The sequence below is a fragment of the Xanthomonas sp. NCPPB 2922 genome, assembly GCF_041520885.1.
Classification (GTDB): domain Bacteria; phylum Pseudomonadota; class Gammaproteobacteria; order Xanthomonadales; family Xanthomonadaceae; genus Xanthomonas; species Xanthomonas campestris.
The window spans coordinates 519,044-574,226 of sequence record NZ_JBGOFY010000001.1 but is presented as its reverse complement, the minus strand read 5'-3'; the positions used below and the strand labels follow the sequence as shown (position 1 = coordinate 574,226).

Annotated in this window: 48 protein-coding genes, 1 tRNA gene, 2 other RNA genes and 2 pseudogenes; 24 read left to right on the top strand and 29 right to left on the bottom strand. The window is 66.3% G+C overall.

Annotation, left to right across the window (positions count from 1 at the left end):
- The first annotated feature begins 573 nt into the window (after window positions 1-573).
- Window positions 574-1,062 carry a DUF2946 family protein gene (locus ACD584_RS02485; protein WP_139328401.1) on the top strand — a complete coding sequence of 163 codons (489 nt, stop codon included), beginning with the start codon at window positions 574-576 and terminating at the stop codon, window positions 1,060-1,062.
- A 226-nt stretch (window positions 1,063-1,288) separates the two neighbouring features.
- Here ACD584_RS02485 and ACD584_RS02480 read toward each other — a convergent pair.
- Window positions 1,289-1,364, bottom strand: a non-coding RNA gene (locus ACD584_RS02480) — sX9 sRNA.
- 182 nt (window positions 1,365-1,546) lie between these two features.
- On the opposite strand from ACD584_RS02480, the gene ACD584_RS02475 reads away from it, so the two are divergent.
- Both ACD584_RS02475 and ACD584_RS02470 read left to right on the top strand, forming a co-directional pair.
- The gene (locus ACD584_RS02475) at window positions 1,547-2,251 is read left to right on the top strand and encodes a superoxide dismutase (RefSeq protein WP_076037937.1); all 705 of its coding nucleotides are present in this window, start codon (window positions 1,547-1,549) and stop codon (window positions 2,249-2,251) included.
- A gap of 484 nt (window positions 2,252-2,735) precedes the next feature.
- The gene (locus ACD584_RS02470) at window positions 2,736-4,871 is read left to right on the top strand and encodes a TonB-dependent siderophore receptor (RefSeq protein WP_070689479.1); all 2,136 of its coding nucleotides are present in this window, start codon (window positions 2,736-2,738) and stop codon (window positions 4,869-4,871) included.
- 344 nt (window positions 4,872-5,215) lie between these two features.
- Here the strand turns inward: ACD584_RS02470 and ACD584_RS02465 are convergent.
- The 3 genes and pseudogenes from ACD584_RS02465 to ACD584_RS02455 all read right to left on the bottom strand — a co-directional run bounded on the left by ACD584_RS02465 (window position 5,216) and on the right by ACD584_RS02455 (window position 7,183).
- Window positions 5,216-6,429 (bottom strand): annotated as a pseudogene (locus tag ACD584_RS02465) (IS4 family transposase).
- 67 nt (window positions 6,430-6,496) lie between these two features.
- On the bottom strand, window positions 6,497-6,943 hold the full coding sequence (locus tag ACD584_RS02460) for an Arm DNA-binding domain-containing protein (RefSeq protein ID WP_076037380.1): 447 nt from the start codon (window positions 6,941-6,943) through the stop codon (window positions 6,497-6,499).
- Window positions 6,944-7,106: 163 nt separating this feature from the next.
- Window positions 7,107-7,183, bottom strand: a tRNA-Arg gene (locus ACD584_RS02455).
- 265 nt (window positions 7,184-7,448) lie between these two features.
- Between ACD584_RS02455 and ubiA the strand changes: the two genes are divergently transcribed.
- The gene (gene ubiA / locus ACD584_RS02450) at window positions 7,449-8,354 is read left to right on the top strand and encodes a 4-hydroxybenzoate octaprenyltransferase (RefSeq protein WP_070689477.1); all 906 of its coding nucleotides are present in this window, start codon (window positions 7,449-7,451) and stop codon (window positions 8,352-8,354) included.
- 399 nt (window positions 8,355-8,753) lie between these two features.
- Here the strand turns inward: ubiA and ACD584_RS02445 are convergent, their stop codons facing one another.
- Window positions 8,754-9,479 carry a ComF family protein gene (locus ACD584_RS02445; protein ID WP_175611719.1) on the bottom strand — a complete coding sequence of 242 codons (726 nt, stop codon included), beginning with the start codon at window positions 9,477-9,479 and terminating at the stop codon, window positions 8,754-8,756.
- 49 nt (window positions 9,480-9,528) lie between these two features.
- Between ACD584_RS02445 and bioB the strand changes: the two genes are divergently transcribed.
- The 7 genes from bioB to lpxO all read left to right on the top strand — a co-directional run bounded on the left by bioB (window position 9,529) and on the right by lpxO (window position 16,770).
- Window positions 9,529-10,563 (top strand): biotin synthase BioB, encoded by a 1,035-nt coding sequence (gene bioB, locus ACD584_RS02440; RefSeq protein WP_076037382.1) that lies wholly within the window; start codon window positions 9,529-9,531, stop codon window positions 10,561-10,563.
- Between the two features lie 99 nt (window positions 10,564-10,662).
- On the top strand, window positions 10,663-11,868 hold the full coding sequence (gene bioF / locus ACD584_RS02435; protein WP_070689475.1) for an 8-amino-7-oxononanoate synthase: 1,206 nt from the start codon (window positions 10,663-10,665) through the stop codon (window positions 11,866-11,868).
- 2 nt (window positions 11,869-11,870) lie between these two features.
- Entirely contained in the window at window positions 11,871-12,236 is a 366-nt protein-coding gene (locus tag ACD584_RS02430; RefSeq protein WP_040940448.1) for a hypothetical protein, read from the top strand.
- Between the two features lie 31 nt (window positions 12,237-12,267).
- Window positions 12,268-13,029, top strand: coding sequence for a pimeloyl-ACP methyl ester esterase BioH (bioH, locus tag ACD584_RS02425; protein WP_070694215.1), 762 nt, complete (start codon window positions 12,268-12,270; stop codon window positions 13,027-13,029).
- 794 nt (window positions 13,030-13,823) lie between these two features.
- The gene (locus ACD584_RS02420; RefSeq protein WP_076037383.1) at window positions 13,824-14,606 is read left to right on the top strand and encodes an SDR family oxidoreductase; all 783 of its coding nucleotides are present in this window, start codon (window positions 13,824-13,826) and stop codon (window positions 14,604-14,606) included.
- Window positions 14,607-14,702: 96 nt separating this feature from the next.
- Window positions 14,703-15,587: a malonyl-ACP O-methyltransferase BioC gene (gene bioC / locus ACD584_RS02415; protein ID WP_076037384.1), complete on the top strand. Its 885-nt coding sequence runs from the start codon at window positions 14,703-14,705 to the stop codon at window positions 15,585-15,587.
- 277 nt (window positions 15,588-15,864) lie between these two features.
- Window positions 15,865-16,770 carry a lipid A hydroxylase LpxO gene (gene lpxO, locus ACD584_RS02410; RefSeq protein WP_011035636.1) on the top strand — a complete coding sequence of 302 codons (906 nt, stop codon included), beginning with the start codon at window positions 15,865-15,867 and terminating at the stop codon, window positions 16,768-16,770.
- 162 nt (window positions 16,771-16,932) lie between these two features.
- Here the strand turns inward: lpxO and ACD584_RS02405 are convergent, their stop codons facing one another.
- From ACD584_RS02405 to ACD584_RS02395, 3 genes are read right to left on the bottom strand one after another with little or no spacing between them, the layout of a single operon-like run.
- Window positions 16,933-17,352 carry a nuclear transport factor 2 family protein gene (locus ACD584_RS02405; protein ID WP_076037385.1) on the bottom strand — a complete coding sequence of 140 codons (420 nt, stop codon included), beginning with the start codon at window positions 17,350-17,352 and terminating at the stop codon, window positions 16,933-16,935.
- A 43-nt stretch (window positions 17,353-17,395) separates the two neighbouring features.
- Window positions 17,396-18,013, bottom strand: coding sequence for a YdcF family protein (locus tag ACD584_RS02400; protein WP_011035634.1), 618 nt, complete (start codon window positions 18,011-18,013; stop codon window positions 17,396-17,398).
- Window positions 17,998-18,957 (bottom strand): pyridoxal-phosphate dependent enzyme, encoded by a 960-nt coding sequence (locus tag ACD584_RS02395; protein ID WP_076037386.1) that lies wholly within the window; start codon window positions 18,955-18,957, stop codon window positions 17,998-18,000. The genes ACD584_RS02400 and ACD584_RS02395 overlap by 16 nt, the downstream gene beginning before the upstream one ends.
- Window positions 18,958-19,114: 157 nt before the next feature.
- Between ACD584_RS02395 and ACD584_RS02390 the strand changes: the two genes are divergently transcribed.
- From ACD584_RS02390 to ACD584_RS02380, 3 genes are all read left to right on the top strand, one after another.
- Complete coding sequence (locus tag ACD584_RS02390) at window positions 19,115-19,585, top strand: hypothetical protein (RefSeq protein ID WP_076037387.1); 471 nt, start codon at window positions 19,115-19,117, stop codon at window positions 19,583-19,585.
- 552 nt (window positions 19,586-20,137) lie between these two features.
- A complete protein-coding gene (gene mnmG, locus ACD584_RS02385; RefSeq protein WP_076037389.1) occupies window positions 20,138-22,042 on the top strand; it encodes a tRNA uridine-5-carboxymethylaminomethyl(34) synthesis enzyme MnmG in 1,905 nt (634 codons plus the stop codon).
- Window positions 22,043-22,368: 326 nt separating this feature from the next.
- Window positions 22,369-23,079 (top strand): DUF2490 domain-containing protein, encoded by a 711-nt coding sequence (locus tag ACD584_RS02380; protein ID WP_076037939.1) that lies wholly within the window; start codon window positions 22,369-22,371, stop codon window positions 23,077-23,079.
- Window positions 23,080-23,163: 84 nt separating this feature from the next.
- Here the strand turns inward: ACD584_RS02380 and ACD584_RS02375 are convergent, their stop codons facing one another.
- On the bottom strand, window positions 23,164-24,132 hold the full coding sequence (locus tag ACD584_RS02375) for an alpha/beta hydrolase (RefSeq protein ID WP_076037390.1): 969 nt from the start codon (window positions 24,130-24,132) through the stop codon (window positions 23,164-23,166).
- A gap of 288 nt (window positions 24,133-24,420) precedes the next feature.
- Window positions 24,421-25,278, bottom strand: a complete 858-nt coding sequence (locus tag ACD584_RS02370) for a PA4780 family RIO1-like protein kinase (protein WP_011035628.1) — start codon at window positions 25,276-25,278, stop codon at window positions 24,421-24,423.
- 151 nt (window positions 25,279-25,429) lie between these two features.
- On the opposite strand from ACD584_RS02370, the gene ACD584_RS02365 reads away from it, so the two are divergent.
- The gene (locus tag ACD584_RS02365; RefSeq protein ID WP_076037391.1) at window positions 25,430-26,290 is read left to right on the top strand and encodes an IclR family transcriptional regulator C-terminal domain-containing protein; all 861 of its coding nucleotides are present in this window, start codon (window positions 25,430-25,432) and stop codon (window positions 26,288-26,290) included.
- Between the two features lie 15 nt (window positions 26,291-26,305).
- On the opposite strand, the gene ACD584_RS02360 is transcribed toward ACD584_RS02365, so the two are convergent.
- The 9 genes from ACD584_RS02360 to ACD584_RS02320 form a co-directional block, all read right to left on the bottom strand.
- The gene (locus ACD584_RS02360) at window positions 26,306-27,232 is read right to left on the bottom strand and encodes an alpha/beta hydrolase (protein ID WP_175611720.1); all 927 of its coding nucleotides are present in this window, start codon (window positions 27,230-27,232) and stop codon (window positions 26,306-26,308) included.
- Window positions 27,233-27,719: 487 nt separating this feature from the next.
- Window positions 27,720-28,124: a 4-carboxymuconolactone decarboxylase gene (pcaC, locus tag ACD584_RS02355; protein ID WP_076037392.1), complete on the bottom strand. Its 405-nt coding sequence runs from the start codon at window positions 28,122-28,124 to the stop codon at window positions 27,720-27,722.
- Window positions 28,125-28,151: 27 nt separating this feature from the next.
- Window positions 28,152-28,934, bottom strand: coding sequence for a 3-oxoadipate enol-lactonase (gene pcaD, locus ACD584_RS02350; RefSeq protein ID WP_070689465.1), 783 nt, complete (start codon window positions 28,932-28,934; stop codon window positions 28,152-28,154).
- 9 nt (window positions 28,935-28,943) lie between these two features.
- Window positions 28,944-30,326 carry a 3-carboxy-cis,cis-muconate cycloisomerase gene (locus tag ACD584_RS02345; RefSeq protein WP_175611721.1) on the bottom strand — a complete coding sequence of 461 codons (1,383 nt, stop codon included), beginning with the start codon at window positions 30,324-30,326 and terminating at the stop codon, window positions 28,944-28,946.
- Between the two features lie 203 nt (window positions 30,327-30,529).
- Window positions 30,530-31,093 carry a protocatechuate 3,4-dioxygenase subunit alpha gene (pcaG, locus tag ACD584_RS02340; protein ID WP_076037394.1) on the bottom strand — a complete coding sequence of 188 codons (564 nt, stop codon included), beginning with the start codon at window positions 31,091-31,093 and terminating at the stop codon, window positions 30,530-30,532.
- A gap of 4 nt (window positions 31,094-31,097) precedes the next feature.
- Window positions 31,098-31,835, bottom strand: a complete 738-nt coding sequence (gene pcaH, locus ACD584_RS02335) for a protocatechuate 3,4-dioxygenase subunit beta (protein ID WP_076037395.1) — start codon at window positions 31,833-31,835, stop codon at window positions 31,098-31,100.
- 72 nt (window positions 31,836-31,907) lie between these two features.
- The gene (gene pcaF, locus ACD584_RS02330) at window positions 31,908-33,116 is read right to left on the bottom strand and encodes a 3-oxoadipyl-CoA thiolase (RefSeq protein ID WP_011035620.1); all 1,209 of its coding nucleotides are present in this window, start codon (window positions 33,114-33,116) and stop codon (window positions 31,908-31,910) included.
- Window positions 33,113-33,901, bottom strand: a complete 789-nt coding sequence (locus tag ACD584_RS02325; protein WP_076037396.1) for a CoA-transferase subunit beta — start codon at window positions 33,899-33,901, stop codon at window positions 33,113-33,115. The genes pcaF and ACD584_RS02325 overlap by 4 nt, the downstream gene beginning before the upstream one ends.
- On the bottom strand, window positions 33,898-34,761 hold the full coding sequence (locus ACD584_RS02320; protein WP_076037397.1) for a CoA transferase subunit A: 864 nt from the start codon (window positions 34,759-34,761) through the stop codon (window positions 33,898-33,900). Before ACD584_RS02320 ends, ACD584_RS02325 begins: the two co-directional genes overlap by 4 nt.
- A gap of 253 nt (window positions 34,762-35,014) precedes the next feature.
- Here ACD584_RS02320 and ACD584_RS02315 point away from each other — a divergent pair, with 253 nt between their 5' ends.
- The 6 genes from ACD584_RS02315 (at window position 35,015) to glpK (ending at window position 42,728) form a co-directional block, all read left to right on the top strand.
- A complete protein-coding gene (locus tag ACD584_RS02315; RefSeq protein ID WP_014509300.1) occupies window positions 35,015-36,091 on the top strand; it encodes an aromatic ring-hydroxylating dioxygenase subunit alpha in 1,077 nt (358 codons plus the stop codon).
- Window positions 36,092-36,238: 147 nt separating this feature from the next.
- A complete protein-coding gene (locus ACD584_RS02310) occupies window positions 36,239-37,222 on the top strand; it encodes a PDR/VanB family oxidoreductase (protein ID WP_050912557.1) in 984 nt (327 codons plus the stop codon).
- A gap of 233 nt (window positions 37,223-37,455) precedes the next feature.
- Complete coding sequence (locus ACD584_RS02305; RefSeq protein ID WP_012437127.1) at window positions 37,456-38,277, top strand: DeoR/GlpR family DNA-binding transcription regulator; 822 nt, start codon at window positions 37,456-37,458, stop codon at window positions 38,275-38,277.
- Window positions 38,278-38,625: 348 nt separating this feature from the next.
- Complete coding sequence (glpD, locus tag ACD584_RS02300; protein ID WP_040940440.1) at window positions 38,626-40,152, top strand: glycerol-3-phosphate dehydrogenase; 1,527 nt, start codon at window positions 38,626-38,628, stop codon at window positions 40,150-40,152.
- Between the two features lie 184 nt (window positions 40,153-40,336).
- Window positions 40,337-41,161, top strand: a complete 825-nt coding sequence (locus tag ACD584_RS02295) for an MIP/aquaporin family protein (protein WP_011035613.1) — start codon at window positions 40,337-40,339, stop codon at window positions 41,159-41,161.
- A gap of 67 nt (window positions 41,162-41,228) precedes the next feature.
- Entirely contained in the window at window positions 41,229-42,728 is a 1,500-nt protein-coding gene (gene glpK / locus ACD584_RS02290) for a glycerol kinase GlpK (protein WP_014509304.1), read from the top strand.
- A 115-nt stretch (window positions 42,729-42,843) separates the two neighbouring features.
- Here glpK and ACD584_RS02285 read toward each other — a convergent pair whose 3' ends face one another.
- Window positions 42,844-43,356, bottom strand: coding sequence for a nuclear transport factor 2 family protein (locus tag ACD584_RS02285; protein ID WP_070689459.1), 513 nt, complete (start codon window positions 43,354-43,356; stop codon window positions 42,844-42,846).
- A 216-nt stretch (window positions 43,357-43,572) separates the two neighbouring features.
- A complete protein-coding gene (gene pobA, locus ACD584_RS02280) occupies window positions 43,573-44,757 on the bottom strand; it encodes a 4-hydroxybenzoate 3-monooxygenase (RefSeq protein WP_076037399.1) in 1,185 nt (394 codons plus the stop codon).
- 93 nt (window positions 44,758-44,850) lie between these two features.
- Between pobA and ACD584_RS02275 the strand changes: the two genes are divergently transcribed.
- Window positions 44,851-45,747, top strand: coding sequence for a helix-turn-helix domain-containing protein (locus ACD584_RS02275; protein ID WP_076037400.1), 897 nt, complete (start codon window positions 44,851-44,853; stop codon window positions 45,745-45,747).
- 27 nt (window positions 45,748-45,774) lie between these two features.
- Here ACD584_RS02275 and ACD584_RS02270 read toward each other — a convergent pair whose 3' ends face one another.
- From ACD584_RS02270 to ACD584_RS02235, 8 genes and pseudogenes are all read right to left on the bottom strand, one after another.
- Window positions 45,775-47,256 (bottom strand): benzaldehyde dehydrogenase, encoded by a 1,482-nt coding sequence (locus ACD584_RS02270; RefSeq protein ID WP_175611723.1) that lies wholly within the window; start codon window positions 47,254-47,256, stop codon window positions 45,775-45,777.
- 36 nt (window positions 47,257-47,292) lie between these two features.
- Window positions 47,293-48,060: a coniferyl-alcohol dehydrogenase gene (locus ACD584_RS02265; protein WP_011035607.1), complete on the bottom strand. Its 768-nt coding sequence runs from the start codon at window positions 48,058-48,060 to the stop codon at window positions 47,293-47,295.
- 32 nt (window positions 48,061-48,092) lie between these two features.
- A pseudogene (locus ACD584_RS02260) lies at window positions 48,093-48,551 on the bottom strand (transporter); the annotation flags it as partial.
- A gap of 74 nt (window positions 48,552-48,625) precedes the next feature.
- Entirely contained in the window at window positions 48,626-49,102 is a 477-nt protein-coding gene (locus tag ACD584_RS02255) for a MarR family winged helix-turn-helix transcriptional regulator (RefSeq protein WP_011035605.1), read from the bottom strand.
- A gap of 750 nt (window positions 49,103-49,852) precedes the next feature.
- Entirely contained in the window at window positions 49,853-51,094 is a 1,242-nt protein-coding gene (locus tag ACD584_RS02250) for an HD-GYP domain-containing protein (protein WP_040942204.1), read from the bottom strand.
- 155 nt (window positions 51,095-51,249) lie between these two features.
- Window positions 51,250-52,560 (bottom strand): MFS transporter, encoded by a 1,311-nt coding sequence (locus ACD584_RS02245; protein WP_076037402.1) that lies wholly within the window; start codon window positions 52,558-52,560, stop codon window positions 51,250-51,252.
- 461 nt (window positions 52,561-53,021) lie between these two features.
- Window positions 53,022-53,098, bottom strand: a non-coding RNA gene (locus ACD584_RS02240) — sX9 sRNA.
- A 107-nt stretch (window positions 53,099-53,205) separates the two neighbouring features.
- Window positions 53,206-53,460: a hypothetical protein gene (locus tag ACD584_RS02235; RefSeq protein WP_175611725.1), complete on the bottom strand. Its 255-nt coding sequence runs from the start codon at window positions 53,458-53,460 to the stop codon at window positions 53,206-53,208.
- On the opposite strand from ACD584_RS02235, the gene ACD584_RS02230 reads away from it, so the two are divergent.
- A complete protein-coding gene (locus tag ACD584_RS02230) occupies window positions 53,450-53,995 on the top strand; it encodes a gamma carbonic anhydrase family protein (RefSeq protein WP_019237180.1) in 546 nt (181 codons plus the stop codon). The genes ACD584_RS02235 and ACD584_RS02230 overlap by 11 nt on opposite strands.
- 81 nt (window positions 53,996-54,076) lie before the next feature.
- Complete coding sequence (locus tag ACD584_RS02225) at window positions 54,077-54,973, top strand: DUF2167 domain-containing protein (RefSeq protein ID WP_070694203.1); 897 nt, start codon at window positions 54,077-54,079, stop codon at window positions 54,971-54,973.
- The last annotated feature ends 210 nt before the right edge of the window (window positions 54,974-55,183 follow it).

Below are 55,183 nucleotides of genomic sequence, written 5' to 3'. Positions count from 1 at the left end.
AACACCGACTGCCTGTTGGACTCTTGTCGTCCATGATCATCCGCCACCAAGCAGCGCCTGGCTGCGGCTTTTTTTTTGATGTTTCGAACAACCAACGGTGCTGGGCACCATCAAGGAAAAATGCTCTTGGGCGTTACCGCAACTCGTCACGTGGGCGACTATCTGCTAACGGCGCACTTCTCACCGGCTGACGGTAAATTCCTACCCGAACTCCTTATTTCCAAGCCCGGTGGCATCACACTTCATCGTCAATCCATATCCGGTGTTGCCTTCACTGACCGAAAACGCCGCGTACGACTACGCCAAACACTGGTTGGCTACATGCTACGTGTCGAGCAGAGGCTCGGTGAGCGAAGCCTAGCAACACACGCGCTCACCATCGCGCCCTCGTCCGTGGGTTACTCAGCGCATGGAGCATGTGGCATTGGCGTATTCGCTACCTGAAACCTTTGCGAAAGGCAGACAGACCTTGCGGCAGGCGTTGCTCCAACACACATTGCGACACTTTGTCGCAGCCCTTCGACAATCTTGGCCCACAGACCATTCGTCGGCCGCTTCCATTAGAATCGGAATGTGCACCGTTCACGACGCCACCACTGGTTGCTTGCCTGCGCATGGCTCGCCATTCTCTTGATGCTCATTGCGCCGTTGGTAAGTCGCGCCCTGAAGCAGTCCGAAGCATCGGCCTCCTCAGCGCTCAACGTAGTGCATCAGCATGGCTCGCATTTTAAGCAGACGCCTCGCCACCAGCATCACCACGATGCTGTAGACGTGCTGGAGACGGCTTCAATTTCATCCCACGTCTATCCCCATCACGACGCAGACGATGAGACGGCAAATGCACGCCCAATGCCCGGCCCACATGCCGAGCATGACATGGGCGTCGACTGCGATTACTGCGTGATTGCTGCCCGTTTGATCAGTCTGTTGATTGCAGTGCTACTGCTCCTCACTGGCTGCCCTGGCAGCTTCGGGCGATTAGCAAGGCTCGCTAATACGCGCCTATCGCTGCTCTCAAGCACCTTGGGTGCCCGCGGCCCCCCTTCCGTCGTTCTCGCCTGACACAACGTTCCGGTGCGGCATCTTTTCCGTCTTTGCTTTGGGCTGGCGGCTATTGGCTTGTATGGCTGCCAAGTTGAGGTGTAGCGGATCTGCTAGGACGAGACTGAGCCGTCGAGTGCCCGGTTTGAACGATTTGCTCCTGCGCGAGCAAGGGCGGAGCGTCGTCGCACGTTGTGAGGTTGACGCGTACAAGTGCCTGTGCACTGCAGTCCTTACGATTTAGAGCGGCTGACAAAACATAGCGAACAGCCGTCAGGTGGGCGCGGAAGGCGCGTAGGAACCGCAGTGTACGAGTGGTACATGAGGATTCCGAGCACCGGCCGCGCTCGCCTGGCGGCTGCGCAGGAGTTTTGTTAGATGCTCTTAATTGAGGACCAGAGTTCCTGACTCCAACGGACCGACACAGTCCGCCGTGCGCTTGTGCTTTCATGCCAAACGCCTGCTAGCACCCTGTTCGTCCTTCTTGAAATCGGAGCAAAACACCATGAATTGCCAATCCATTAAAGCGTTAGGCCTCAGCGCCCTGCTGGCACTTTCAAATATTGCAGTCGCAGCCGACGCACCTAAAGTCGCCTTCTCGCTACCGGCGCTTCCCTACGCGACCAATGCATTGGAACCGGCCATCGACACGCAAACGATGGAGGTCCATCACGCACGCCATCACAAGGCCTACGTCGATAACCTCAACAACAAGGTCGAAGACTACCCAGCGTTGTCGACCACGTCTGTCGAAGACATCCAGGCCCATATCTCTCTGTACGACGCGGCGGTCCGCAACAATGTCGGCGGCCATTACAACCACAGCCTGTTCTGGACGCTGATGGCACCCGCAGGCCAGGGAGGAACGATATCGCCGGCCCTCAAGGCAAAACTGGCACAGTCGTTCGGCTCCGAAGAGGCCTTCAGAACCAAGTTCTCCGAGGCGGCCACAAAAATTTTCGGCTCGGGATGGGCCTGGTTGATCGTCAAACCAGACGGCTCACTGGCGATCACCACCACGTCCAATCAGGACAACCCATTGATGGATGTCGTGTCCGACCGCGGCACGCCACTGCTGGCCCTGGATATGTGGGAACACGCGTATTACCTGCATTACCAAAACAAGCGGGCCGACTACATCAAGGCGTGGTGGTCGGTGGTCAACTGGACCGAGGTCAACGCCCGCTTTGGCGCTGCAGCCAAGCGCTGACCGGCCAATCCTCGCCCACGCCCATGGCTCTTCGAAGATTCCTTGCCCACGCTATCCGCAGCTGGGCCGCCATGGCGGCCTTGCTGCTGGTGGTTGCGCCGGTTGTCAGCCGGTGGGTTGAATCGCTGCCGCAGCAGATGGTCATGGAGGCCATGTGCGAGACGGGCCACCAGCTGGCAACCAAACCGGCCACGCTGGCCCTGGGTAGTCGCGAAGGGCAAATCCAATTAGGCAAGCACGCCCTGCCCCACGACGCTGCTTGCGAGCACTGCCTGCTGGCAGCGCTTCTTCTCACCCCGCATGACTGGACCTGGAGGCGTGCCGCTCCCACTCATGCCTCAGCCGGCAGTGACGTTTGTGCGTCGAATGTCCCGCGGTTCGCCAGCAGCACCGCGCACCGTCCACGTGGCCCTCCGATGGCGGCGTAGTCGTTCTCAAACAACGCCCGCTTGCGCCCACGGCGCTATTCCACCTGGAACCACCCATGCATTCCTTTCCCTCGGTCCTCCGTCCGGGACGCCTAGCCTTGGCTCTCGTTCCATTCCTGCTGCATTCCACTGGAGTCTTGGCACAACAAGGCCCAGCGCCCCGAACGCTCGACACGGTCCGGGTCGTCGACGATCGCGCAGTCACATTGACTGACATCAGTTCGACCGGTTCGGCACTCGGTCTGAGCGTGCTCGATACTCCCGCAAGCCTGACCGTTATCTTGCGTGAGCAACTGAACGCACGCGGCAATGCCAACCTAAACAATGCCATCACCTGGGCCGGTGCCATCAGCGCGATGCCTCATCCAGGCAATGGCCTGAGTGCCCTATCCAGCCGTGGTTTTACCGACAGTGCGTCGGTCATGCGTCTGTATGACGGCATCCGACAGTACGGCGGCGTGGGAGTCACGTTCCCTTTTGACACGTGGTCGATCGAACGCATCGAAGTGTTGCGTGGCCCGGCCTCCGTCATCTATGGCGACGGCGCGATCGGGGGCGTAGTCAACATCGTGCCCAAGAAGCCTCACTTTGGCCCGGTGGAAAACGAGCTTCGAGCTACCGTGGGCAGCCAGGACACGGCACGACTGGGGGTCGGCAGCGGGGGCGCGTTGAGCTCCAACCTCGCCTACCGGCTGGATGTCAGTGGCAATTACAGTAGCGGCTGGGTGGATCGTGGCTACAACGGTGATGCCACCTTCTCGGGCGCATTGCTCTGGCAAGCGCGGCCGGACCTGCAATTCACACTGACGCATGCAGAAGGCTATCAACGCCCCATGCGTTACTTCGGCACGCCATTGGTGGACGGCCAACAGCTGAATGCGTTGCGCCACGAAAACTACAACGTCTCTGACAGCGTCATCCGGTTCCGAGACCGTTGGAGCCAGCTCGACGCGGTGTGGACGCCCAACGATACGGTTGAATGGCGCACGCGCCTTTACCAGGTCGACAGCCAGCGCGATTGGCGCAATGCCGAGGCCTACGTCTATAACGCGACAACCGGGCTGATCGACCGCTCCGACAACACGCAGATCACGCACAACCAGGACCAGACCGGTCTGACCTCCACGCTGCGGTTGCGGGGTGGTCTTGGCCACATGGACAACACCTTTGCCGTTGGCGTAGATGCCAACCGAGCCCACTTCAAGCACACCAATAACACCTACTCGGGAAGTTCCGGGCCGGTGGACCTGTTCAATCCGGTGCCGGGCCGGTTCATTAGCGACGCGCCGAATATCCCCCGGTATCGCAACAGCGCCGAGCAATACGCGCTCTTCCTTGAAGACCGTTTGGCGCTGACCGACCGCTGGTCCATCTTGGCAGGCCTCCGCCATGACCGTGCCATTGTTCAGCGCACCGACCTGATCAGCGGGCAGCGGACGTTCTCAAAGACTTACTCAAATACCGGCTGGCGTACCGGAACGGTGTTTGCACTCCGGCCAACGTCCACGCTTTACGCCCAGTTCTCTCAAGCGTCTGACCCGATCAGTGGTCTGCTAATGATCAGTCCGAGCAACGGGGCATTTGATCTATCCAGAGGCAAGCAGGTGGAAGTTGGCTTCAAACAGGGCTTTGATGGCGGCGAGTGGACCTTGGCTGCCTATCGCATTCGCAAGACCGGTTTGCTTAGCCGCGACCCCTTGAACCCGGACCGACGTGTCCAGGTGGGCGCACAAACGTCCAAGGGGGTGGAGGCGTCCTTGGCATGGGTCTTCGCGCCGGCATGGTCGCTGGATCTCAACGCCACCGTGCTGAAGGCAGAGTTCGAAGATTTTCTGGAGACCACTGGTTCGCCGGTCATCGCGGTCTCTCGGGATGGCAACGTGCCGCCCAACGTCGCCGAGCACTTGGCCAATGCGTGGGTGAGCTGGCAGGTGGCTACAGACTGGACGGTCGCCACGGGTGTTCGGTATGTCGGAAAGCGCTATGCGGACACTGCCAATACGTTGCAACTTCCGGGCTATGCCACCACGGATGTCACGGTCTCCTGGCAGGCCCGCCCAGCCACCCGACTGACCGCCCGCGTCTTCAATGCCTTCGACAAGACGTTCTACGAAACGGCTTATTACACCGATACCCAGTGGCTGCGGGGTGCCGACAGGCGCGTCGAGTTCACCGTGGACCATCGATTCTGATGGCCAGTCACATCTCGACCTTCCCGCTCATTGTTGGAGTTTCCATGCATCCCTCCAGGGCCACACCGTCCGCTCCCTCCCGCCTGGCGTTCGCGCTTGCGGCTGCTCTCGCTTCGCCAGCACTGCTCGCCGCGCCTTCGCTCGACCAGGACGCAGTGTCAGCACAAGATCCTGCATCACCCCAAACTTCCGAGCCGGCATTCAACAGCTGGACATTGGACACGCTCCAGGTGCGTGCGAAACGCGACAGCTATACCGTTTCCGAATCCAGTGCTGCCACGCGCACCGATACCCCTCTGTTACAAGTACCGCAATCGGTCCAGATACTAAGGTATCCCCACGTTTTACACCGTAAGCATCATCTGCTCGCGCACTGCCGCAGGCAGTGCGCGCAAGCGCCCTATCCCCGTGAGACGGGCTCCATCGGCCACTGCCTGACCAGCGCTTCTCGGCCGATGCGTAGCGTGGAGTAAAGCTTGCGTGTGCTGTTGCGAGGAGACAGCCACCGGGCGATACCGGTCGCTTCGCATCCCAGCCCTGCCAACCAGCTGGCGAATGCAGCCAACGTATTGATCAGCAGCAGGATCTGCAGTCGCTCGCCGCGTCGGGTCAAACTGTCTTCCAGCGCCTGGCCGTAGCGATGTGATTTCAGATCGCGAAATGCCAGCTCGATCTGCATCCGTCGTGCGTACACATTAACCAACTGCTTTGCGCTGGGTGCCTGCAGCTGTGGGGATGCAACGATCAGCCAAGGCTCGCGCTCACGCGCCGCGGCCTTCAGACTCGATGACGCACGTGAGGCTTTGGCGGGTGAGCGGCGATTGCACCGTTTGCGCCCTTGCCGTGCCTTGGCGTAAACCACCAACCTGCAATCGAGTGGATCGCTGTGATTGGCCTGCATCGGCGGTAACTCGCATGCACGATTGGACGCCAACACATGCAGTTTCCGGCTATCGATCCACTGATCTGCTCCATCCCGCACGTCCTGCGGCTTGACTTGCGTGCGCCCGCGCAGTCGCCCAACCCAACACCAGCCCATGGCCGATACAGCGCGGAACCATGGTGTCCGGAAGCCGGCGTCAGTGACCAGGATCGGGCGAACATCGTCCGGAACCAGTGCCCTCAGTTGGTGCAGGAAGCGTCTTTCTGCACCAGGCGATCCCTGCTGCTTTCCTGGCACTACCATGTCCAGCAAGGTAAGCGTGCGGCCGCCTACCGGCACCGCTGCGCGCAGCAGACACCACGATTTGTCTGGCTTCAAATCGCTCCGGTCGATGACGATTACCGGCTGCGCGCCGCGCAGCAGCCAGTGCGCCATCTCGTGGTCAATCACCGATCGCTCAACCTGCAAATTGCGATTACTCAACAGGCGATCAACTGCCTTGAGCGGCGCGTGCACCCGCAGTGCGCTCGGCCACGAACGTGCGATGTCCATCAGTGTCAGCCTGCGTCCGTGCAACAACGCCTCGACCGCATGCAGCAACGCGCGTTCGCGCAACGCATGCATCCCTGACAGTGAGTTGGGCAGGCACTTCTGCAATACTTCGCTGGCGCGCATGGTCGTCAACCTTCTCTGGCTTAGTCACCTTGAAGATTGCGCCATGCGCGCACTTTCTTCCAGGCGATTATGTCGCAAGTGATTGATCTGACAGGAGGAGATGTGGGGAAACCTCAGGGTTGGGGTCCTTTTCGACGATCCTGCCATTGCGCTTCATCGTCAGGACGGAATTCTTCTTGCCATGCAGGGCCAGGAGCTCTGCAGCGACAGCTGCAAAGCTGGGCTGGGACCGATCAACGCGCACCAGCCTGTCGACCCTCCTCTTCTCACCTGGGTCAATGCCGGACCGGAGGACTTTGCGTGCTTCCAGATGCTGCGCTCGCACCTCCGCCAGGCTGACCTCTGGGTAGACCCCCAGTGCCAAGCGCTTCTCCTTACCGCCAAAGCGATACTTCCATCGCCAGAGCTTGGCACCCTTCGGCGAGATCTCGACGTATAAGCCGCCACCATAGAACAGTCTCACTGGCTTGGTGGCCGGCTTTGCACTACGTACTGCGGCGTCACTTGGGGGCATGGGGGCATCCATATCCGTGCTGGGGGCTGGTGCCCCCATCTATGCCCCCGATCAGCCTGGATTTCAATGGATTAGGGTGGACCTTGCAGGACTGGCAGGCAACAAAAAACCCCCGATTTCTCGGGGGTTTTGGACTTTATTGGATGTCCCTGGAGGGTTCATCTGGTGCGCCCGGAGGGATTCGAACCCCCGACCAATGGCTTCGGAAGCCACTACTCTATCCGGCTGAGCTACGAGCGCCTGGCCGCGCATTATGCCAGAACCGGCGCCATGCGCGTGATCCCTGGGCCGTGGCCCGCTTCCCGGCGCGCATCCCTCCGCGCGCACCAGCCGAAGGCGCATCCACATCTATCCGCGCGGTCGCAAAGATGGGGCTATCCCTCCAGCACCGCAGCGCCCCGCACCTGAAAACCCACTTCAAAAGCGCGCCCAACCGCAGCCAACAGCGACGTCCCTACCGTCAAGCGCATGACCGCGGCCGAGCGGCGCTGCTACCCTTTGCAGCATGAGCAAGCAAGGTTTCGAGAACGTGCCCATGGCCCCTGCGCTGACGTGGCCAGAGCGCCTGGGACAGTATTGGAAGTTGGTCCGTGGTGACCGCCCGATCGGCAGCCTGCTGCTGCTCTGGCCCACCTGGTGGGCGCTATGGCTGGCGGCCGGGGGCCTGCCGCCGTTGTGGACCTTGTTCGTGTTCACCGCTGGCGTCTGGCTGACCCGTTCGGCCGGCTGCGTGATCAACGACTACGCCGACCGCTGGCTGGATCCGCACGTAGAGCGCACAAAGTCGCGTCCGCTCGCCACCGGCGCGGTCTCCGGCCGCGAGGCGCTGTGGGTGTTCGTGGTGTTGATGCTGGTCGCCTTCGCGCTGGTGCTCAGCCTCAACTGGCTGACCGTGGCGCTGAGCGTGCCCGGCCTGTTTCTGGCCGCCAGCTATCCCTATCTGAAGCGCCACACCCATCTGCCGCAGGTATACCTGGGCATGGCGTTCGGCTGGGGCATCCCGATGGGCTTCGCCGCCGTGCAGGGCAGCGTGCCGCTGCTGGCCTGGCTGCTATACGCCGCCAACATCCTCTGGGCCACCGCCTACGACACCTGGTATGCCATGGTCGACCGCGAGGACGACCTCCGCATGGGCAGCAAGTCCACCGCCATCCTGTTCGGCCGTTACGACCTGATCGCGCAAGGCGTGCTGTATGCGCTGATGTTCGCGGCCCTGGTGCTGGTGGGCTTGCGCGCCGGCCTCAGCATCGCTTACTGGGCTGGGCTGGGCATCGCAGCGCTGCTGGTGGCCTACGAATTCCATATCGCGCGCCACCGCGAACGCGGCCCCTGCTTCCGCGCCTTCCTGCATAACAACTGGGTAGGCCTGGCGATCTTCGTCGGCATCGCCGCGTCGCTGGCGTTGCGCTAGCGGGTAGATGCGCTAATCGCGCCGCGCGTTAAGCCCGCAGGGGCCGCGAAGACACAGGTTGCCCGGCACTGGTGCGCGCCTTGGAGCGCCCGCGCAGCAACCGCGGGCCGGGGCGCGGAAAGTGGTTTGGTTGCGGCATGGCTCCACCTGTCAGGCGCCGGCTTCGGTGGGCTGCGCCAGCGCGCCCGGGAATCGGCTATTCGGCTCGGTCAGACGTCCTCTGTCTGACTCGCCGCCGCGACACATTCATGTGCCGCTCTAGGCCGATCCCCGGGCGCGCTGTCGCCTCGGCACGTTGTCCTCGTGACACCGATAGCAGCGCAACTGGAGGACCGTCGCCGACAACGTTGCGGGCCAAACCTCACGGCGCGACGCTACAACGCGCAAGCCACCACGCCCTCACGGCACCCGCGCGCAGACCCAGGCGTCCACGCGCTGCACACCGGCGCGCCGCAACGCCTGTGCGGCTGCATGCAAGGTGGCGCCCGTGGTCATGACGTCGTCCACCAGCGCCACATGGATGGGCAGCGGCCCACGCGCCAGAAACGCATCGCGCAGATTGCGCCGGCGCTCATCGGCATCCAGTTCGGACTGTGGCGCGGTGGCGCGTACGCGGCGCAACAGCGGCAGGCAGGGCAGCTGCAGTGCGCGGCCCAGCGGCCGGGCCAACTCCAGCGCCTGGTCGTAACCGCGCTGGCGTAGCCGCTGCCGGTGCAGGCTCACCGGCACCAGTGCCTGTGGCCGCGGCAAGGCGGCACAGCGCGCGGCCATCAACTCGCTCAGCACCCGTCCGGCCGCCAGATCCTGATGGAACTTGAAGCGTCGCAGCAGCCCGTCCACCGGCCAGCGATAGGTGAAGCAGGCATATGCGCGCTGCAGCGGCGGCGGGTGCTGCAGGCACTGGCCGCACAGTGGCAGCCCGGCAGCGGCAAACAACGGCGTGGCGCAGCACGCGCAGGCAGTGCCATGGTCTGGCAGCGCCGCCCGGCAGGACGAGCACAGGTCGCAATCGTCGGTGCCCGACTCCGCGCACACCAGGCACAGCGATGGCAGCAGCAATCGCAGCAGCCGTTGTGGCCACCTGTAAACCGAATGCGGATGCGTGAAGTTGACAGCCTCGTCCATGCTCACCAGACTGCCTGGCTTCCAAGCCGCTGACTGTCAGGAAACCCCGATGTCCGTTGTCGTCCGCCATGACTGGGATCGCAAAGAACTGCATGCGCTGTTCGCGCTGCCGTTTCCCGAGCTGCTGCATCGCGCCGCCAGCGTGCACCGTGCCCACTTCGACCCGGCCGAGGTGCAGGTCTCCACGCTGCTGTCGGTCAAGACCGGCGGCTGCCCGGAAGACTGCGCCTACTGCCCGCAGGCGCAGCGCTACGACACCGGGGTGAGCGCACAGAAACTGATGGACACCGAAGACGTGGTGGCCAAGGCCCGCCAGGCCAAGGCCGCCGGCGCCTCGCGCTTCTGCATGGGCGCGGCGTGGCGCTCGCCCAAGGACCGCGACATCCCCAAGGTGGCCGCCATGATCCGCGAGGTGAAGGCGATGGGCCTGGAAACCTGCGCCACCTTGGGCATGCTCGACGCCGGCCAGGCGCGCGCGCTCAAGGACGCCGGGCTGGACTACTACAACCACAATCTGGACACCGCGCCGGATTACTACGATTCGATCATCCACACCCGCCAGTACCAGGACCGCCTGAACACCCTGGAGCACGTGCGCGATGTGGGCTTGAAGACCTGCTGCGGCGGCATCGTCGGCATGGGTGAAACCCGCGAGCACCGCGTCGGCCTGTTGCATGCGCTGGCCACGTTGCCCGCGCACCCGGACTCGGTGCCGATCAACCAGCTGGTGCAGGTTCCCGGCACTCCGTTGCACGGCACCGAGCCCCTGGATGCATTCGAGTTCGTGCGCATGATCGCGGTGGCGCGCATCGCCATGCCCAAGTCGATGGTGCGCCTGTCCGCCGGCCGCGAGGCGATGAGCGACGAACTGCAGGCGCTGTGCTTCCTGGCCGGTGCCAACTCGATCTTCTACGGCGAAAAGCTGCTCACCACCGCCAACCCTGATACCGAGCGCGACCAGGCGTTGTTCCAGCGGCTGGGCCTGCGCCCGATGCAGATCACCGTCGACGCCGCCGAGCACGACCACCCCGGCACCGTGCATGCGGACATCACCTGCGGCGCCGCCTGCGAGCACGCGGCCTGACCGCATCAGCGCTCAGCCCGCACCGGCCGTCGGTGCCGGCTGGGCGCGCTGGGCCCGGCACGCTACGCTAGCGGCCCTCTTCCGCTGTCGACGAACACCATGGCTCGCCCCGATCTGCACGAACGGATTTCGTCGCTGCGCAAATTGCGCGTGGCCCAGGAGCGGGTGCGAGTGCGGCGGCAGGTGGGCCGCCGCGACGGCGTGCGCCTGGAAATCGATGGGCGCTGGCTGACCGGTTTCTGCTCCAACGATTACCTGGGCCTGTCGCAACAGTTCGAAGTGGTGGCCGCACTGCAGGATGCCGCCGCGCGCGATGGTGCCGGGGCGACTGCCTCGCATCTGATCTGCGGCCATCACACCGCGCACGAAACGCTGGAGCGCGACATCGCCGAATGGCTGGGCTATCCGTCGGCGCTGCTGTTCGGCAGTGGCTTCATCGCCAACCTGGCCGTGCAGCAGGCGCTGCTCAGCGAAGAAGACGATGTCTGCGTGCAGGACCGGCTCAATCACGCCAGCCTGCTGGATGCCACGCGCCTGGCCGGCTGCCGGTTGCGCCGCTACCCGCACCTGGATGTGGAAGGCGCGATGCGCCAGCTCAAGGGCGCGCCGGAGGGCGCGGCAATGCTCGCCAGCGACGGTGTTTTCAGCATGGATGGCGACGTTGCGCCACTGCGTGCGCTGAGCCTGGTCGCGCGCATGCAGGAGGCCTTGTTCTATGTCGACGATGCGCACGGCGTGGGCGTGCTGGGGCCGCAGGGCCGCGGTTGCGTGGCCGATGCCGGGCTCGGCGTGGCCGAAGTGCCGCTGCAACTGGTGACCCTGGGCAAGGCCCTGGGCGGCTATGGCGCGGTGGTGGTGGGCGAAGAAGCGCTGATCCGCCACCTGGCCGAAACCGCGCGCCCGTACATCTACACCACCGCGCTGCCGCCCGCGCAGATGGCCGCCACCCTGGCTGCAGTGCGCCTGGCGCGTCGCGACGATTGGCGCCGCACGCGGCTGACCGAACTGATCGGCACATTCCGCGATGGTGCGCGCCGGCATGGCTTCGAACTGATGGCCTCGGACACCCCGATCCAGCCGCTGCTGTGCGGCGAGGAAGCCACCGTGATGGCGATGTCGGCGGCGCTGGAGCAAGCCGGCTTCTTGGTCGGTGCGATCCGCCCGCCCACCGTGCCCGAAGGCAAGGCGCGGCTGCGGGTGACGTTGTCGGCGTTGCACACGCCGCAACAGGTGCAGGCCCTGGTCGATGCCATTGTGCAGGCGCGCGATGTGGTCAGCCGCCAGCCGCAGCGCGCGCTGGCCTGAGCATGCACGCCCCGACGCCGGCGCAACGCCGCGTGTGGGAGGCAATGGCCGAGCTGTATCTGGACACCGCAGTCGATGCCATGCACGCGCGCATCGTGCACTGCCTGGCGGAGTCGCCGTTTTCGCTGGAACAGCTGCGCACGATGTTGTTGCACGACGTGCACCCGGTGCTGCGCAGCAATGTGTACAGCGTGGCCGGCGTGTGGGACGGCTTCGATCCGGCGTGGTTGAGCGCGGCCATCGCCGCACACCGTGCGCGCGCGTGGCGCTGGCCCGATCGCTGGTGCTGGCGCGGCTACGCACGTGCGCAATGGCGTTGGCTCGGCCCACGCGTGGCTGCGTTGCGCGCCGAGGCCGCAGCTACCTGACCCAGCACGCGTGATCGGCGACACTACGCGCATGCATATCGACGTCATCGGCCACGGGCCGGCACTGGTTCTTCTGCACGGCTGGGCACTGCATGGCGGTGTGTTCGCACCCTTGGTGGAGCGCCTGGCACCGCACTACCAACTGCATCTGGTGGACCTGCCCGGGCATGGCTTCAGCCACGACGACACTACGCCGCTGGCCTTGCCGCACGTGGTGGCCGCAATCGCCGCGGCCACGCCGCCGGCGGCCTGGGTGGGCTGGTCGTTGGGCGGCCTGTTCGCACTGCATGCAGCGGCCACCCAACCGCAGGTCCGCGCGCTGGCGATGATCGCCGCCACACCGCGCTTCGTGCGTGGCAATGACTGGCCCGATGCGGTGGAACGCGAGGTCTTCGTGCAATTCGGCCAGGATCTTGCGCGCGATTACCGCGGCACGCTCGACCGGTTTCTCGCCCTGGACACGCTGGGCTCGGCGCATGCGCGCAGCGAGTTGCGCAGCCTGCGCGAGACGCTCACTGCGCGCGGCGAACCGGCAGCCAGCGCGCTGCAGGATGGCCTGGGCCTGCTCGAACGCACCGACCTGCGCCGCGCGCTGGCAGCGCTTGCGCGGCCCAGCCTGTGGATCGCCGGGCAACGCGACCGCCTGGTGCCGGCCGCCGGCATGCATGCCGCAGCTGCGCGCGCGCCACACGCACAGGCACTGACCATCGACGGCGGCGGACATGCACCGTTCCTGGGCCACGCCGACCAGGTGGCCGAGGCGCTGCAGCGCTTTGTTGCAGCATTGCCCTGAGAGACTCGCACTGTGTGATGCGACGCGGCAGCAAGGTGCATCTGCCCGTGCGCAGATGCATGGCAAAGGCTTCACGTCGGCCGCGGCGTGTAGTGAGGATTCACTGGCCGCAAGCAATCGTGAGCTGCGTTGGATGGGGTGCACTTCCGCTGACGCAGGCCTGAGCCTGCCCAGTACATCGATAACGCAATGCGCGAGCGCTGCAGATACAACCTATCTCGTCAGCCGCTTTCGGTGGCATGCCGCCCAGGATCGCGCATGGCGGACTCGTGCTTTCTCCGCGCCACAGTGCGAATCGCACTGCACGCAGCACACTGTTTTTTTGTTTCCCGTCGCTATCGACGGTCAGCGCAACAGCCTCTCGCGCCGGATCAACTCCAGCTACGTCTGCCGAGCCTGAAGGACACGTGCGTGCGCGCCGACAAGCTGCCGTACACCGGCCTGTACGTACGCAAGCCACTCAGGCGTTTCAATCCGCATCGACGACCTGCTGATCCCGGATGAGAAGACGGGTGCGCGCATCCTGCGCAGGATGTGCGCCCGACCAACTAAAACGCACACCTGAGATGATGAGCTCATGCCGTCCTGGTGCCACCGCGCCCATGAGCCGCGGCAATCCACGCAGCACGCATCGCAGCCGCCTCTCGCAGCCATTGCAGTGATCGCGAATCGCCACGCAATGCGAGATCACTGCCTCGGACTACCGCCAATCAACACACTGTCCGATCCACCAGCACACGCCGTGCAGCCACGATCACCGATCATGCGCATTCGTTGATTTGAAGGAGCACCGCATGGATCTGGGAATCGCCGGGCGCTGGGCCTTGGTATGTGCCGCCAGCAAGGGCCTGGGCCTGGGCTGCGCACAGGCGTTGGCACGCGAAGGCGCCAATGTCGTGATTGTCGCGCGTGGCCGCGAGGCTTTGGAGCAGTCCGCCAGCAACTTGCGCGCCCTGCCCAATGCGGGTGAGGTGCGCAGCGTCGTCGCCGACATCACCACCAGCGAAGGCCGTGCCGCTGCGCTGGCCGCCTGCCCGCAGGTCGACATCCTGATCAACAACGCCGGCGGGCCGCCGCCGGGCGATTTCCGCCAATGGGAACGCGCGGACTGGCTGCGTGCGCTCGACACCAACATGCTGGCCCCGATCGAACTGATCCGCGCCACGGTCGATGCGATGCGCGCGCGGCGCTTCGGCCGCATCGTCAACATCACCTCCAGCGCGGTGAAGGCGCCGATCGACATCCTGGGCCTGTCCAACGGTGCGCGTGCCGGTCTCACCGGCTTTGTGGCCGGGCTGGCGCGCAGCACCGTGGCCGACAACGTCACCCTCAACAACCTGTTGCCGGGCCAGTTCGCCACCGACCGGCTGCGCGGCAACTTCGCCGTGATCGCCGAGCAACAAGGCATCAGCGCCGAGGCGGTGGCCGCGCAAAAACGCGCCGGCATCCCGGCCGGGCGCTTTGGCGAGCCGGACGAATTCGGCGCGGCCTGCGCATTCCTGTGCAGTGCCCAGGCCGGCTACATCACCGGACAGAACCTGTTGATCGACGGCGGCGCCTACCCGGGCACGTTTTGACGCCACTGGCGCTGCGCATCAACACGCCAGCGCGCATCACACCGTGTCGCTGCGGCAATTCCCTCGGCGGCGCGCAGCGGCGACAATAGCGCGGCAATGAACAGCACTTTCGACCCCCGCCACGTCCGGCGCGCCTTCGCGCGTGCCGCCAGCAGCTATGCCGCCGCCGCCGCCCTGCAACGCGAGGTGGGAACGCGCCTGCTGGAGTCGCTCGACTATCTCGGCGACACCGCGCCTAAGGTGGTGCTGGATGTGGGTGCCGGCCCGGGCCATGCCAGCGCCACGATCAAGAAACGCTGGCCCAAGGCGCAGGTGATCGCGCTCGACCAGGCGCTGCCGATGCTGCGCCAGGCGCGCAAGACCGCCGGCTGGTGGAAGCCGTTTGCGCAGGTCTGCGCCGATGCCCGCGCGCTGCCGGTAGCCGATGGCAGCGTGGATGTGATCTTCAGCAATCTGTGCTTGCAGTGGGTGGAAGACCTGCCGGCGGTGTTCGCCGGCTTTCGGCGCGCGTTGCGGCCCGGCGGCCTGCTGCTGTGCTCCACCTTCGGCCCGGAGACGCTGATCGAACTGCGCGAGGCCTTCGCGCAGGCCGACCCGGCCCCGCATGTGAGCCGCTTCCCGCCGATTGCGCAGTTCGGCGATGCGCTGATGATGTCCGGCTTCCGCGACCCGGTGCTGGACCGCGACCTGTTCACCCTCACCTACAACGACCTGCCCGCCTTGATGCGCGAGTTGCGCGCGATGGGCGCCACCAATGCACTCAGCAACCGCCGCGCCACGCTGACCGGCCGCGGCCGCTTTGCCGCCGCCAGTGCGGCCTACGAACCCCTGCGGCGGCCCGATGGCACCCTGCCCAGTTCGTGGGAAGTCATCTACGCGCACGCCTGGGCACCGGCGCCGGGCGCCCCGATCCGCGAGCGCGGGCAGGACATCGCCAGCGTGCCGGTGGGCGCGATCCCGATCCGCCGCCGCCAGGACTAAGCGTGGCGATCACTGCGCGGGCGCAGCCGCCAGGCAGGCGCGGCCGCGGCATGCACCAGTCGCCTGCTTCGGTCCACCGTTGCCTCCGGCAGCACCCCGGCGCCCGCGCCACGGTGCGTCAACCGCACGCAAGCGGCGCACACCCTGCCGGCGCATGTCGCCGGTCTTTGGTAGGACACAGTATTACCGCCGAGCCCATCCCGATCAGGCAGGCTCGGCGCTTGCAACCGGTAGAATTCACCAGTTAACGGCCCCCGCCCCCAAACCGGCCTCCCCAATGTTGAAGTGGCTCATCATCGCGCTGTTCATTGCCTCAGCGCTGTACATCCATTACCGCGGTCGCGTGCGCCACCGGCTCAGCCGGCAGCTGCTGGACCATTCCACCTTCATGGCCCCGATCAACACGCTGATGTATCTGTGTTCGCGGGTGCCGACCACGCCGTTCATCGATCCGGGCAAGGAATTTCCGGAGCTGGCCCCGTTGCGTGCGAACTGGACGCTGATCCGCGATGAGGCAGTGGCGCTGCAGCAGATGCAGAAGATCCGCGCGGCCGACGGCTACACCGATATCGGCTTCAACTCGTTCTTCCGCCGCGGCTGGAAGCGCTTCTACCTGAAGTGGTACGGCACCGCGCACCCGTCTGCGGCCGAGCTGTGCCCGCAGACCACCGCGCTGCTGCGCTCCATTCCCACGGTCAAGGCGGCGATGTTCGCCGAGCTGCCGCCGGGCAGCGAACTGCGCCCGCACCGCGACCCGTTCGCCGGCTCCATGCGCCTGCACCTGGGCCTGGCCACGCCCAACGACGACCGCTGCTTCATCGACGTCGACGGCCAGCGCCACAGCTGGCGCGACGGCGAGTGGACCATGTTCGACGAGACCTACATCCACCACGCGCGCAACGACACCGACCAGGACCGCATCATCCTGTTCTGCGATATCGAGCGCCCGATGCGCTGGCGCTGGGCGGCCGCGGTGAACCGCTTCGTCGGCCGTAGCCTGCTCTCGGCCGGCGCCTCGCCGAACCAGGAAGGCGACAAGACCGGCGGCATCAACCGGGTGTTCCGGTATTTCTACGCCGCACGGCTCAAGGCCAAGGCGCTGAAGGAGCGCAACAACCCGCTCTACCAGACGCTCAAGTGGGGCATCTTCGTGCTGGTGGTCGTGGGCATCGTGCTGCTGTAACGCAGGCATTACGCCCGTCAGCTGCTGCAATGCCCGACCAACCACGTAGGAGCGCGCTCGCGCGCGATGTGGCGTTATCGGTATCGCTTCATTGCGCGCGAGCGCGCTCCTACGCAGTCCAGCGTGCTGATTTAGCCAACCTGCACCGCAGCAGCCGTGGCGTCAGCGCGATACCTGCGCAATCCATTCCTGCAGGTTGTAGTAATTGGTCACCCGCGTGATCTGCCCATCGCGCACATCGAAGAACGCGCCGCCGGGCAAGACATAGGTCTGCCCGTTCGCATCCGGCAGGCCTTCGTCGGTGGTGTGGTAGACGCCATGCACCACGTACTCGGCGCCGACGCGCGTGCCCGCGTCATTGGCAGTCACCACGATGTCGCGCAGCTGCTCGCGGTAGCTGTCATTCATGCGCTGCAGGAAGCTGGCGAAGGCCGCCCGGCCGATCTCGCGTGGGCCCTGGTTGAGGTCGTGGGCGACGTCCTCAGCCAGGAACGCCAGCATGGCATCCCAATCACCGCGGTTGAATGCCTCGTAGTAGGCCTGGACCAGGCCGGTGGCGCGTTGCCGATTGCTCTCGCTCATGCTCGAACCTGCCGCTGGGAAAGCCGCCATCATAGGCCCGGCATCAGGCGCCCTGCACCACCAGATCGCGGTGGAAGTAATAGACCTCCTGCAACAGGAAGCGCCAGCTGGTGTGGAAGCTGCGGAAGCGCGTGCTCGGGGTGGACGACGCCAGCGCATCCACGCCCAGCTCCTGGCACAGCCGCAGCGCGCGCGCCATGTGCAGCGGGTCGCTGACGATGATCGCCCGGTGCATGCCATGCCGCTCCATCAGCGCGCGCGCCTGCAGCAGGTTCTGCCGGGTGGTGCGCGAACTGGTCTCGATCACGATGGCTTCCGACGGCACGCCATGCCGCAGCGCGTAGCGCCGCGCCACCTGGGATTCGGCAAAACGCGCCCCGTTGCCAAAGCCGCCGGTAAACAGCAGATGCGGCGCGTAGCCGCGTGCATACAGGTCCAGCGCGTGCCGGATGCGCTCTTCGAACACGGGAGAGGGGCGCGCGTCGTAGGCCGCCGCGCCCAGCACGATGATCACGTCAGCCGGTGCGGCCTGGTCGCGGTCGCCCACCCAGACGATCCAGCCGGCCACGCCCACCAGCCAGATCAGCGCCAGCATGCACAGCCGCCACCCCCAACCCCACAGGCCGAGCCCACGCGAGGGCCTGCTCACGCGGCGGCCCACGACAAGGCGTCCAGGTCGACATTGCCGCCAGACAAGATGACGCCCACCCGCTTCCCGGCAAAGCGCGCCGGGTCGGCCAGCACGGCCGCCAGCGCGATGGCCGACGACGGTTCCACCACCTGTTTCAAGACCTGCCAGAGCAGGCGCATGGCCTGCACCACGGCGGCATCGTCAACGGTGATGACCTGCGCTCCGGCGGCCTGCAGCAGCGCGAAGTTGGGCGCCCCCAGGGTGCCGCGCAGCCCGTCGCACACGGTGTCGGGAACGAAGTCCACCAGCCGCTGCCCTGCCGCCAGCGACCGCGCGGTGTCGGCTGCGCCCGCCGGCTCGGCCAGCACCAGCGCGCAGCCGGGTGAAGCCTGCAGCGCCAGGGCCGCCCCGGCCGCCAGCCCGCCGCCGCCCACGGGCGCCACCAGCACATCCAGGCCGCCGCTGTCGTGCAGCAACTCCAGGGTTGCGGTGCCCTGGCCGGCAATCACCGCTGGATCGGTATACGGGTGAACCAGGGTCGCACCGCTGCTGGCCTGGACCTCGGCGCACAGCTGCTCGCGTGCGGCGATGGTCGGCGCGCAGCGCCACAGGGTGGCGCCATGCCGGGAAATATTGGCCAGCTTGGCAGCCACCGCGCCTTCGGGCACCACCACATGGCAGCCGATGCCGCGGGTGCGCGCGGCCAGTGCCAGCGCCGCGCCATGGTTGCCGGAAGAGTGCGTCACCACGCCATGTGCGGCGGTCTCGGCCGGCAACGCCCAGACCGCATTGCAGGCGCCGCGGAATTTGAACGCACCGCTGCGCTGCAGGTGCTCGGCCTTGAACATCAGCTGCGCACCGCTGAGCGCGTCCAGCGTGTGCGAGCGCAGCAACGGGGTCGGTGCGGTGTGCGGGGCAATGCGTGCAGCCGCCTGCAGGACGTCGGAATAGGCAGGAAGAAGCGTTTCGATCATGCTCCCAAGATTAACGTATCGCCTCACTCTTCACGGTCGAGGGTCGGCGTTCCGCGCATGCTCGTTCAATGAACATACGCGCCATCACCGCACAGTTAAGGACCGATTCAATGCCGCGGTTCGACAGTGACACCATGGTTGCAGGAGGGCACCATCCATGAAATTCCGTCTGATCCTTGCCGCCGGCCTGCTGGCCTTGAGCGGCTGCGCGACGTATGACTACACCGGCGCCGGGTCGGGTGGGTATTACCGTGGTGCGCCCGCGGTGCAGTACCGCTACCCGCCGGGCTATGCGCCGTATTCCTATGGCAGCCCTTACGGAGCCGGCGGGATCGGTCTGTACGACTATCCGGTGTACCCGGTCTATCGCGGCGGCGGCGGCTATTATTACCGCGAGTACGATCGACGTCCGCAGTACCGTCCTTACAACAACTATGGTCCCCGGCCGAATGGCCCACGCCCGAGTGGCCGGCCCAACGGTCCGCGCCCGCAGCGCCCCAACCCGCCGCCAGCCACCGGCGCGCCACCGCGTCCGGCGCAGCCGCCACGTATCGGTGCTCCGCCGCGGGTGATCCGCGAGATCCAGCGGCAGACCGCACCCCGCACTACGCGCCAGCAGATTCCCTGATCTGCTCACTGCGACGCAGCCCACACTTGGCAATGTTGGGGGCTTGCGTTCAGTCTGCACTTGGCTGCAAGCTAGGTGCACTGTGTGACCCGCCACGTCGTTTTCTGACCTGGCCACTCCACTGACCGACTTATGTCGATGTCCGACAGGGAAATCTGGATCCCCCCTGTTCCGGCCCTGTCGGATATCGGCGCCTCCAATGCACAAAGCCCCGGCATCCCGGGGCTTTGTGCATTGGAGCGTTGCGAAGCGGGCCAGAGCGTGTGCGCCGGCGACGTGCAGATAAAACTAAGGGCCGGCAGTCCCCCGACTACCGGCCCTTACGCTACCCCATCGCACGCGCGGCTGGCCCCTGTTCCAATTCCAGCCTTGCGCCCATGTCGCAATGCCACGACGGGTGCAGTAGGGATATCCGCACGAAACATGCCAACTTGAGTGTCAGTGTTTGATAATGTGATTTGCATCACATATTTCGCGTGTTAATGCCGCAAACCGCCCTTCAGCCGCTACGTTCGCGGCCGCTGGTCTTCCTCCTGCTTCTGGTCCACGCCCATGTCCGACTCCTTCTATCTCTACGACGTCATCGTGATTGGTGGCGGCCACGCCGGCACCGAGGCGGCGCTGGCGGCTGCCCGCGCCGGTGCGCGCACGCTGCTGCTGACCCACAACATCGAGACCGTGGGCGCGATGAGCTGCAACCCGGCCATCGGCGGGATCGGCAAGGGGCACCTGGTCAAGGAGATCGACGCATTGGGCGGGGCGATGGCCAAGGCGGCGGACCTGGCCGGCATCCAGTGGCGCACCCTCAATGCCTCCAAGGGGCCGGCGGTGCGGGCCACCCGCTGCCAGGCCGATCGCAACCTGTACCGCAGCGCGATCCGCCGCATCGTCGAAGCGCAGCCCAACCTGACCGTGTTCCAGGCGGCGGTGGACGATCTGATCATCCATAACGGTGCCGCCGAAGGCGACAGCGTGCGTGGGGTGATCACCCAGACCGGGTTGCGCTTCGAGGCCACGGCCGTGGTCCTGACCGCGGGCACCTTCCTGGCCGGCAAGATCCATGTCGGCGAGACCCAGTACGCGGCCGGGCGCATGGGCGACCCGCCGGCCACCACGCTGGCCGCGCGTCTGCGCGAGCGCCCGTTCGCCATCGATCGCCTCAAGACCGGGACTCCGCCGCGTATTGATGGGCGCACCCTCGACTACACGCTGATGGATGAGCAGCCAGGTGATGACCCGCTGCCGGTGATGTCGTTCATGGGCCAGCTCAGCGACCACCCGACCCAGGTCAGCTGCTGGATCACCCATACCACCGAGCAGACCCACCACATCATCCGTGGCGCGTTGCACCGCTCGCCGCTGTATTCGGGGCAGATCGAGGGCATTGGCCCGCGCTACTGCCCGTCGATCGAAGACAAGGTGGTGCGTTTCGCCGACAAGACCAGCCATCAGATCTTTGTCGAACCGGAAGGCCTGGACGTCACCGAGATCTATCCCAACGGCATTTCCACCTCACTGCCATTCGACGTGCAGCTAGCGCTGGTGCGCTCGATTCGCGGCTTTGCGCAGGCGCATATCACCCGCCCCGGCTATGCGATCGAGTACGACTTCTTCGACCCGCGCGGGCTCAAAGCCTCGCTGGAAACCAAGGCGGTGGGCGGGCTGTTCTTCGCCGGGCAGATCAACGGCACCACCGGTTACGAAGAAGCCGCCGCGCAGGGCCTGTTGGCCGGGCTCAACGCTGCACGCCACGTGCAGGCGCTGCCGGCCTGGTCGCCGCGCCGCGACGAAGCCTACCTGGGCGTGCTGGTGGACGACCTGATCACCCACGGCACCACCGAGCCGTACCGTATGTTCACCAGCCGCGCCGAATACCGGCTGCAGCTGCGCGAAGACAACGCCGATCTGCGGCTGACCGGCGTGGGGCGCGCGATGGGCCTGGTCGACGACGCGCGCTGGGCACGTTTTTCCAGCAAGCAGGAGGCGGTGCAGCGCGAAACCGCGCGCCTGTCGGCACTCTGGGCCACGCCGGGCAATGCCCTGGGCCGCGAGGTGGTCGATACCCTGGGCGTACCGATGAGCCGCGAGACCAATGTGCTGGACCTGATCAAGCGCCCGGAACTCAGCTACGCCGCGCTGATGCGGGTGCCGACGCTGGGCCCGGGCGTGGACGATGCGCAGGTCGCCGAACAGGTGGAAATCGGCGTCAAATACGCCGGTTACCTGGATCGCCAGCGCGACGAAATCGCCCGCCAGCAGCGCCACGAAACGACGCCGATCCCCGAAGGTTTCGACTACGCCGGCGTGCGTGGCCTGTCGATGGAAGTGCAGCAGAAACTCGAACGCGTGCGCCCGCAAAGTATCGGCCAGGCACAGCGCATTCCGGGCATGACCCCGGCCGCGATCTCGCTGCTGCTGGTGCACCTGGAACGCGCGCGGCGCAGCCAGGTGGCGTGACGCTGTCATTGGCATGCAAGGCAGCGACGTGACGTTACACGCGCTGCCTTGGCCTTGAGGTCTGCATTGGCGTGAGTGACGGATGTTCCTGGCTGCCGTGCAGCCGGGTGCCCGCAGAACCCTTATGTGTCTGCTCGACTCGGCCGATCGTTCGCGAGAAACGGGGGCACCGAAACGCAGGCGCTGATTGCCAACAGATGTCACGCAGCGAGTTCATGTCGCCCGGTGCGAAGCGATTGAGCCGTATCGCATGGCGGATGCCGGGAAGTTTGATGGCGGTCGCGACCGAGTTGGTATGCTCCGGCACCACTGACGACTTCCTGATCATGAACAGACTGCGTGCGCTGCTGACGGCAACCTACCGAATCGCCTGTCCCGCTCTGTTGCTGATGCTGGGCAGCACCTCGCAGGCGGCGGCACAGACCGAAGAAGACGGGCGTTACTGGCTGAGCGTGTATGCGCAAGGCAAGCTGCCGGTCGAGAATCTTTACTGGAGCATGGACGTGCACCCGCGCTGGCGCGAGGAAGGCGAGCAGTTCGATCAATTGATCCTGCGCCCTGCCGTGTTCTACCGGCTCAATCCCAAAGCCAGTGTCTGGATGGGCTACGACACCATCATCAGCCGCCCGGCCGGGCAGCCGTCCAATCGCGAAAATCGCTGGTGGGGGCAGTTCCAGTATCAGTTCGATCCGATCGCCAACATCACCATCACCAGCCGCACGCGTCTGGAGCAACGCCACCGCGAGGGCTTCAGCGATGAAGGCTACCGGGTGCGGCAGATGATCAGGGCCGTGCGTCCGAGCAGCCTGAGCCCGCAGTTGTCGTGGGTGGCATTCAACGAGCTGTTCGTCAATCTGGATCAGACCCAGTGGGGCGCACGCAGCGGCATCGATCAGAACCGGGTGTTCGTGGGCATCAACTGGAAGTTCAATGCAATCTCCAATGTCGATGTCGGGTATTTGAATCAGTTCGTCAATAACCGCACGATCGACCGCGAAAACCACGTCTTGATGACCACCTTCCGCTTCAATTTCTGAGCGCACGCACAGGCCGCGCGACTTGGTCAGCGGCCTTTCGATAATGCGTTGAATGCGCCGCCGGCGCGCCGACGCAAGTGCTAGCTACGCAGCAAAGCGCGGCTGCACTGGCAGCAGCCGTTGCCGCAGCATCAGCGCCGCCAGCTCGATGGTTTCCTCGGCCGCGCGGATCACACCACCCATGGTGATGAAGCCATGGATCATGCCGACACAGGTGCGCTGGGTGACTTCCACGCCGGCGGTGCGCAGGCGCTCGGCGTATTGCAGTCCCTCGTCGTGCAGGATGTCGCGGTCGGCCAGCACCACCAGAGCCGGCGCCACGCCGGCCACGTCCGGCGCCAGCAGCACGGAGATGTGCCAGTGGTCGGCCAGGCGCATGTCCGGCAGCAACAGGCGATTGAAGAACTGCACCGCGCTGCGCGTCAGCGGCGGGATCTCGGCATTGCGGCCGCGTGAGGGATGCAGGCCGGTATCCGGGCGCGCATCCGTCAGCGGGTACAGCAACAGCTGACAGCGCAACGCGATGCCTCGCTGCTGTGCAGTGATCGCGGCCACCGCCGCCATGCCACCTCCGATACTGTCACCGCAGATCGCAAGACGCTGCGAATCGGCGCCCACCGCGTCGGCATGCTCGGCCAGCCAGTGCAGCGTGGCGATGACATCCTCCACGCCGGCCGGCGCCGAATGTTCGGGCGCGAGGCGATAGTCCACCGCCAGCACCTGACACGGCGTGCGTGCCGCCAGCTGCCGGCAGACGTCGTCATGCGAGTCCAGATCGCCCACCACACCGCCACCGCCGTGCACGAACAGGCACGTCGGTGCGGACGTGTCATCCAGGCCCTGCGGCCGGTACAGACGTAGCGGCACCGTGCCGGCGGCAGTGTCGGCCTGCAGGTCGGTTACCTGCGCCATCGGCAGCCGTGGAAATCCCAGCTGCGCTCCCATGCCGCGCATCATGGCGCGTGCTTCCTGCAACGGCAGCGCCTCCATCGGGGGCTGCCCCGCTTGCTGCAGCTGCATGAACAGGCGCACGACATCGGGATCGAATTCCATGACGGACTCCAGCAGCGATGAGAGACGCCGAGCTTGCCAGATCGTTATGGTCTTTAACCATTACGGCTCATCAATTGTTTCGATCATGCGCGTGATGTCGATGCAGGCAGGTCACTGCAATGCGGCGTATTGACCGAGCGCATCACCGCGGCATCGTCCATGCTGGCGTCACGTGTGCGCGCCGTTAGCCACAGGCAGCCAAGTGCTGTTGCGGATGACCGCAGCAGCTTTAGACAGCAGCGTTAGCCGCTGGTAACGCCGCAGCCACACCTGCTGCAGCCATCGCGATCAATCGTCTTCGGCGGCCGCCTCGCGGCCCTGCTGACGGATCAGGTTTTCCTGGCGCGCGTCCTCGATCGAGGCGCGGATGGCACGCACGTCGGCGCGCTTGGTGTCGAAGGTGAAACGGCCGGTCAATGCACTGTCCGGGCGCAGCTCGCCCTTTTCGAACAACGCCCACATTTCTTCGCCGTAATAAGTGTCCAGCAGCTCGGGGGCGAATCGGCCCAGGCAGTCGCGCAGGTTGTGCACGTCGCGCAGCAACATGTCGCGTGCGGCGTTGTTGCCGGCCGCGCTGACCACCTGCGGGAAGTCGATCACCACCGGGCCGTCGGGCGAGACCAGCACGTTGTATTCGGAGAGGTCGCCATGCACCAGGCCCAGGCACAACATCTTGACCACGTCGCCGACCAGGCTGGTGTGGAAGAGGCGCGCCTGTTCCGGCTCCAGTTCCACTTCGCCCAGCCGTGGCGCGCTGTGGCCGGCGTCGTCGGTCACCAGGTCCATCAGCAGCACGCCGTGGAAATAGCCGCGCGGCTTGGGCACGTGCACGCCGGCGTCCACCAGTTGGTAGAGCGCGTCGGCCTCGGTGTTCTTCCAGGCGGTCTCGGCTTCCTTGCGGCCGAACTTGGTGGCCTTGCCCATCGCACGGGCCTGGCGGCTGCCGCGCACCTTGCGTCCTTCCTGGTATTGCACGCGCGCCTGGAAGCTGCGCTGCGCCATGTCCTTGTAGACCTTCGCGCACAGGATGTCTTCGCCCGCGCTGACCACGTAGACGGAGGCTTCCTTGCCGCTTTTCAGTGGTCGCAACACTTCGTCGATGACGCCATCGTCGATCAGCGGTTGCAGGCCCTTGGGGGTTTTCATGGAGGAAGGGAACCAACGCAGGAAAAAGACCAGTGACGATTATGCGTCAAGCAGGGTGAAGCGCTCACCCCGCAAGGGGCCAAGCTGAGACCGGGGCCATGCATTGGGACGATGCGCTTACCATGCAGGCACCTGCCCCTAGCGCGATGCGATGCCCGAGCCCACCTCTTCCCGCCGCAAACGTCCCGCCGCGCCGGCCATCGCCAGCAGCGAGCGCGGCCTGCCGCATGCCTTGATGCAGCAGATTGCCGCTGCCAAAGGTGACCCGGATTTCATGACCTCGCTCGGGCGCGGGCTGGTGGTGCTGAGCGTGTTCGCCCAGCACGCACGCGAGGTGACGACGTCGCAGATCAGCCTGGAGACCGGCATCTCGCGCGCCGCAGTCAGGCGCGTGCTGCACACCCTGGCGGCCCTGGGTTATGTGGGTGAGCAGGGCCGCGGCTATGTGTTGCTGCCGCGGGTGCTGGGGCTGGGCGGTGCGTACACCGCGTCCTCGTCGATGACCGCCGCGGCGCAGCCGGTGCTGGATGGCCTGCGCGACCAGGTGCACGAGTCGTGCTCGCTGGGGGTGCTGGATGGCGATGACCTGCTGTACGTGGCACGCGCGGAAACCGTGCGCATCATGTCGATCGGGCTGCGGCCCGGCACCCGCCTGCCGGCCTATTGCACGTCGATGGGGCGGGTGCTGCTGGCGGCCCTGCCTGCCGACACGCTGCAGGCCTATCTGGAACGCACCACCTTGCGTCCGCGCACCGACCGCACCGTGACCCAGCCCGCCGCCCTGCTCGAGGTGCTGGCACGGGCGCGCCGCGAAGGCGTCTGCCTGACCGACCAGGAGCTGGAGATCGGCCTGCGCTCGATCGCGGTGCCGGTGCGCAACCTGCGTGGCGAGGTGATTGCCGCGCTCAATATCGGTGCGCAGGCCGGGCGCGTGAGCCTGCAGACGATGCAGACCCAGTGGGTGGAGCCGCTCAAGCAGGCGGCGCAGCGCTTGGGCGCCCTGCTCAGCTGAGCGCGTCCGGCTGGTTCAGCGCGGGCGGCGCAGGAAGGCGACCACCGCGTCCACCCAGGCGGCATGGCTGTCTTCGACATGCGCCACATGGTCGGCGTGCGGCAAGGTGACCCAGCTGCGGTCGGCGCTGCCCAGGCGTGCGAACAGGTGCGCATTCTCTGACTGCGTGGCGAGTGGGTCATCCACACCGCGCAGCAGCAGCACCGGCACGCGCGTCACCTGCTCGGGCTGGTAGGCGAATTGCTCCATCGCGCGCCAGTCGGTGCGCACCGGGTCGGCCGCGAGTGCGGCGGCCACATACGCCTTCTGTACGGCGGCGGGCGCGGCATTGGCGGTGATGAAGTCCGAGCCAGCGGCTTCGGCGGTGGTGCGCTCGCGCGGCGGCTGTGCGGGCACGGCCGTGGCCTGCGGCGCGACATCGACATCGTCGGGAAAGCCATACAGCACCAGCGCCGACAGCAGCTCCGGCTGCGCCTGGGCGAGCAGCAAGGCCACCCGTGCGCCATTGGAATACCCCAGCAGGGCGGGCGGCGGCAGACCGGGGTGGCGCTTGGCGATCCATGTCAGCGTGGCGCGCACGTCAGCCATGGCGCGTACCGGCGTGTTCCACCCGCTGCCATCGCGCGCGGTGCCGCCATAGCCGCGTAGATCCAGCGCATACACCGCGTAGCCCGCCTGTGCCAACGCCGCCAGCACCGAGCGTGTGTCGGCAGGCTCGCCGGCCACTTGCAGATCGAAGTTGGGCAATGCACTCCAGGTGCGCCCATGCACCAGCAGCAGCGTGCCACGCGGCCGTGCCGGCAGCCGCGACCACACCACCAGTGGCTGGCCATCGTCGGCCTGCACCTGCGCACGCTGCGTGCCCGGGCCGGGCTGTGGTTGCGCCTGCGCGCCGCAGGTAAGGAGCAGCAGCACTGCCAGGCAGGCGAGACGTAGCATCATGTGGAGCCTCGTGGATGGCGGCGCGCTGCAAGGACGCGGCAGGCCGGCGTATTGGGAGGCTGCATCATCGCCGTAGTGCGGGCGGTGTGTCATGGCCGCTGGCGATCAGGCGATGCGCTGGCGGAACCAGTGCGGGGATGCGCTGCTGTCGGATATGTTTCTTGCGGCGCGCGTGCGGGTGGTTCTCCATCGTTGATCACGGCGTTCTCTCAACGAACCCTCTCCAACGCAGAGCGACTACGGTGCAATTGCATGGTTGGTGCGCGGCCGCCGCCGGTACGACGCATGCGAGGCGCGTCCATGCGCTTGACCATCTTCGATCACAACACGGTCTTGCGCCGTGCACGCGCCCTGCCTCTTTCCTGGCGGACGAATGGCATCGGGTGCGATGTATCCGTGTTGATGTGCGCTGCGGGCGCCGACGCGTCTCATCCGTTACGCGTGCATGGTGTGCCGTGCCACCCGCGCTCGCGATCGTGCCGATCAGCTAACCGTCGGTTGCCGGCGCACCTTCGGCCGCCTGTGCGTCCAGGATCGGTTGGGCCAGTGCGAAAGCGTGGTTGGCCGCTGGCACGCCGCAGTAGATCGCTGCCTGCAGCAATACTTCCTTGATCTGCGCGGCAGTGACGCCGTTGTTGCGCGCGGCACGCACATGCAGCTTGAATTCCTCATCACACCCCAGCGCCACCATCATCGCCAGGGTCAGCAGCGAGCGGGTGTGGGCGGGCAGGCCGTCGCGGGTCCAGATGGTGCCCCAGGCGTGGCGGGTGATCATGTCCTGGAACTCGCCGGTGAACTCGGTGCGCGCGGCCAGCGCGCGGTCGACATGCGCATCGCCCAGCACGCGCCGGCGCTCGCGCAGGCCGGCCTGGTACCGTTCGTCTTCGTGCATCGGGTGTCCTTGCAGTTGGGGGAAAGCTCACTCGGCCTGGAGAAAACCCAGCAGCACGTCGTTGAACGCTGCCGGCGATTCCAGGTTGCAGATGTGGCGGCCGGGCACCTGCGCGTACTGGCCGTCGGGCACCGCATAGGCGATGTCGCGCAGGTCGGTGGGCGGGCAGACCGGATCGTCGTCGCCGGCGATGGCCAGCACTGGCACCTCCAGGGCGTCCAGTGCGCCACGGAAATCGGCATCGGCTACCGCCTGGCAACAGGCGATGTAGCCGTCGGGGGAGGTGGATACGAACGCGGCGGCGATCATGTCCAGACGCTGAGCATGCGAGATGGCGAAGTGCGGGGTGAACCAGCGCTGCAACGTGGCGTCGATCAACACCGGCAAGCCGTCGTGGCGCACCTGCTCGATCCGTGTGGCCCAGGTGTCGGCGCTGCCGATCTTCTGCGCTGTGGCGCAGACCACCAGCCGCCGCAATCGCTGCGGCACGTTGAGGCCGAGCCATTGGCCGGTGAGCCCGCCGATCGAGAGCCCACAAAAATCACTGCGCGCAATCTGCAGCGCATCCCAGAGCGCAATCACATCCTGGCCCAGGTCGGCCACGCTGTATGGGCCGGGCGGCGACTCGGAGTAGCCGTGACCACGGCGGTCGTAGCGCAGGATGCGGTAGTGCGGCGCAAGCGCCTCCAGCTGCACGTCCCACATGTGCAGGTCGGTGCCAAGCGAGTTGCAGAAGGTCAGCCAGGGGCGTCCTTCAGTGCCATCCAGGCGGTAATGCAGGCGATGTGTCGGCAACTGGAGAAATGCCATGGGCCACCGTCAGGGGGAAGGTGAAGCGGCCAGGACGCGGTCGATCCAGACCGACGCCATGCCACGCCAGCTGTCGGGCGCGAAGATCGCCTCCAGTTGTGCCGGCGAGAGCATTGCCTGCACGTGAGGATCGTCGGCCAGCTCCTCGCGCAGATGACGCCCTGCCGACTGCGCACGCGCCACCGCATGTTCGACCAGCGTATGCGCCTGCGACTTGCCCAGCTGCCGCGCCAGTGCGAACACCGCGGCCTCCGCGTAGAGCACGCCACCGTGGCTGTGCAGATGCGCCTGCATGCGCGTGCGGTCCAGTTCCAGTCCGGCCAGGCAGGCCTGCATCTGCGCCAGGCTGCCGGCGGTCAGGCGCACGATCTCCGGTAGCGTTTCCCATTCGGCATGCCACTGCCCGGCCGCGCGCTCGTGTGGCTGCGCCATCGTGGCGAACAAGGTGGCCACCAGCCCGGGCACGCGCGCGGCCGCGGCGACCGCCACCACGCCGGCCACCGGGTTGCGCTTATGCGGCATCGCCGAGGAGCCGCCCTTGCCCGCCGCCGCCGGCTCGAACGCCTCGCCCACTTCCGATTGCATCAGCAGCACCACATCGCCGCCGATCTTGCCCAGGCTGCCGGCCAGCAACGCGAATGCGCAACCCACCTCCACCAGGCGGTCGCGCGCGGTGTGCCAGGGCAACGCCGGCAGCGGCAACTGCAGCGCATGCGCCAAGGCCTGCGCCACCTCCAGCCCACGCGTTTCCAGCGCCGCCAGGGTGCCGGCGGCGCCGCCGAATTGCAGCACCAAGGCCTCGGTGCGCGCGGTATGCAGGCGGCGGCGTGCGCGCTGCAAGGCGTCCAGCCAGCCGGCGGCCTTGAGCCCGAAGGTCACGGGTACCGCCTGCTGCAACAGGGTGCGGCCCGGCAGCCCGGTGGCGCGCTCGCGTGCGGCCAGCGTCGCCAGGCAGGCGCACAGTGCGTCCAGGCGCGGCAGCAGCAGGTCGAAGGCCGCGCGCAGTTGCAGCACACTGCCGGTATCGATCACGTCCTGGCTGGTGGCGCCCCAATGCACCCAGCGCGCGGCATCGGCATCGTGCGCGGCCACCTGCCGGGTCAGCTCCTTGATCAACGGAATGGCAGGGTTGCCGGCCAGTGCGGTGGCCTGCGCCAATGCGGCCAGGTCGTAGTGCGCTGCGTGACACTGCGCGGCAATGACCTGCGCAGCCGCCAGCGGAATCACCCCGCATTGCGCTTGCGCCCGGGCCAGCGCGGACTCGAAGTCCAGCATCGCCTGCACGCGTGCGGCATCGTCGAACACTTCATCGCACGCGGGGTCGCCAAACAGGCCGCCCAGCAGGGAAAACGGTGCACTCATGCATTGCATCTCTTGGCGTGGCCGGAGCATGGCACCGATGCGCACAGGTGCCAACCATGCGCGTGCCGGACGCGCGGCTCGCGTGAGCGGCGGCGGTGCACCGGCACCTCGCTTGCGCGGGCGCGATGCCACGCCGATGACGCGACGTGCAGGCCCTGCTTGCATGCACCAACACCCTGGCGACCTGTGCAAACAACTGCCTCTTCAGGCACGCGTTTCAGTGCACGCGCCCATCAGTAACTGAAGAACACCGTCTCGGCATCGCCCTGCATGTGGATGTCCCACACGTAGTCGCCAGCGCTGCGCGCGCGCGCCAGCAATGTGCCGCGCCGTTCGGGCGGCACCAGCGCGAGGATGGGGTCACCGCTCAGCTGTGGGTCGTCGGCGAAGTACAGCCGCGTTGCCACGCCGCGCAACAGCCCGCGCATGAACACGAGCACGACCAGATGCGCCGCCTGCGGCTGCCCGTTCGGACCGGCCACCGGGCCTGGCAGGATGGTGCTGAGCCGGTAGCGGCCCTGTGCATCGGTGGGCACGCGGCCCCAGCCATCGAAACTGGGGTCGTGCGCGGCGCAGCGCGGATCGTGCGCATGGGCATAGATGCCGGCGGCATCGGCCTGCCACAGCTCCAGCACCGCATCGCTCACCGGCATGCCGGCCCCATCGAACACGCATCCGCTGATCTGCACCTGCGTGCCGGCCGCGTGCTCCGGTGCGATCTGTGCGCGATACAAGGGCTCCAGCCCCAGCCGGTAGTACGGGCCGACCGTTTGCGACGGCGTTGCATGCAGGCTCATTGGCTCACTCCCAGACGGTTTGCTTGCGGCCGCGCAGCACGATGTCGAACCGATAAGCCAGCGCGTATTCGCTCACCGCGTGCTCCCAATCGAAACTAGACACCATGCGTTCGCGTGCCAGCGGGTCGTCCACGCAGTTGTAGATCGGGTCGTGCGCGAGCAACGGATCACCGGGGAAATACATCTGCGTGATCAGGCGTTGGCCGATGCCATCGCCGTGCAGCGAGAAATGGATATGCGCCGGCCGCCAGGCGTTGTAGTGGTTGCGCCAGGGATAGGCGCCGGGCTTGATGGTCTTGAAGGCATAGCGCCCGTGCGCGTCGGTCAGCACCTGGCCGGTGCCGCGAAAGTTGGGGTCCAGCGGCGCATCGTGGCGGTCGCCTTCGTGCTGGTAGCGCCCGGCCGCATTGCATTGCCAGACTTCCACCACGCTATTGCGGACCGGCGCGCCGTTTTCGTCGAGCACACGGCCTGAAACGATAATGCGCTCGCCCAGTGGCTCACCGGCAAAGCCGGCGGTGAGGTCGGCCGCATGCGCGCCCAGGGTGATTTGCGAAGGCCGTGGCCCGGTGACTTCCGACAGCGTGACCGGCATGGCGATCGGTGCACGTGTGGGCGCACGCAACGCGGTGGACGCATACGGCGCATGCAGATAGGCAGGCTGTGTGCCGGCGCGGGGGCGCCGATAGCCGAGCAGGGCATCGCCGGGCGGCGTATCAGGGGGAAGGTCGTGCATCGGCATCTCCGTCAGACGCAGGTGTGAGCGTGATCGATGAAGTGGGCATGCAACGGCGCGGGCACGAGATCATGGCGCTCAAACACGCTCGATCGCCAGCGCTACGCCCTGGCCAACGCCAATACACATGCTGGCCAGCCCGCGGCGGCCATTGCAGGCGTCGAGTTGACGCAGCAGCGTCAGTGCGAGCCGTGCACCGCTCATGCCCAGCGGGTGGCCCAGCGCAATCGCGCCGCCATTAGCATTGACGTGCGCGGCATCGTCGGCCAATCCGAACGCGCGCGTGCAGGCCAGCGCCTGCGCGGCGAATGCTTCGTTGAATTCGATCGCATCGAATTGCGCGATCTGCAGCCCCAGCCGCGCCAGCAGGCGTTGCGTGGCCGGGATCGGGCCGATGCCCATGTAGGTCGGCTCCACGCCCGCCGAGGCAAACCCCAGCACCCGCGCGCGTGGCGTGAGCCCGTGTAGGTGCAGCGCGCGCGCCGAGGCCAGCAACAGGCTGGCGGCACCGTCATTGAGGCCGGCCGCATTGCCGGCCGTGACCGTGCCCGGCTGGCGGAACACCGGCTTGAGCCGCGCCAGGGCCTCGGCACTGGCATCGGCCCGCGGATGTTCGTCGCGCATCACCTGCACGCGCTCGCCGCCCTTGCGCCCGGCCACCGCCACTGCGGTGATCTCGTCGTCGAAGAACCCGGCAGCCTGCGCGGCGGCGGTGCGCTGCTGGCTGCGCAGGGCAAACGCATCCTGGTCGTCGCGGCTGATGGCGTAGCGCTGCGCGACGTTCTCGGCGGTCTCGCCCATCAGCTCCACGCCGTAGGTCGCTTCCAGGCGCGGATTGATGAAGCGCCAGCCCATCGTGGTGTCGTGCAGGTGCTGGTTCCGGGCGAACGCCGATTCCGCCTTGCCCATCACCCACGGCGCGCGCGACATCGACTCCACGCCCCCAGCCAATGCCAGCTCCAGTTCGCCGGCACGGATGCCGCGTGCCGCAATGCCCACCGCTTCCAGTCCCGAGCCGCACAGGCGATTCACCGTGCTGCCCGGCACCGAACTGGGCAAGCCAGCCAGCAACACACTCATCCGCGCGACATTGCGGTTGTCTTCGCCGGCCTGGTTGGCGCAGCCCAGGTAGACATCGTCGATGGCCGCCGGGTCCAGCTGTGGATGCCGCGCCAGCAACGCGGCGATCGGCACCGCGCCCAGATCGTCGGCGCGCACGCTGGACAGTGCGCCGCCGTAACGGCCGATCGGCGTGCGAATGCCATCCACCAGATAGACCTCGCTCATGCCTCGGCTCCCGCCGCTTGCGTTCCGTGGGCTGCGGCGGTGCGTGCCTGCAACGCACGCAAGGCGTGCAACTCGGTGGCGGTGGGTGCGGCAGTTTCGGTCAGCGTTGCGGCAAAGAGCACCGCCCAGCCGGTGGCCGCGGTGACCTGCGCCTGGGTCACGCCAGGATGCAGCGCGGTCACGGTGAGCTCGCGGCTGACCGGGTCGGGTTCCATCACGCATAGATCGGTGACCACCACGGTGGGGCCGGCACCGGGCAGGCCGGCGCGGGTGCGCGCATCACCGCCGTCCAGATGACCGACGGTGGTGATGAAGTCCAGCGTCTGCACGAAGCTGCGCGTGGACTGCCGCATGATGATGAACACCTGCTTGGCGCTGGTGGCGATTTCCGGCGCGCCGCCGGCACCGGGCAGGCGCGTCTTCGGTGCAGCGTACGGGCCGATCACGGTGGTGTTGAGGTTGGCATGGCGATCGATTTGCGCCGCGCCCAGGAACCCTACATCCACCCGCCCGCCTTGCAGCCAATAGCGAAAGATCTCCGGGGTAGAGACCACGGTGTCGGCGGTCTCGGCCAGTTCGCCATCGCCGATCGACAGTGGCAACACCTGCGGGCGCGCACCGATCGGGCCGGATTCGTAGATCAACGTGACCTCCGGTGCATGCGTCAGACGCGCCAGATTCGCCGCGGTGGAGGGCAGGCCGATGCCGACGAAACACACCGCGCCATCGGGCAGGCGACGTGCCGCCGCCACGGTCATCATTTCGTTGGTGCTGTAGTCGCTCATGCCGCCTCCGCGTGCTGGCTGCCGGCATATACGCGCTGGAACCCGGCAAAGTCGTCGGTGTCCAGGATGTGGGCCTGGATCCACGCCTGGAACCGCGCGCGATCGCGGGCGATGGCATCCCAGGCCAGATAGAAGCGGTTGTCGCGCGCGGAGTAGCCATGCGCATACGACGGCGCGGCGCCCCCGGGCACCACGCAGACCGCACTCACCACCCAACGCGGCAGGATGCAGGCATTGGGCGGCGCATCGAGTGTGTCGACGATCTCCTCCACCGTCACGATCACCTTGCGCGCGGCCAGCGCGGCCTCTTTCTGCACGCCCAGAATGCCCCACAGCAACACATTGCCGCGGCGGTCGGCCTGCTGCGCGTGGATCACGGTGACATCCGGATTCACCGCCGGCGAGGTCGCCAGGGTCTGCCCGGTGTAGGGGCATTGCAGGAAGCGGACGCTGTCGTTGACCTTGGGCAGGTCCGAGCCCACATAGCCGCGCAGGACCGCGAATGGCAGGCCCGACGCGCCGGCCACATACGCGTTGGCCATGTCTGCGTGGCTGTGTTCGCGCAGTTGCAGCGGCGCAGGCCAGCCATGTTCCACCGCATCGCGCAGCCGGTGCAGCGAGCCCACGCCAGGATTGCCGCCCCAGGAAAAGCGCAGCGCCGACGCGCAGCCGGCGCCGATCAGCTGGTCGTAGATCAGGTCCGGGGTCATCCGGACCAGCCGCAGGTTGCGTTTGCGCTGGCGGATCACCTCGTGGCCGGCGGCGTGCGGGATCAGGTGGGTAAAGCCTTCCATCGCCACGCAATCGCCATCGGCGATCAGCTGTGCCACGGCCTCGGACAGGGAAACGATGTCGGCCATTCCAGACTCCTGCACACCACGGTGTCGCCACGGTAGGCCCCGGTTTGCGTGCCGGTCAATCCGATTATCGAAATTGCCATTCGATAATCGCACATGAATACCAGCCACTTGTGCCACCAACATTGTCTCCGGTGTATACATAACTTCGCCCGCAAGCGGACGCCAGCGCGGCAGTGCGCGTCAACTTCGGGTTGGGCGCAGTGTCTTGCGCCAGTCCTTACCCAGGTTGCCTAGAAGCCCAGGAGTCACGGTCATGTCACAGTCCAAGCCGCTGTTCCCCCTCAACGCGTGGTACGCCGTCGCCTGGGACCACGAGGTCAAGCACGCGCTCACCCCGCGCAAGCTCTGCAACCTGGACGTGGTGCTCTACCGCACCACCGCCGGGGCCGTGGTGGCGTTGGAAGATGCCTGCTGGCACCGGCTGGTGCCGTTGTCGATGGGCAAGCTGCGCGGCGACGACGTGGTCTGCGGCTACCACGGGCTGGTCTACAACGCGCAGGGCCGCTGCGTGCACATGCCCTCGCAGGAAACCATCAACCCCTCGGCCTGCGTGCGCGGCTTTCCTGTCGCCGAAAAGCACCGCTACGTGTGGGTGTGGCCGGGCGACCCGGCGCAGGCCGATGTGGCGCTGATCCCGGACCTGCACTGGTCGCACGATCCGGCCTGGGCCGGCGACGGCCGCACCATCCACGCCAAATGCGATTACCGGCTGGTGCTGGACAACCTGATGGACCTCACCCACGAAACCTTCGTGCATGGCTCGAGTATCGGCCAGGACGAAGTGGCCGAAGCGCCGTTCGAGGTGGTGCACGGCGACCGCACGGTGACCGTGTCGCGCTGGATGCACAACATCGACCCACCGCCGTTCTGGGCCGGCCAGATCGCGCGGCACCTGAACTACCACGGCAAGGTGGACCGCTGGCAGATCATCCATTTCGAAGCACCGGGCACCATCGCCATCGATGTCGGCGTGGCCATCACCGGCACCGGCGCGCCGCAGGGTGACCGCAGCCAGGGCGTCAACGGGTTCGTGCTCAACACCATCACCCCGGAAACCGACACCACCTGCCATTACTTCTGGGCGTTCATGCGCAACTACGCGCTGCATGACCAGTCATTGACCACGCTCACGCGCGAAGGCGTCACCGGCGTATTCGGCGAAGACGAAGCCGTGCTGGAAGCCCAGCAACGCGCGATCGACGCGCATCCGGACCACGCGTTCTACAACCTCAACGTAGACGCCGGCGGCATGTGGGCGCGACGCGTCATCGACCGCCTGATCGCGCGCGAACAGCGCGCCGGCGACCTGTCCCTGCGCATGGTGGGGTGATGGCCATGCGCGATGCATCAACACCGCTGCACGTTGCGTGCGTGGCCCGTGCGCTGTCGCCAGTGCCTGCAGCGCATCAACGCCACGCACGTGCTGCACAAGCGCCAGGCGCAGGCCGCATACCGGGATCGAAGCAAGGAGATCAGCATGCGTAAAGACACCCATTGGCACCACGCCCGCGTGGTGAGTGTTGCCGATGCCTGCCAGGGCGTGCGCGAGATCGTGCTCGACCCGGGCGCGAACACGCGCAGCTTCGAGGTGGGCAGCCATCTGGATTTCCGCCTGCAGCTCCACGGGCGCGAGGATGTGCGGTCCTATTCGCTGGTGGGCGAGCCCCGCGCCGATGGCTATTACCAGGTGGCGGTGCGGCAGATGCCCGAAAGCCGCGGCGGCTCGCGGCATATGTGGACCTTGGCACCGGGCGACGTGGTGGAAATTTCGCCACCCAGCAATAACTTCGCGCTGGATGAAGCAGGCGAGGAAATCCTGCTGATTGCAGGCGGTATCGGCGTGACGCCCATCATGGGCATGGCGCAGCGGCTGGCGCGCCGGCATGCCGCGTTCCGCATGCTGTACGTGGGCCGCGCACGCGACACCATGGCCTATGTGGACACGCTGGAGGCGCTGCTCGGCGCACGCCTGCAAGTGCATTGCGACGACCAGGCCGGCCCGCCGGATCTGGCCGCGGAACTGGCCACCTTGTCGCCCAATGCCGAGGTCTATGTCTGCGGGCCGCTGGGCATGCTCGAAGCAGTGCGCCAGCAGTGGCACGCCGCCGGCCGGCCGCGCGCGCGCCTGCATTTCGAGACCTTCGGCAACAGCGGGCGGGTGCCGGCACAGGCCTTCGTGGTCAAGTTGCCTGGGCTGGGCATGGAAGTGCAGGTGGCCGAGAACGTATCGATGCTCGACGCCCTGGCCGACGCCGGCGTGGAGCTGATCGCCGAATGCCGACGCGGCGAGTGCGGGTTGTGCGCGGTGGACGTGCTCGACACGGCGGCCGACATCGACCACCGCGACGTGTTCTTCAGCGATGCCCAGCGCAGCGAGAACCGCAAGCTGTGCGCGTGCGTGTCACGTGCGGTGGGCGGCAGCATCAGCATCGATACAGGCTACCGCGCGGGCTCCGGCTGAGCGCGCAGGCATCGTGCTTGGGTCGCGTCATGCGACACCATCGCGGCGGTGTGAGCGACAGACCCCGTCGCCTTTCGGGGCAGTCAAAGTCGAGCCGTTCGCCACCACCCACCATCCACCGACTGGCCGGTGGTGCGTATGACACGCAGTGATTGCAGTGGTCAGGCGGCCACTGCCGTGGTCGGTCTGGCCCAGCGCGGCGCGGCCATGCTCGTGCTTGCATCCTCACGCGCATGGGCGATGATCTGCGCATGGAGTCGACTCATTACAGGACCGTGCCGGCGCCGGCACTCAATCCGCGCCAGGAGCAGTTGGTGGCCTTGGTGCGCCAACAGGGCTTTGCCGACGTGGAAGGGCTGGCAACGCGCTTTGAGGTCACGCCGCAGACCATTCGCCGCGATCTGACCTTGCTCTGCGATGCCGGCGTGCTGCGCCGGTATCACGGCGGTGTCAGCATGCCGTCCAGCGTGGAGAACCTGGCGTATGCGGCGCGCAAGGCGCTGCAGGCGCGCGAGAAGCAACAGATCGCCACGCAGGTGGCGCGCTTCATTCCCGACGACGCCTCGCTGTTCATCAATCTCGGCACCACCAACGAGGAAGTGGCGCGTGCTTTGCTGCAGCACCGCGGCCTGCGCGTGATCACCAACAACCTCAACGTGGCGGTAATGCTCAGCGCCAATCCCAGCTTCGAGGTGATCGTGGCCGGCGGCGTGGTGCGTGGCCGCGACCAGGGCGTCACCGGCGAGGCGACGGTGGAGCTCATCCGCCAGTTCAAGGTGGACTTCGGGGTGATCGGCATTTCCGGGATCGACCTGGACGGCACGCTGCTGGATTTCGATTACCAGGAAGTGCGCGTGGCCCAGGCGATCATCGAGCATTCTCGGCAGGTGCTGCTGGCCGCCGACCACAGCAAGTTCGGCCGCAACGCGATGGTGCGGCTGGGGGCGATTGCACAGGTGCACGACTGGTTCACCGACCGGCCGCCGCCGGAGGAGCTGCGCACGGTGCTGGCCGAGGCTGGCACGCGCGTGCATCTGGCCGGCGTCGCGGGCTGACTCCCGCGCTTGAGGGCTGGGCGGCCGGAGCCGCAGGGCTTGTCCCGGCGGTCCAGCAGGCGGCTGATGTGCGTGGTGGTGTTCGGCATGCAGCCGGGCTCGGGCCGGGGTTACCGACCAAGCCCGGACAATGTTCGTTTGTGTGCGATTGCGGCGATCTGCGGCACACGCGCCATCCATCCATCGCTAATATCTATCGAAATACGCGGATCAATAGTCTCATTGTTACCAGAAGCCGCAGATCAGCCACATACGCCTCTTCACGCCTCCGCAAGGCGTCATGTTCGAATATGTTCGAACATGACAACTTAGGTTCGCTCTTGCTGGCGAGCCCGGACGGAGGCACCGATGGGCGAGACATACGATCTTCTGGTAATCGGCGGCGGCATCAACGGGGTCGGCATCGCCCGTGACGCGGCCGGGCGCGGTCTGTCGGTGTGCCTGTGCGAACAGGACGACCTGGCCGCGCATACCAGCAGCGCCAGCACCAAGCTCATCCACGGTGGCCTGCGCTATCTGGAGCAGTACGAGTTCGCATTGGTCGGCAAGGCGCTGGCCGAACGCGAGGTACTGCTGCGGCTAGCGCCGCACATCATCTGGCCGCTGCGCTTCCTGCTGCCGCATCAGCCGCATCTGCGCCCGGCCTGGATGATTCGCGCCGGGCTGTTCCTGTACGACCATCTTGGCGGCAGCAAGCGCAGCCTGCCGCGCTCGCGCCGGCTGTCGCTGCGCACCCATCCGGTTGGCCAGCCGCTGCAGGAGTCGCTGCGCACCGGCTTTGTGTATTCCGACGCATGGGTGCAGGACGCGCGGTTGGTGGTGCTCAACGCGATGGATGCGGCCAAGCGTGGCGCGCAGATCCATACGCGTACGCGTTGCGTTGGCGCCTGGCGCGATGCCGGGTTCTGGTATGCGGAGCTGGAAGGCTGCGACGGACGCCGCCGCACCGTGCAGTCGCGTGCGCTGGCCAATGCGGCCGGTCCGTGGGCGGTGTCGTTCCTGGACAAGGTGGCCGCGGTGCCGCACCAGCATGCGCTGCGCCTGGTCAAGGGCAGCCACATCGTGGTGCCCAAGCTGTTCGACCACGACCACGCGTACATCTTCCAGCAACCCGACCGACGCATCGTGTTTGCCATTCCCTACGAGCACGACTTCACCTTGATCGGCACCACCGACGTGGATTACGAGGCCGACCCGTCCGCTCCCAAGATCGACGCGGCCGAGGTGCAGTACCTGTGCGATGCGGTGAACTTGTATTTCCAGCAGCAGATCACCCCGCAGGATGTGGTGTGGAACTACAGCGGGGTGCGTCCGCTACTCGACGACGCCGAAGACAACGCCGCCGAAGTGACCCGCGACTATCAGCTGGAAGTGCTCACCGACGGCGCACCATTGCTCAACGTGTTCGGCGGCAAGCTCACCACCTACCGCAAGCTCGCCGAAGAAGCCGTCGACCGGCTGACCCATGCCCTGGGCGCGCGCAAGCCGGCGTGGACCGCGCGTGGCGAGGCCCTGCCCGGCGGCGAACAACGCGACATCGCCAGCCTGCTGGAGCGCGTGCGTACTGCGCGTCCCTGGCTGCCGGCGGCCACCGCACAGCGGCTGGTGCGCAACTACGGCACCTGTGCCGAGCAGCTGCTTGGCGATGCGCAGGACATGGCTGCACTCGGCCAGCATTTTGGTGCGGACCTCTACCAGGCCGAGGTGGATTACCTGTGCGCCCGCGAATGGGCGCAGACCGCCGACGACATCCTGTGGCGCCGCAGCAAACTGGGCCTGCGTGTAGATGCCGAGGCGCGCGCGCGCCTGGAGGCGTATCTGCAGACGCGGCCAGCTGCGCACGCCAACGCGCAGACGCACGCGGTGCCAGCCTGACAGCGTGACTGACGTTGCCAACGAGGAAGGGTCGTTGGCAACGTATCCTGGCGCGCGCGCCGCGCATCATCATGGGTATTTCGTGGAGGGCAACTGAGATGAGCACAACCAGACACACTTGCGCGTCGCCAGACGCATCGCAACACCGCCATGGCCGTGCACCGCGCAGCGCGCAAGGCCGCCCATGAGCCGTCAACTCGTGGGTGAGTTGATCTCCGAAGCGGTGGCGATGTTCATCATCATCGCGCTGGGCGATTCGGTCGCGGCGATGTACATCCTCTACGACCCCAGCCCGTATCAAAACGCCTACTGGGGGGTGTGCATCGCCTGGGGTCTGGCGGTGACGCTGGCGATTTATGTAACCGGTTCGGTGTCCGGCACGCACGCCAACCCTGCCGTCACGCTGGCGCTGGCGTTGTTCCGCGATTTTTCCTGGAAAAAGGTGCTGCCGTACTGGGGCGCGCAAGTGGTCGGCGCGTTTCTTGGCGCGGCGATTGTCTACCAGCTCTACGGGCCGGTGATCGACCACTACAACCAGGTGCAGCAGCTCACCCGCGAAGCCGGCGGCGCTGCGGGGGTGTTCTTCACCGCGCCGGGCCTGGCGGTCACGCCGATGCATGCGTTGGTGGACCAGATCATCATCACCGCGTTTCTGATCTTCGGTATCTTCGCCATCACCGAGCGCTTCAACGAGGCGGCGCCAACCGCCAACTCGGGCGCGTTGATGATCGGCTTGCTGGTGGCCACGCTGGGCGCCTCGATGGGCTATCTGGAAGCCTGGGCGATGAACCCCGCGCGTGACTTCGGCCCGCGCCTGTTCGCGTATTTCGCCGGCTGGGGCGAAGCCGCACTGCCGGCCAAGGACAACTACTGGTGGATCCCGATCGTCGGGCCATTGATCGGTGGCCCGCTGGGCGCCCTCGCCTACCAGTGGCTGATCCTGCCGTTCCTGCCGGCGCGGGTGTTGCACCTGCAAAAAGCCGCCACCCCGCCACTCGATCCGCCGTGATCGCACCGCTGCACTGACAGTCACGCCGTGCGCGCGGTGCGCCGGCCTTTGTTTCGAGGAATGCACGATGGAAAAGAAATACGTCCTTGCGATCGACCAGGGCACCACCAGCTCGCGCGCGATGTTGTTCGATCGCCAGGGCAAGGTGGCCGGCGTGGCGCAGCGCGAATTCGGCCAGATCTTTCCGCAGCCGGGCTGGGTGGAACACAACCCGCGCGAGATCATGACCAGCGTCTACACCACCATTACCGAGCTGCTCAACAACGCGCAGATCGACGCGCGCGAGATCTCAGGCATCGGCATCACCAACCAGCGCGAGACCGCGGTGGTGTGGGACAAGGCCACCGGCCAGCCGATCTACAACGCCATCGTCTGGCAATCGCGGCAGACCAAGGACATCTGCACCCAGCTCAAAGAGGCCGGCCATGAGCAGATGGTGCGCGACAAGACCGGGCTGCTGATCGATGCGTATTTTTCCGGCACCAAGGTCAAGTGGATACTCGACCACGTGGAGGGCGCACGCGAACGCGCACGCAAGGGCGAGCTCGCCTTCGGCACCATCGACAGCTGGCTGATCTGGAACCTCACCGGCGGCAAGGTGCACGTGACCGACTACACCAATGCCTCGCGCACCATGATGTACAACATCCACACCCTGGAGTGGGATGCAGAGCTGCTGGAGATGCTGGACGTGCCCGCGCAGATGCTGCCGGAAGTGCGCTCTTCCAGCGAGGTCTATGGCATGACCCAGACCCAGTATTTCTACGGCGAACAGGTGCCCATTGCCGGCATTGCCGGCGACCAGCAGGCCGCATTGTTCGGGCAAGCGTGCTTTGAACCGGGCATGGCGAAGAACACCTATGGCACCGGCTGTTTCATGCTGATGAATACCGGCGACAAGGCCGTGGCCTCCAAGGCCGGCTTGCTGACCACCATCGCCTGGGGCATCGACGGCAAGGTGGAATACGCACTGGAAGGCGCCATCTTCGTGGCTGGCTCGGTGGTGCAGTGGCTGCGCGATGGGCTGCGCATGTTCGGCAAGGCGAGCGATTCGCAAGCCTATGCGGAGCGTGCCGGCGACAACGACGGCGTGTATTTCGTCCCGGCCTTCGTGGGCCTGGGCGCACCGTACTGGCGCAGCGATATCCGCGGTGCGGTGTTCGGCCTGACCCGCGGCACCAGCAAGGAACACTTCGTGCGCGCGGCGGTGGAATCGATGGCTTACCAGACCCGCGATGTGCTCACTGCGATGCAGAGCGATTCGGGGATCGAACTGAAGGAGCTGCGCGCCGACGGTGGCGCGATCGCCAACGACTTCATGGCGCAATTCCAGAGCGACATTCTCAACGTGCCGGTGCTGCGTCCGGAGGTGGCCGAAACCACCGCGCTGGGCGCGGCCTACCTGGCGGGCCTGGCCACCGGGTTCTGGAGCAGCCGCGAAGAAATCGCCAAACAATGGGCGGTGGATCGCCGCTTCGAGCCGAACATGCCCGAAGAGCGGCGCGAACAGTTGTATGCCGGCTGGCAGCAGGCAGTGGAAGCCACCATGGGCTTCCGCATCAGCTAAGCACTACCACCGAAACGACTGCGCCCACCATCCGGTGGGCGCAACGTTAGGTTGGCAACTCGCGTGAGTTACGCACTGCAGTGCTACACGCTGCAGCCCTGCAGTGTCGCAGCAGTTACTGGCCGCCAGTATTGGCACGGCCGGCGATGGTGTCCGGGTCCCAATGTTCCTTGATCAGGCCTTTTTCGATGCGGAACATGTCGAACCAGGTGGTGGTGTAGGTCTTGGACGGATCACGCGGGTCCGGCAAGGTCCGCACCGATACCAGCGTGACCAGATCGCCATCGGCGGTGATCGCCACCAGCGGCAACTGCACACGCGACTGCACCGGGGTGGGCGGCACGAATGCGGTGAGGAAGGCGATGAACGAATCGCGGCCGTTGGCCACGTTCGGGTTGTGCTGGATGTAGTTCTTGTCCATGTACATCGGCGCGTACTGCACCTGGCCGGCTTCGAACACGATGCGCCAGAAATCGTAGACCAGGCGCTTGTTGGCAGTTTCGGACCAATTGGAGCCGATCAGCAGTTTCTGGTGGTTGGGATTGGCGGTGACGGCGGTCTGCGCGAAGGCCGCCATCGGCGCCAACAGCATGACCAGCAACAGCGCGCGGGAGAACAGTTGTTTCATGGGGTACTCCTGGGTGGGGAGGCCAGCCTGCCGCTCGCATGCCATCAAGGCGGTCAGTGCCGACGATTGGGGGAATGACGCGTCCTTGCCAACGTTGCGCTCCGCACGCGTCACCGCCACCCTACCGGCCGCGCTCGCTCGCCCGCTAGACGCTTTGACGTGTACCAGGGCACTTTTTGCTTCCCTTTGACCGGCCATCGCGTTGGTGTGCGGGGCTCAATCAGGCAAGGTGACCAGCGGCAAGCCGGCATAATTTTCCGCCACGGTGGTGCGGCCAGCATCGCTTTGCAGCAGATACGCCAGCTCGGCATCGCGGATGCGTGCAGTAAATGCATCTTCGCCCTCGAAGGTGTGCAGCAAACTGGTCATCCACCATGAGAAACGCTCGGCTTTCCACACCCGCTGCAATGCCAGCGCCGAATACTGCTGCAACACCGCCGCATCGCTGCACTGATGCCAGCGCGCGAACAGCTGGGCCAGCAAACCGACGTCGGCCAGCGCCAGATTCAAGCCCTTGGCGCCGGTCGGCGGCACGATATGCGCCGCATCGCCGGCCAGGAACAGCCGCCCGTATTGCATGGGCTCGGCAACGAAACTGCGCAGTGGCGCGATGCTCTTTTCGATCGATGCGCCGGTCACCAACTGCTCGCCGAGCGATGCCGGCAGGCGCGCGCGCAACTCCGCCCAGAACGCATGATCGTCCCACTGCGCAAGCTGCGTGCCGGTGGGCACTTGCAGGTAGTAACGGCTGAGGGTGGGCGAGCGCATCGAACACAGCGCAAAGCCGTGCGCGTGGCGTGCGTAGATCAGCTCCTCATGCACCGGCGGCACGTCGGCCAGCACCCCCAGCCACCCGAACGGATACACCCGCTCGAAGAGTTGCAGCCGCTCGGGCGGAATCGCCGCACGGCTGATGCCATGGAAGCCGTCGCAACCAACGATGTAATCGCAGCTCACGCGATGATGCTGCCCGCGCTGGGTGAATTCCACCGCCGGCTGCGCGCTGCTGATGTCGCACAGCGCCACGTCCTGCGCTTGATAGTAGCTGCGCAGCCCAGCGCGCTCGCGTGCCTGCATCAGGTCGAAGGTGATCTCGGTCTGCCCATAGACAGTCACGCTGCGCCCACCTGCGCGCTGCAGGTCGATGCGTTCGCGGCGGCCGTCCACGACCAGTTCGAACCCGCTGTGGCGCAGCCCTTCGCGCTGCAGGCGTGCGTCGACGCCGGCGTGCTGCAACAGCGCCACGCTGCCCTGCTCCAGCACGCCGGCGCGAATGCGTGAGAGCACGTGTTCAGGCGTCTGGCGCTCGATCAACACCGCATCGATGCCGACGTTCGCCAACAGCTGGCCCAGTAGCAGACCGGCAGGGCCGGCGCCGATGATGGCAACCTGGGTGCGCATACGGAGTTCCTACAGCGACGATGCGTTGCAGTGTCGGTAGCCATGCCGCCCGATTGAAGGGATGATTGCCGGCAGTGCTTGGACTTTTCGACGATGCCTACTCGCGTGCGTAATGTATCTGCGGCTGTAGCGGTTCCGGCGTTCGGCCTGTATGGCGAACACGGCGTGGCGGTGCCGGATCTGCTGCACTGGGAATCGATCGGTGCGCGCAGCCGGCTGCATGATTGGCGGATTGCGCCACACCGGCACGACGAACTGGCGCAGTTGCTCTATGTGCAACGTGGCCCGGCCACCGTGCATCTGGATGGCCGCACACAGCGCATCGGCGGTGCCACGGTGATCTGGTTGCCACCGATGTGCGTGCATGGCTTCAATTTCGATCCGCGGGTGCGCGGGCATATCGCCACGCTGTGCATGCCGCTGGTGCACGCCACCGTGCAGGGTGCGCCTGCGTTGCGTCAGGCGTTAGCGTCTCCCCAGCTACTTGCGGCTGGGCGCAGCCGCCCATTGCTCGATCTTGTCTTTGCCAGCCTTGCCGACGACCACGCGCGGCAACGCATCGGCCGCGAGGCGGCGATGCAGGCAGCGGCCGCGCAACTGCTGGTCTGGTGCGCGCGCACGGCGCTGGAAAAAGCCCACGACCACGCAATCACTGCTGCGCATGCGGACCCAGGCCTGCGGCATCTGCGCAGCTTCCAGGCCTTGATCGATGTGCACTACCGCGCGCATTGGTCCATTGCCCGCTATGCCGCGCAGGTGGGGCTCACCCCCGGGCACCTCAACGCGGTGTGCCAGCGCCTGGCCAACGCCTCGGCGCTGCAGTTGCTGCAACGCCGGCTCATGCTGGAAGCCCGGCGCAGCCTGCGCTACACCAGCATGAGCGTGCAGCAGGTGGCTGCCGACCTTGGATTTTTCGACGCTGCGTACTTCAGCCGGTTTTTCGCCCGGCACGCCGGCTGCTCCCCATCGCACTTCCGTGCGGCGGGGTAAGCCACCGGCCGGGCATCAGCCGCACACTCAGAACGGGTACTGCGGCACCGCGTGCTTGATCGTCAGCCATTGCCAGTGCATGTACTGCTCCCAATCGGCCGGCCCACCCACGCTGGTGCCGTTGCCCGAAGCGCCCGTGCCACCGAATGGATTGATGACCTCATCGGCCACGGTCTGGTCATTGATGTGCAGCAAGCCGGTGTGCAATTGCTCGCCCAGCACCATGGCGCGCGACACCGACGCCGACATGATGCCTGCCACCAGGCCGTATTCGCCGTGATTGGCCAGTACCGCGGCTTCTTCGTCGGTATCGAACACCGTGATGTTGATCACCGGGCCGAACACTTCCTCATCGAACACCCGCATGCCCGGGCGCGCGTTCGACAACACGGTCGCTGCATAGAACAGGCCGTCGTGGGTGGCGCCGGCTTCGACCACCGCGCCGGCGTCGATGCTGTCATCGACGATGTCCAGCACGCGCTGCAACTGGCGCTGGTCGATGATCGGGCCCAGCGCCACCGTGCCGCTGACCGGGTCACCCACCGGCAGGTGGCGTGCCTTGTCGGCCAGCAGTTTGGTCAGCGCGTCGGCCACGCCGCGTTGCACCAGCACACGGCCGGTGGCCATGCAGATCTGGCCTTGATGCAGGTATGCACCGAAGGCGATTGCCGATGCGGCGCGCTCCAGGTCGGCGTCGTCGAGCACGATCACTGCATTATTGCCACCGAGTTCCAGCGCCACCTTTTTCAGGTGACGGCCGGCGAGCTCGCCGATCCGGCGCCCGGCAGCGGTGGAGCCGGTGAAGGCAATCATCGGCACGTCCGGCGCTTCGACCAGGGCCTGGCCGATGTCGGCGCCGCCGTGCAGCACGTGCAGCAGCCCCTTGGGTAGTCCGGCTTCTTCGAGCACTTGAGCGATGATCACACCGCCGGTATACGGCGTGCGCGGGTCCGGCTTGAGGATCACCGCATTGCCCATCGCCAGCGCCGGTGCCACCGACCGCAGCGACAGGATCAGCGGGAAGTTGAACGGCGAAATCACCGCAATGATGCCCAGCGGCAAATGCCTGGCCAGGCTGAGCTGGCCTGCGGCGGTTGGCAGCACCTGGCCCATCGCCTGCAGCGGCAGCCCGGCCGCTTGCTGGTAGTAGGCAATCGCCTCGCTCACCTCACGCTCGGCCTTGGGCATGATGCCGCCGGTCTCGCGCGCGATCAGCAAGGTAGCCTCGGCGCGGTGCGCTTCCATCAGTTGCGCAGCGCGGTGGAACACCGCTGCACGCTCGCGCGGCGAGGTGGTTGCCCAGGCACGTTGGGCATGCTTGGCCTGCGCAATGGCGGCCTCCACATCGGATAGATCGGCCTTGCCGACCTCGTGCAACAGGCCGCCGGTGGCCGGCTCATGGATCTGCAGCGTGCCGCCGCTACCGGGAACCCAGTCGCCATTGAAGATACAGCCGTGCCACGCCGGTGTGGCGGTCGTGGGTGTCGCAATGCTGGGGAGCGCATGCATGGTCGAGCCTCCTGCTGGTTGGGGGTCCAAGGGGACTTACAAAGTGGTGGATGCCAGGCCGCCATCGACCGGCAAGGTGATGCCATTGATCCAGCGCGCGGCGTCCGATGCCAGGAACACGATCGCCTCGGCCACCTCGTCGGCATACGCGGGGCGTTGCATGCGTTTGGCGTCTTCCTGCACACGCTCGGCGCCAAGCATCGCGGCAAAGTCGCCCAGGATCGGGGTGAACACCGGCCCGGGCGAGACGTTGTTGACGCGTACGCCGTGATCGGCGAACCACGGCCACGATTGCAGCAAGGTCCACACGATCAGGGCTTCCTTGAAATACTGATAGCAGGTGTCGTGCGCAACCGGGTGCGCGGCCAGCCAAGCGCTGCCGTCGGCAAAACTGGCAGCGGCGGCCAGCTGCTTGTGCAGGTCCAGCCGCTGCGGCCATTCGGCGCCGAGAATCGATGCGACGTTGATGATGGCGCCGCCACGGCTGATGCGCGGCAGCAGCGCGTGGCTGAGGTGACGCAGGCCCAGGTAGTTGACCCGCGCCACCGCCTCCAGCGGCGCGGTGCCGGGGACGCCGGCCACATTGGCCAGCGCGTCGATCCGTTCCGGCAGTGCCTGCACCAGCGCATCGATCGCAGCGGGATCGCCCAAGTCGGCCTGATGGAAGCCGTGCAGGCTCATATGCACCGGCGTGCGATCGATGCCGATCACGGTTGCGCCTTCAAAGCGCGCCAGGCGCGCCACTTCCGCACCGATGCCCGATGCCACGCCGGTCACCACGATGGTCTTGTTCAACAAGCGCATTGCCTTCTCCGAAGTTGCCGGCATCACCGGCGCTAGAACACGTGGACGAACTGCACATTGAGGTTGCTGCCGGAGGCCGCGTTTTTGACCTCCACCTGCAGATAGAGATTGGCGAACAACAGGTTGTTGGCATCCACGCGCCAGGCACCGCCCGGGCCGGCATGGAACGCGGTCGGGCGACTGTTAGCCACGCGTTGGCCATTGCTGCGGTTGTCGCGCAAATGGATGAGGGAGTAGGCGTTGATGCCGACCCACACATCGCGCACCACCTCCCATGAGGTGGCGACGTTGATCCAGGCCGCATCGCCGGCCTGGCCATTGCGGAACGCAACGCCCTCGGGAAGATTGGGCCGGCGGTGGCTGCGCAAGGTGTCGATGTAGTTCAGGCGCGCACTGATCTCCCAATGCGGCGTGGGCAATGCGGTGACAGCGTAGTTGGGCACCAGCGGCCAGTACCCTGCGCCCGGATTGAGAGCGCGACGACCACTGAACGTGGATCGCAGTCTGGACTGGCGGATACGTGGTGTACTGCACGTGCCGTCGCGCGATGCGCGCGCGTGGTCGGTTACAGCGTGTCGAGGCGATCCAGGCGATCGAGCGCGCGCAGCAACGGCGCTTCGCTGGGGCCGAGCACCACACTGAGCTGCTGTTCCATGCCCAGCACCTCCGCTTCGGCCTGCGCCAGCAGGCTGGCCCCGGTGGCGGTCAAGGACAGATGCTGCATGCGACGGTCCTGGCGCCCACGCACCTGCCGCAGCAGGCGCCGCTTCACCAGACGGGCCACCACGATGGCCAGATTCGGCGCCGAGACATGCAGCACGTCGCCGATCTGGCGTTGATTGATGCCCGGGTTGCCGTCCACCAGCATCAGCAGCGAAAAGTCGACCGGCTTGAGGTCGAAGGCTGCCACGCAATCCTGGAACATGCGCCGCACCAGCAGCTCGGTGCGGGTGATGCGGTAGCCCAGCAACCGCAGCAGGCGCGCCTGGTCCACCGTGGCAACAGGATCGGGGAGCAGCACGGCGCTGGACGTGGCAGGCATGAGGATTCTCGCGACAAGGGCCATCACCGAACCAGGGAGCGGCGCGCCAGGCGCCTGCAACGCCGGCCCGCGACGTGAGCCGCATTGTAGACCTGGCGGGGCGTGCCGGTATCGCTTGCGTTGCGCGGTCAGCCTGCTGTGCCGACCACAGCGGCAGCGCGCCGGCCGCTGCAGTGCCCATGCTGGAGACCACGCACCGGCGCCGCACCGGCGGCGGGAAAGCGAAATGGTCCAGGTGCGGGTACGGCATGGGGATCCGGGCGCCAATGATTGCGTCCCGGAATAGTTATGCACCATAACTACATTGCCAAGCTGCAGCGCAGCATGGTCGCGCTCGCTAGGCTCCAAGCTGGCGGCCGCTGGTAGTGGTGAGCGCCCGTCCAGACGAGGCAAAGCCCTTGCTATGGCAAGCGCATGAGGGCGTGATCGCGCTGGCCGGGGAGGGCCAGGTGCATCGTGGCCTGCGACGGCAGCGCGGCCTGGCCGCCGGCAGTGCCGGGCTGGTGGCGCAAGGTGGACTCTTGGGACGCGCAGCAGCAGCGTCGCGCCGCTGCAGCATCCGGCCGGCGACGGCCGCAGAGCACGCTACAGGGGCGCGTGACGCACCAGACCCTGGAGGAGCGCGCCTGGGCGCGATGAAGCGCCACGCGGCTACCGGTTGCGCGCAAAGCTGATCCGGCACACGGCCCGGCGATCACTACCGCGCGAGCACCAGCAGCACCCTGCACAGCGTCAAACGTGCGAGAGGCCTTACGGCAGCCAGAGTTTCTCAAGATCGCGGAAGCCCCAATCAGTGGGGCTTTCCATCTGCACGATGCGGTCCTGGCACTCCGCACGCGACAGATCGATGTCCTGCACCAGCACGTGGCTGCGCAGCTTGGCCGAATAGAATACCCGTACCTTCGGCTTCAGCAAGGACTCGGCGGCCTGTTCGATCACCACCGCCAGCTTCTGCGACTCCAGCCGCACCAGCGAGCCCACCGGGTAGATGCCCAGCCGCCGTACGAATGCCTGGAACACCACCGGGTCGAAGTGACCGGTCCACGAGGCCATCCGCTTGAGCGATTCGGCCGGGTCCCAGCCGCGCTTGTAGGGCCGGTCAGAGCTGATCGCATCGTAGACATCGCACACCGCGCCCATGCGCGACATCAGCGAGATCTCTTCGCCTACCTGGCCCTTCGGGTAGCCACTGCCATCCATCTTTTCGTGGTGATGCATGGCGATTTCCAGCACCACCGCGTTCTGCACCCCGCCGGCCAACAACAGGCGATGGCCATCCAGCGGATGCCGGCGGATGACGTCCATTTCTTCGTCGGTGAGCTTGCCGGGCTTGTTGAGGATATCCAGCGGCGTCACCGCCTTGCCCATGTCGTGCAGCAGGCCGCCCATCGCCGCCTCCACCACCTGCGCATCGGGCAGGCCGAGCTGGCGCGCCAGCCCGCTCATCAGGCCGGCTACCGCCATCGAATGCAGGTAGGTGTAGTCGTCGGCGGTCTTGAGCCGCGCCACGCTGATCAAGGCCTGCGGATGGCGCAGCACCGAATCGTTGATCGCCTCCACCAGCGGCATCGCCGCCTCGGTGTCGACAGTGCGGCCCAGCCGCACGTCGCGAAACATTTCTTCCACCACGCTGCGGCCGTCTTCGAAGATGCGGCGCGCGCGCACCACTTCGGCCTCGATGCCCACCTTGGGCGCAACGTTAGCGGCGCGTGCGGCGCGTTCGACAGGCGCAGCCACTGGTGGTTCGGAGGCTGCAGGCGCGGGCGCCGGCGGAGCGGGCTCTTCCACTGCGGCGGGCGCAGCCGCTTCCACGTCCAGCCCACGTGCGGTGTCGATCACCAGCTGCTCGATGCGGCTGTCGTGGATCTTGCCCACGTCGTCGGCATCGACCAGGAAGGAGGTCTTCCAGAACGGATGGTGCACCCACGCGCCCAGCAGCTTGTAGACATACATGCCGGGGCGGAGTTGGTCGGAGTCGATGGTTCTGAGCATGCCGGCGCTGGTCTGCAAGTGGTCCGCATAGCGCCCACCACAGGCGTGGCGGGTCTGCGGAGTTATCGGCAGCCGCGCAGAATTCTTTGGACCGGGCGCAACCGCAGCCGCCTCGCCAACCGGCAATAGGCAATCGGCAACGCCCGCGGAGCGGTTCAGCGCTCCGGCAGGCGCATCGCCACCACCGCGGCAGCAGCGAACAACAACGGCACGCCGCAGGCCAGATACAACATGGCCGGCGACCACCCGGCATCCAGCAGCACCCCGGCGCACAGCGGCGAGGCAATCGCGCCCAGCCGCCCGATCCCGATCGACCAGCCCATGCCGGTGGAGCGCACCGCCGCGGTAAACACCACCGGCGCCACCGCATACAGCCCACCCATCGCTGCCGTCAGCGCGGCACCGGTCAGCAACGCGGTGGCAAATGCCCAACTCAGCACCGTGCTGCTCAACCCGAATGCGACCATCCCCACCGCCACCAGCACCAGTGCGCCGGCAGTGAGCCACGACAAGCGACCACGCAGGGCCAACCAACTGAACAGCGTGCCGCCCACAATGCCGCCCAGATTCAACAGCACCCCACCGGTGACACCTTGGCCAGCCGACAGGCCCGCGGTCACCAGCAGCTTGGGAGTCCAGCTGAGCACGAAGTAGAACGCGAACATCAACAAGAAAAATGCCAGCGCGATCAACAGCGATTGCCGCCGCAGCGCACCTACGAACAGGGCCGCATACCCCTGCACCTGCCCGGCCGCCTGCGCAGGTGGCAGCGGCAACTGCGAATGCGGCGGCATCCCCATGCGTGCCAGCACCGCATTGAAGCGCGCCTGCGCATTGGGCGGCCGGCGGGCGATCAGGAACTCCAGCGATTCGGGCAAACAGGCCAGCACCAGCGGGACGCAGAGCAACGCGCCGAACGCGCCAAGCCAGAACACCGATGGCCAGGACCAGTGTTGCAACAGCAGCGCGGCGATCACGCCCCCAATCGTCGCCCCGACCGGGTAACCGGTGGCCTGCAGCACCGTCGCCGTGCTGCGCCAACGTGCAGTGGAATATTCGGCGGCAGTGACCGCCACGCAGGCCAGCATGCCGCCGATGCCGACACCGGTGAACGCCCGCAGTGCGCCCAGCTGCCAGGCATTGCCTGCCAGTGCGGATGCGCCCATGCCGACAGTCAGGATGGCCAGACACACCAGGATCAGCGCACGGCGGCCGATGCGGTCTGCCCACGGCGCCAGCACCAGCGAGCCGACGGCCATGCCGACCAGCCCGGCACTGAACAGCGCTCCCAGCAGCTTCCCGGACAACTGCCAGTCGGCCGACACGTGCGGGGCGGTGAACGCCATCGCCATCACGTCGAAGCCGTCGAGCATCGTCAGCAGCACGCACACCGCCACGGCCCTCCACTGGAACGGCGTCATGCGCTCCAGAACAAAGTGCGCGGAAGTTGGCGTGCTTTGAAGCATTGGCGTGTCCTGTGAGGGGGCTGATATGGCGCAGCGGTGGCACGGGTGCATCCACGCTGCGCGATGGGACAACGCGCGGACGCACCCTCGAAAACCGTGTGTGTTGCGACAGACGCAACCGATACGTCGCAATGGCCTGCACGCTAGGCCGATTACGGATGTCGTTCAAGGCCAATCCCCGCAGTGGTGTGCGCTTATCGGATGCAGACCCAATGAGCTTCGCTTGCGCAGCGCCAGGTTCGGATGTGGTGTCTGCATTGTGTGGTGCGCCTCAAGGCGAGGAGCACGACGGGCAATCAGGTCCTGCGCGGTGGCATCGTTCGTCGCCGCATCGCTACCGCGTTAGCTGTTCGAGATCGCTCTGACGCGCGTGTGGGGTGATTGTCCGCACTGTCGCGCTACCTTGCGCAACGCACGTGTCGGCGAATAGCAACGCGACAGCGATCCATGCGACTTAGAGCGGCTGACAAAACGGGGCGAACAATCGTCAGGTGGTTATGAACTAAGTGCTCAGAATCAGAGCGTACGAGCGGCACATGCCGATTCCGCTAACCGGACGCGCCCGCCTGGCGGTCGCGCACTAGTTTTGTCAGGTGTTCCTGACCATGCACGCATCGTGGTTAGCGGACGCGCTGCGTCCCCCCGTCAGATCGCCGGATACACCGCATGCCAAGCAACAGCACCGCATATGACTTCAAACGCGCGACTCACTTGCAGCGATACACACAGCTTCACCCAACACGCATCGAGATGCACCGCTTCCAAGCATCCACACCCCGTATCCATGCCATCGGCATCATCGCGCAGCACCGCCGCAGCAACACGCACCGCACAGGTATCATCCACCTGTGCCCGCAGTTGGCGGCACGCTAACTTGCCGGAGAGTGCCGTGACCCCCATTCGCCCGTTTCTGGAACACACCCCGCAGCTGGGCGCGCGCGTCTATGTCGACCCGGCCTGCACCATCATCGGCAAGGTGCAGCTGGGCGACGACGTGTCGGTATGGCCGGGCACGGTGATTCGTGGCGACGTCAACTCTGTGCAGATCGGCGCGCGCACCAACGTGCAGGATGGCACCATCATCCATGTCAGCCACCACAGCCCGTTCAACAAGGGCGGCTACCCGACCGTGATCGGCGAAGACGTCACCGTGGGCCACGGCACCATCCTGCATGCCTGCACCATCGAAGACCTGTGCCTGATCGGCATGGGCGCCTGCGTGCTCGATAACGCCACCATCAAACGCTACGGCTTTGTCGGTGCCGGCGCGGTGGTGGGCCCGGGCAAGGTGGTTGGCGAAGCGGAATTGTGGCTGGGCAATCCGGCCCGGCTGGCGCGCCGCCTCAGCGACCAGGAGATCGAAAGCCTGCATTATTCGGCGCAGCATTATGTGCGGCTCAAGGACCAGTATCTGGGCGCGGCCAGCGCGGGCTGACCCGTTGTCTGCCATGTGAACGCGTGGCAAAATCGGCGGCCTGCGGCGTGGGGACGCTGCCATCGAATGGATTCGACCTGCATGCACACCACCGTTGTCCTGCGCGGCCTGCTGGCCGCTTGCCTGCTTGTCGCAAGCCCGCTGCTGTTCGCCATCCCGGCCGATGCTGTCGACGAAGCGCAAGTGCTGGCTGCGCTGCAGTACCGCGACGGCCACATCGCCGTGCCGCAGGCCAAGGCGCATTTCGATCTGGACCCGGCCTTCCGCTATCTGGACAAGGCCGACACGCGCCGTGTGCTCGAACAGCTGTGGGGCAACCCGCCCGACGACAGCGTGCTGGGCATGATCGTGCCGCGCACGCCTGCGCTGGATGCACCAGACAGCTGGGCGGTGGTGGTGACCTATAGCGATGAGGGCTATGTGTCCGACGAGGACGCCGCCAAGATCGACTACAGCGAACTGCTGGCCGACATGCAGAAAGGCACCGCCGAAGACAACGCTGCGCGGCGCGAACAGGGCTACGGCACGGTCGACCTGCTCGGCTGGGCAGTACCGCCGCGCTACGACGCCGGCAGCAAGAAGCTCTACTGGGCCAAGGAGCTGCGCTTCGACGGCGCCCAGCAGCACACGCTCAACTACGACATCCGCGTGCTGGGCCGTAGCGGCTATCTCAGCCTCAACGCCGTCGCCGGCATCGGCCAGCTCGACCAGGTGCGTCAGGGCATGCAGCAACTACTGCCGATGGCCGAGTTCGACCAGGGCGCGCGCTATGCCGACCACAACCCCTCCACCGACAAGATTGCCAGCTATGGCCTGGCCGGCCTGATAGGCGGCGGCCTGGCGGCCAAGGCCGGGCTGTTCGCCAAGCTGGGCCTGCTGCTGGCCAAGGGCTGGAAGCTGGTGCTGTTCGGCGTGCTGGCGCTGGGCGCCGGCATCAGGCGGGTGTTCGCCGGTCGCAAGGCGAACGGCAACGGTTGAACGCGGGGCTGGCGCTGCTTCGCCGTCCTGCATCGGCTATGTGGCTTGGCAGATGTTTCCCGCCTGCCGCGCTGTGAAGCGCGATAGTCGCTGGTGGCACTGCGCTGTGCGGCAATGGTCAGGCTGGCCGGCTGGCATCCGTGCAAGTGCCGGCCCAAGAAGGCTGCCTGGTCACCGCGCCCGGCCCCGGCGAGGATGCAACGCATGCGG

Excerpts from the sequence above, each read along its gene's own strand:
- ACD584_RS02245 (WP_076037402.1), bottom strand. The coding sequence starts at position 52,560 with ATGCTTCAAAGCACGCCAACTTCCGCGCACTTTGTTCTGGAGCGCATG.
- ACD584_RS02380 (WP_076037939.1), top strand. The coding sequence starts at position 22,369 with ATGAACAGACTGCGTGCGCTGCTGACGGCAACCTACCGAATCGCCTGT.
- ACD584_RS02460 (WP_076037380.1), bottom strand. The coding sequence starts at position 6,943 with ATGCCCCCAAGTGACGCCGCAGTACGTAGTGCAAAGCCGGCCACCAAG.
- ACD584_RS02315 (WP_014509300.1), top strand. The coding sequence starts at position 35,015 with ATGTCACAGTCCAAGCCGCTGTTCCCCCTCAACGCGTGGTACGCCGTC.
- pcaH (WP_076037395.1), bottom strand. The coding sequence starts at position 31,835 with ATGCCGATGCACGACCTTCCCCCTGATACGCCGCCCGGCGATGCCCTG.
- ACD584_RS02395 (WP_076037386.1), bottom strand. The coding sequence starts at position 18,957 with ATGATCGAAACGCTTCTTCCTGCCTATTCCGACGTCCTGCAGGCGGCT.
- glpD (WP_040940440.1), top strand. The coding sequence starts at position 38,626 with ATGGGCGAGACATACGATCTTCTGGTAATCGGCGGCGGCATCAACGGG.
- pcaG (WP_076037394.1), bottom strand. The coding sequence starts at position 31,093 with ATGAGCCTGCATGCAACGCCGTCGCAAACGGTCGGCCCGTACTACCGG.
- ACD584_RS02320 (WP_076037397.1), bottom strand. The coding sequence starts at position 34,761 with ATGGCCGACATCGTTTCCCTGTCCGAGGCCGTGGCACAGCTGATCGCC.
- bioF (WP_070689475.1), top strand. The coding sequence starts at position 10,663 with ATGGCTCGCCCCGATCTGCACGAACGGATTTCGTCGCTGCGCAAATTG.
- ACD584_RS02360 (WP_175611720.1), bottom strand. The coding sequence starts at position 27,232 with ATGATGCTACGTCTCGCCTGCCTGGCAGTGCTGCTGCTCCTTACCTGC.
- lpxO (WP_011035636.1), top strand. The coding sequence starts at position 15,865 with ATGTTGAAGTGGCTCATCATCGCGCTGTTCATTGCCTCAGCGCTGTAC.
- glpK (WP_014509304.1), top strand. The coding sequence starts at position 41,229 with ATGGAAAAGAAATACGTCCTTGCGATCGACCAGGGCACCACCAGCTCG.
- pcaF (WP_011035620.1), bottom strand. The coding sequence starts at position 33,116 with ATGAGCGAGGTCTATCTGGTGGATGGCATTCGCACGCCGATCGGCCGT.
- ACD584_RS02370 (WP_011035628.1), bottom strand. The coding sequence starts at position 25,278 with ATGAAAACCCCCAAGGGCCTGCAACCGCTGATCGACGATGGCGTCATC.
- ACD584_RS02305 (WP_012437127.1), top strand. The coding sequence starts at position 37,456 with ATGGGCGATGATCTGCGCATGGAGTCGACTCATTACAGGACCGTGCCG.
- pcaC (WP_076037392.1), bottom strand. The coding sequence starts at position 28,124 with ATGCACGAAGACGAACGGTACCAGGCCGGCCTGCGCGAGCGCCGGCGC.
- pobA (WP_076037399.1), bottom strand. The coding sequence starts at position 44,757 with ATGCGCACCCAGGTTGCCATCATCGGCGCCGGCCCTGCCGGTCTGCTA.
- ACD584_RS02255 (WP_011035605.1), bottom strand. The coding sequence starts at position 49,102 with ATGCCTGCCACGTCCAGCGCCGTGCTGCTCCCCGATCCTGTTGCCACG.
- ACD584_RS02475 (WP_076037937.1), top strand. The coding sequence starts at position 1,547 with ATGAATTGCCAATCCATTAAAGCGTTAGGCCTCAGCGCCCTGCTGGCA.
- ACD584_RS02265 (WP_011035607.1), bottom strand. The coding sequence starts at position 48,060 with ATGCGCTTGTTGAACAAGACCATCGTGGTGACCGGCGTGGCATCGGGC.
- ACD584_RS02250 (WP_040942204.1), bottom strand. The coding sequence starts at position 51,094 with ATGCTCAGAACCATCGACTCCGACCAACTCCGCCCCGGCATGTATGTC.
- ACD584_RS02270 (WP_175611723.1), bottom strand. The coding sequence starts at position 47,256 with ATGCATGCGCTCCCCAGCATTGCGACACCCACGACCGCCACACCGGCG.
- ACD584_RS02430 (WP_040940448.1), top strand. The coding sequence starts at position 11,871 with ATGCACGCCCCGACGCCGGCGCAACGCCGCGTGTGGGAGGCAATGGCC.
- pcaD (WP_070689465.1), bottom strand. The coding sequence starts at position 28,934 with ATGGCATTTCTCCAGTTGCCGACACATCGCCTGCATTACCGCCTGGAT.
- ACD584_RS02285 (WP_070689459.1), bottom strand. The coding sequence starts at position 43,356 with ATGAAACAACTGTTCTCCCGCGCGCTGTTGCTGGTCATGCTGTTGGCG.
- ACD584_RS02375 (WP_076037390.1), bottom strand. The coding sequence starts at position 24,132 with ATGGAATTCGATCCCGATGTCGTGCGCCTGTTCATGCAGCTGCAGCAA.
- ACD584_RS02445 (WP_175611719.1), bottom strand. The coding sequence starts at position 9,479 with ATGGACGAGGCTGTCAACTTCACGCATCCGCATTCGGTTTACAGGTGG.
- ACD584_RS02390 (WP_076037387.1), top strand. The coding sequence starts at position 19,115 with ATGAAATTCCGTCTGATCCTTGCCGCCGGCCTGCTGGCCTTGAGCGGC.
- bioC (WP_076037384.1), top strand. The coding sequence starts at position 14,703 with ATGAACAGCACTTTCGACCCCCGCCACGTCCGGCGCGCCTTCGCGCGT.
- bioH (WP_070694215.1), top strand. The coding sequence starts at position 12,268 with ATGCATATCGACGTCATCGGCCACGGGCCGGCACTGGTTCTTCTGCAC.
- ACD584_RS02225 (WP_070694203.1), top strand. The coding sequence starts at position 54,077 with ATGCACACCACCGTTGTCCTGCGCGGCCTGCTGGCCGCTTGCCTGCTT.
- ACD584_RS02470 (WP_070689479.1), top strand. The coding sequence starts at position 2,736 with ATGCATTCCTTTCCCTCGGTCCTCCGTCCGGGACGCCTAGCCTTGGCT.
- ACD584_RS02235 (WP_175611725.1), bottom strand. The coding sequence starts at position 53,460 with ATGGGGGTCACGGCACTCTCCGGCAAGTTAGCGTGCCGCCAACTGCGG.
- ACD584_RS02325 (WP_076037396.1), bottom strand. The coding sequence starts at position 33,901 with ATGAGCGACTACAGCACCAACGAAATGATGACCGTGGCGGCGGCACGT.
- ACD584_RS02420 (WP_076037383.1), top strand. The coding sequence starts at position 13,824 with ATGGATCTGGGAATCGCCGGGCGCTGGGCCTTGGTATGTGCCGCCAGC.
- bioB (WP_076037382.1), top strand. The coding sequence starts at position 9,529 with ATGTCCGTTGTCGTCCGCCATGACTGGGATCGCAAAGAACTGCATGCG.
- ubiA (WP_070689477.1), top strand. The coding sequence starts at position 7,449 with ATGAGCAAGCAAGGTTTCGAGAACGTGCCCATGGCCCCTGCGCTGACG.
- ACD584_RS02310 (WP_050912557.1), top strand. The coding sequence starts at position 36,239 with ATGCGTAAAGACACCCATTGGCACCACGCCCGCGTGGTGAGTGTTGCC.
- mnmG (WP_076037389.1), top strand. The coding sequence starts at position 20,138 with ATGTCCGACTCCTTCTATCTCTACGACGTCATCGTGATTGGTGGCGGC.
- ACD584_RS02275 (WP_076037400.1), top strand. The coding sequence starts at position 44,851 with ATGCCTACTCGCGTGCGTAATGTATCTGCGGCTGTAGCGGTTCCGGCG.
- ACD584_RS02405 (WP_076037385.1), bottom strand. The coding sequence starts at position 17,352 with ATGAGCGAGAGCAATCGGCAACGCGCCACCGGCCTGGTCCAGGCCTAC.
- ACD584_RS02295 (WP_011035613.1), top strand. The coding sequence starts at position 40,337 with ATGAGCCGTCAACTCGTGGGTGAGTTGATCTCCGAAGCGGTGGCGATG.
- ACD584_RS02345 (WP_175611721.1), bottom strand. The coding sequence starts at position 30,326 with ATGCTCCGGCCACGCCAAGAGATGCAATGCATGAGTGCACCGTTTTCC.
- ACD584_RS02365 (WP_076037391.1), top strand. The coding sequence starts at position 25,430 with ATGCCCGAGCCCACCTCTTCCCGCCGCAAACGTCCCGCCGCGCCGGCC.